This is a genomic window from Nonomuraea sp. NPDC052129, from assembly GCF_040680095.1.
Taxonomy (GTDB): domain Bacteria; phylum Actinomycetota; class Actinomycetes; order Streptosporangiales; family Streptosporangiaceae; genus Nonomuraea.
Map to the genome: position 1 here is coordinate 1 of NZ_JBFAVX010000001.1, position 55,333 is coordinate 55,333.

The 55,333-nt window shown below is 69.5% G+C and carries 55 protein-coding genes (1 of these 55 cut by a window edge); 24 read left to right on the forward strand and 31 right to left on the reverse strand.

Annotated features, from left to right (window positions below; translation table 11 throughout):
* Positions 1–248: 248 nt before the first annotated feature.
* Positions 249–1,121 (reverse strand): anti-sigma factor, encoded by an 873-nt coding sequence (locus tag AB0L53_RS00005; RefSeq protein WP_363988036.1) that lies wholly within the window; start codon positions 1,119–1,121, stop codon positions 249–251.
* 120 nt (positions 1,122–1,241) lie between these two features.
* Here AB0L53_RS00005 and AB0L53_RS00010 point away from each other — a divergent pair, with 120 nt between their 5' ends.
* The 3 genes from AB0L53_RS00010 (at position 1,242) to AB0L53_RS00020 (ending at position 4,766) form a co-directional block, all read left to right on the forward strand.
* Positions 1,242–2,441 carry an FAD-dependent oxidoreductase gene (locus AB0L53_RS00010; RefSeq protein ID WP_363990295.1) on the forward strand — a complete coding sequence of 400 codons (1,200 nt, stop codon included), beginning with the start codon at positions 1,242–1,244 and terminating at the stop codon, positions 2,439–2,441.
* 79 nt (positions 2,442–2,520) lie between these two features.
* On the forward strand, positions 2,521–3,867 hold the full coding sequence (locus AB0L53_RS00015) for a class II 3-deoxy-7-phosphoheptulonate synthase (protein WP_357952553.1): 1,347 nt from the start codon (positions 2,521–2,523) through the stop codon (positions 3,865–3,867).
* Positions 3,868–3,989: 122 nt separating this feature from the next.
* Positions 3,990–4,766, forward strand: coding sequence for an SAM-dependent methyltransferase (locus tag AB0L53_RS00020; RefSeq protein WP_363988039.1), 777 nt, complete (start codon positions 3,990–3,992; stop codon positions 4,764–4,766).
* 60 nt (positions 4,767–4,826) lie between these two features.
* Here AB0L53_RS00020 and trxA read toward each other — a convergent pair whose 3' ends face one another.
* The 3 genes from trxA to AB0L53_RS00035 form a co-directional block, all read right to left on the reverse strand.
* A complete protein-coding gene (trxA, locus tag AB0L53_RS00025) occupies positions 4,827–5,201 on the reverse strand; it encodes a thioredoxin (RefSeq protein WP_225295049.1) in 375 nt (124 codons plus the stop codon).
* Positions 5,202–5,348: 147 nt separating this feature from the next.
* Positions 5,349–6,959: a DUF6880 family protein gene (locus tag AB0L53_RS00030; RefSeq protein WP_363988043.1), complete on the reverse strand. Its 1,611-nt coding sequence runs from the start codon at positions 6,957–6,959 to the stop codon at positions 5,349–5,351.
* A 110-nt stretch (positions 6,960–7,069) separates the two neighbouring features.
* The gene (locus tag AB0L53_RS00035) at positions 7,070–8,752 is read right to left on the reverse strand and encodes an ExeM/NucH family extracellular endonuclease (RefSeq protein WP_363988045.1); all 1,683 of its coding nucleotides are present in this window, start codon (positions 8,750–8,752) and stop codon (positions 7,070–7,072) included.
* Between the two features lie 106 nt (positions 8,753–8,858).
* On the opposite strand from AB0L53_RS00035, the gene AB0L53_RS00040 reads away from it, so the two are divergent.
* A complete protein-coding gene (locus tag AB0L53_RS00040) occupies positions 8,859–10,289 on the forward strand; it encodes a pentapeptide repeat-containing protein (RefSeq protein ID WP_363988047.1) in 1,431 nt (476 codons plus the stop codon).
* Positions 10,290–10,357: 68 nt separating this feature from the next.
* Here the strand turns inward: AB0L53_RS00040 and AB0L53_RS00045 are convergent, their stop codons facing one another.
* Both AB0L53_RS00045 and AB0L53_RS00050 read right to left on the reverse strand, forming a co-directional pair.
* Positions 10,358–11,206 (reverse strand): NAD(P)H-binding protein, encoded by an 849-nt coding sequence (locus AB0L53_RS00045; protein ID WP_363988050.1) that lies wholly within the window; start codon positions 11,204–11,206, stop codon positions 10,358–10,360.
* Entirely contained in the window at positions 11,203–11,628 is a 426-nt protein-coding gene (locus AB0L53_RS00050) for a nuclear transport factor 2 family protein (protein WP_363988053.1), read from the reverse strand. The genes AB0L53_RS00045 and AB0L53_RS00050 overlap by 4 nt, the downstream gene beginning before the upstream one ends.
* Before the next feature lie 88 nt (positions 11,629–11,716).
* Between AB0L53_RS00050 and AB0L53_RS00055 the strand changes: the two genes are divergently transcribed.
* The gene (locus AB0L53_RS00055) at positions 11,717–12,319 is read left to right on the forward strand and encodes a TetR/AcrR family transcriptional regulator (protein WP_363988056.1); all 603 of its coding nucleotides are present in this window, start codon (positions 11,717–11,719) and stop codon (positions 12,317–12,319) included.
* A 98-nt stretch (positions 12,320–12,417) separates the two neighbouring features.
* Here the strand turns inward: AB0L53_RS00055 and AB0L53_RS00060 are convergent, their stop codons facing one another.
* Genes AB0L53_RS00060 through AB0L53_RS00070 form a run of 3 tightly spaced genes read right to left on the reverse strand, consistent with a single transcriptional unit; the run spans position 12,418 to position 13,536 of the window.
* On the reverse strand, positions 12,418–12,852 hold the full coding sequence (locus AB0L53_RS00060) for an SRPBCC domain-containing protein (RefSeq protein ID WP_363988058.1): 435 nt from the start codon (positions 12,850–12,852) through the stop codon (positions 12,418–12,420).
* On the reverse strand, positions 12,845–13,186 hold the full coding sequence (locus AB0L53_RS00065; RefSeq protein ID WP_357952546.1) for a metalloregulator ArsR/SmtB family transcription factor: 342 nt from the start codon (positions 13,184–13,186) through the stop codon (positions 12,845–12,847). The genes AB0L53_RS00060 and AB0L53_RS00065 overlap by 8 nt, the downstream gene beginning before the upstream one ends.
* The gene (locus AB0L53_RS00070) at positions 13,183–13,536 is read right to left on the reverse strand and encodes a VOC family protein (RefSeq protein ID WP_363988062.1); all 354 of its coding nucleotides are present in this window, start codon (positions 13,534–13,536) and stop codon (positions 13,183–13,185) included. The genes AB0L53_RS00065 and AB0L53_RS00070 overlap by 4 nt, the downstream gene beginning before the upstream one ends.
* Before the next feature lie 92 nt (positions 13,537–13,628).
* Here AB0L53_RS00070 and AB0L53_RS00075 point away from each other — a divergent pair, with 92 nt between their 5' ends.
* Positions 13,629–14,327, forward strand: a complete 699-nt coding sequence (locus AB0L53_RS00075) for a permease prefix domain 1-containing protein (RefSeq protein WP_363988065.1) — start codon at positions 13,629–13,631, stop codon at positions 14,325–14,327.
* Here the strand turns inward: AB0L53_RS00075 and AB0L53_RS00080 are convergent.
* The gene (locus AB0L53_RS00080; RefSeq protein ID WP_357646300.1) at positions 14,298–14,633 is read right to left on the reverse strand and encodes a helix-turn-helix transcriptional regulator; all 336 of its coding nucleotides are present in this window, start codon (positions 14,631–14,633) and stop codon (positions 14,298–14,300) included. The genes AB0L53_RS00075 and AB0L53_RS00080 overlap by 30 nt on opposite strands.
* Before the next feature lie 105 nt (positions 14,634–14,738).
* On the opposite strand from AB0L53_RS00080, the gene AB0L53_RS00085 reads away from it, so the two are divergent.
* The 4 genes from AB0L53_RS00085 to AB0L53_RS00100 are packed head-to-tail and all read left to right on the forward strand — an operon-like array spanning position 14,739 to position 20,240.
* On the forward strand, positions 14,739–15,890 hold the full coding sequence (locus AB0L53_RS00085; protein ID WP_363988067.1) for a cytochrome ubiquinol oxidase subunit I: 1,152 nt from the start codon (positions 14,739–14,741) through the stop codon (positions 15,888–15,890).
* A 10-nt stretch (positions 15,891–15,900) separates the two neighbouring features.
* Complete coding sequence (locus tag AB0L53_RS00090) at positions 15,901–16,665, forward strand: cytochrome d ubiquinol oxidase subunit II (protein ID WP_363988069.1); 765 nt, start codon at positions 15,901–15,903, stop codon at positions 16,663–16,665.
* A gap of 6 nt (positions 16,666–16,671) precedes the next feature.
* Positions 16,672–18,354: a thiol reductant ABC exporter subunit CydD gene (gene cydD, locus AB0L53_RS00095; protein ID WP_363988072.1), complete on the forward strand. Its 1,683-nt coding sequence runs from the start codon at positions 16,672–16,674 to the stop codon at positions 18,352–18,354.
* Positions 18,351–20,240 carry an ATP-binding cassette domain-containing protein gene (locus AB0L53_RS00100; protein WP_363988074.1) on the forward strand — a complete coding sequence of 630 codons (1,890 nt, stop codon included), beginning with the start codon at positions 18,351–18,353 and terminating at the stop codon, positions 20,238–20,240. The genes cydD and AB0L53_RS00100 overlap by 4 nt, the downstream gene beginning before the upstream one ends.
* Positions 20,241–20,250: 10 nt before the next feature.
* Here the strand turns inward: AB0L53_RS00100 and AB0L53_RS00105 are convergent, their stop codons facing one another.
* The 3 genes from AB0L53_RS00105 to AB0L53_RS00115 all read right to left on the reverse strand — a co-directional run bounded on the left by AB0L53_RS00105 (position 20,251) and on the right by AB0L53_RS00115 (position 23,870).
* Positions 20,251–21,186 carry a discoidin domain-containing protein gene (locus AB0L53_RS00105; RefSeq protein WP_363988077.1) on the reverse strand — a complete coding sequence of 312 codons (936 nt, stop codon included), beginning with the start codon at positions 21,184–21,186 and terminating at the stop codon, positions 20,251–20,253.
* An 18-nt stretch (positions 21,187–21,204) separates the two neighbouring features.
* Positions 21,205–22,773: an alkaline phosphatase D family protein gene (locus AB0L53_RS00110; protein ID WP_363988080.1), complete on the reverse strand. Its 1,569-nt coding sequence runs from the start codon at positions 22,771–22,773 to the stop codon at positions 21,205–21,207.
* A 104-nt stretch (positions 22,774–22,877) separates the two neighbouring features.
* Entirely contained in the window at positions 22,878–23,870 is a 993-nt protein-coding gene (locus AB0L53_RS00115) for an aldo/keto reductase (RefSeq protein ID WP_363988083.1), read from the reverse strand.
* Positions 23,871–24,054: 184 nt separating this feature from the next.
* Between AB0L53_RS00115 and AB0L53_RS00120 the strand changes: the two genes are divergently transcribed.
* Positions 24,055–24,165, forward strand: a complete 111-nt coding sequence (locus AB0L53_RS00120; RefSeq protein WP_363988086.1) for a barstar family protein — start codon at positions 24,055–24,057, stop codon at positions 24,163–24,165.
* Positions 24,166–25,305: 1,140 nt separating this feature from the next.
* Complete coding sequence (locus tag AB0L53_RS00125) at positions 25,306–25,617, forward strand: hypothetical protein (RefSeq protein WP_363988088.1); 312 nt, start codon at positions 25,306–25,308, stop codon at positions 25,615–25,617.
* A 143-nt stretch (positions 25,618–25,760) separates the two neighbouring features.
* Here AB0L53_RS00125 and AB0L53_RS00130 read toward each other — a convergent pair whose 3' ends face one another.
* Positions 25,761–26,426: an AIM24 family protein gene (locus AB0L53_RS00130; RefSeq protein WP_363988090.1), complete on the reverse strand. Its 666-nt coding sequence runs from the start codon at positions 26,424–26,426 to the stop codon at positions 25,761–25,763.
* A gap of 47 nt (positions 26,427–26,473) precedes the next feature.
* Positions 26,474–27,448 (reverse strand): HEAT repeat domain-containing protein, encoded by a 975-nt coding sequence (locus AB0L53_RS00135; RefSeq protein WP_363988093.1) that lies wholly within the window; start codon positions 27,446–27,448, stop codon positions 26,474–26,476.
* 105 nt (positions 27,449–27,553) lie between these two features.
* Here AB0L53_RS00135 and AB0L53_RS00140 point away from each other — a divergent pair, with 105 nt between their 5' ends.
* The gene (locus AB0L53_RS00140; RefSeq protein ID WP_363988096.1) at positions 27,554–27,820 is read left to right on the forward strand and encodes a DUF1876 domain-containing protein; all 267 of its coding nucleotides are present in this window, start codon (positions 27,554–27,556) and stop codon (positions 27,818–27,820) included.
* A 61-nt stretch (positions 27,821–27,881) separates the two neighbouring features.
* On the opposite strand, the gene AB0L53_RS00145 is transcribed toward AB0L53_RS00140, so the two are convergent.
* A complete protein-coding gene (locus tag AB0L53_RS00145) occupies positions 27,882–29,285 on the reverse strand; it encodes a HAMP domain-containing sensor histidine kinase (protein ID WP_363988099.1) in 1,404 nt (467 codons plus the stop codon).
* Positions 29,282–29,989: a response regulator transcription factor gene (locus AB0L53_RS00150; protein ID WP_363988102.1), complete on the reverse strand. Its 708-nt coding sequence runs from the start codon at positions 29,987–29,989 to the stop codon at positions 29,282–29,284. Before AB0L53_RS00150 ends, AB0L53_RS00145 begins: the two co-directional genes overlap by 4 nt.
* Before the next feature lie 101 nt (positions 29,990–30,090).
* Here AB0L53_RS00150 and AB0L53_RS00155 point away from each other — a divergent pair, with 101 nt between their 5' ends.
* The 7 genes from AB0L53_RS00155 (at position 30,091) to AB0L53_RS00185 (ending at position 35,289) form a co-directional block, all read left to right on the forward strand.
* Entirely contained in the window at positions 30,091–31,434 is a 1,344-nt protein-coding gene (locus tag AB0L53_RS00155) for a ferredoxin reductase family protein (RefSeq protein WP_363988106.1), read from the forward strand.
* A gap of 11 nt (positions 31,435–31,445) precedes the next feature.
* On the forward strand, positions 31,446–31,907 hold the full coding sequence (locus tag AB0L53_RS00160; protein ID WP_363988108.1) for an FMN-binding protein: 462 nt from the start codon (positions 31,446–31,448) through the stop codon (positions 31,905–31,907).
* The gene (locus tag AB0L53_RS00165; protein WP_363988111.1) at positions 31,904–32,638 is read left to right on the forward strand and encodes an FAD:protein FMN transferase; all 735 of its coding nucleotides are present in this window, start codon (positions 31,904–31,906) and stop codon (positions 32,636–32,638) included. The genes AB0L53_RS00160 and AB0L53_RS00165 overlap by 4 nt, the downstream gene beginning before the upstream one ends.
* 93 nt (positions 32,639–32,731) lie before the next feature.
* Positions 32,732–33,361 (forward strand): hypothetical protein, encoded by a 630-nt coding sequence (locus AB0L53_RS00170; RefSeq protein ID WP_363988114.1) that lies wholly within the window; start codon positions 32,732–32,734, stop codon positions 33,359–33,361.
* Positions 33,358–33,678, forward strand: coding sequence for a transcriptional regulator (locus tag AB0L53_RS00175; RefSeq protein ID WP_357962348.1), 321 nt, complete (start codon positions 33,358–33,360; stop codon positions 33,676–33,678). Before AB0L53_RS00170 ends, AB0L53_RS00175 begins: the two co-directional genes overlap by 4 nt.
* A complete protein-coding gene (locus AB0L53_RS00180) occupies positions 33,675–34,556 on the forward strand; it encodes an ABC transporter ATP-binding protein (protein WP_363988117.1) in 882 nt (293 codons plus the stop codon). The genes AB0L53_RS00175 and AB0L53_RS00180 overlap by 4 nt, the downstream gene beginning before the upstream one ends.
* Positions 34,549–35,289: an ABC transporter permease gene (locus AB0L53_RS00185; RefSeq protein ID WP_358550546.1), complete on the forward strand. Its 741-nt coding sequence runs from the start codon at positions 34,549–34,551 to the stop codon at positions 35,287–35,289. Before AB0L53_RS00180 ends, AB0L53_RS00185 begins: the two co-directional genes overlap by 8 nt.
* A gap of 80 nt (positions 35,290–35,369) precedes the next feature.
* On the opposite strand, the gene AB0L53_RS00190 is transcribed toward AB0L53_RS00185, so the two are convergent.
* Both AB0L53_RS00190 and AB0L53_RS00195 read right to left on the reverse strand, forming a co-directional pair.
* The gene (locus AB0L53_RS00190) at positions 35,370–36,611 is read right to left on the reverse strand and encodes a trypsin-like peptidase domain-containing protein (protein ID WP_363988121.1); all 1,242 of its coding nucleotides are present in this window, start codon (positions 36,609–36,611) and stop codon (positions 35,370–35,372) included.
* Between the two features lie 189 nt (positions 36,612–36,800).
* Positions 36,801–38,219, reverse strand: a complete 1,419-nt coding sequence (locus AB0L53_RS00195) for a TetR family transcriptional regulator (protein ID WP_363988124.1) — start codon at positions 38,217–38,219, stop codon at positions 36,801–36,803.
* Between the two features lie 383 nt (positions 38,220–38,602).
* Here AB0L53_RS00195 and AB0L53_RS00200 point away from each other — a divergent pair, with 383 nt between their 5' ends.
* Positions 38,603–39,448 (forward strand): class I SAM-dependent methyltransferase, encoded by an 846-nt coding sequence (locus tag AB0L53_RS00200; RefSeq protein WP_363988127.1) that lies wholly within the window; start codon positions 38,603–38,605, stop codon positions 39,446–39,448.
* 33 nt (positions 39,449–39,481) lie between these two features.
* Here AB0L53_RS00200 and AB0L53_RS00205 read toward each other — a convergent pair whose 3' ends face one another.
* The gene (locus tag AB0L53_RS00205) at positions 39,482–40,930 is read right to left on the reverse strand and encodes a hypothetical protein (RefSeq protein ID WP_363988130.1); all 1,449 of its coding nucleotides are present in this window, start codon (positions 40,928–40,930) and stop codon (positions 39,482–39,484) included.
* A 342-nt stretch (positions 40,931–41,272) separates the two neighbouring features.
* On the opposite strand from AB0L53_RS00205, the gene AB0L53_RS00210 reads away from it, so the two are divergent.
* Positions 41,273–41,632 carry a hypothetical protein gene (locus AB0L53_RS00210; RefSeq protein ID WP_363988133.1) on the forward strand — a complete coding sequence of 120 codons (360 nt, stop codon included), beginning with the start codon at positions 41,273–41,275 and terminating at the stop codon, positions 41,630–41,632.
* A gap of 254 nt (positions 41,633–41,886) precedes the next feature.
* The gene (locus AB0L53_RS00215; protein WP_363988136.1) at positions 41,887–42,735 is read left to right on the forward strand and encodes a TIGR02452 family protein; all 849 of its coding nucleotides are present in this window, start codon (positions 41,887–41,889) and stop codon (positions 42,733–42,735) included.
* 112 nt (positions 42,736–42,847) lie between these two features.
* Here the strand turns inward: AB0L53_RS00215 and AB0L53_RS00220 are convergent, their stop codons facing one another.
* From AB0L53_RS00220 to AB0L53_RS00250, 7 genes are all read right to left on the reverse strand, one after another.
* Complete coding sequence (locus AB0L53_RS00220; RefSeq protein WP_363988139.1) at positions 42,848–43,261, reverse strand: VOC family protein; 414 nt, start codon at positions 43,259–43,261, stop codon at positions 42,848–42,850.
* A gap of 446 nt (positions 43,262–43,707) precedes the next feature.
* Positions 43,708–44,610, reverse strand: coding sequence for an SDR family oxidoreductase (locus tag AB0L53_RS00225; protein ID WP_363988141.1), 903 nt, complete (start codon positions 44,608–44,610; stop codon positions 43,708–43,710).
* A gap of 36 nt (positions 44,611–44,646) precedes the next feature.
* Positions 44,647–45,795, reverse strand: coding sequence for a thiolase (locus AB0L53_RS00230; protein ID WP_363988144.1), 1,149 nt, complete (start codon positions 45,793–45,795; stop codon positions 44,647–44,649).
* Positions 45,792–46,181: an OB-fold domain-containing protein gene (locus AB0L53_RS00235; RefSeq protein WP_363988146.1), complete on the reverse strand. Its 390-nt coding sequence runs from the start codon at positions 46,179–46,181 to the stop codon at positions 45,792–45,794. The genes AB0L53_RS00230 and AB0L53_RS00235 overlap by 4 nt, the downstream gene beginning before the upstream one ends.
* On the reverse strand, positions 46,175–47,014 hold the full coding sequence (locus tag AB0L53_RS00240) for a MaoC/PaaZ C-terminal domain-containing protein (RefSeq protein WP_363988149.1): 840 nt from the start codon (positions 47,012–47,014) through the stop codon (positions 46,175–46,177). Before AB0L53_RS00240 ends, AB0L53_RS00235 begins: the two co-directional genes overlap by 7 nt.
* Before the next feature lie 90 nt (positions 47,015–47,104).
* Positions 47,105–47,758, reverse strand: a complete 654-nt coding sequence (locus tag AB0L53_RS00245; protein ID WP_363988152.1) for a response regulator transcription factor — start codon at positions 47,756–47,758, stop codon at positions 47,105–47,107.
* Positions 47,736–48,887, reverse strand: coding sequence for a histidine kinase (locus AB0L53_RS00250; protein ID WP_363988154.1), 1,152 nt, complete (start codon positions 48,885–48,887; stop codon positions 47,736–47,738). Before AB0L53_RS00250 ends, AB0L53_RS00245 begins: the two co-directional genes overlap by 23 nt.
* 167 nt (positions 48,888–49,054) lie before the next feature.
* Here AB0L53_RS00250 and AB0L53_RS00255 point away from each other — a divergent pair, with 167 nt between their 5' ends.
* Positions 49,055–50,899: a serine hydrolase domain-containing protein gene (locus tag AB0L53_RS00255; protein ID WP_363988157.1), complete on the forward strand. Its 1,845-nt coding sequence runs from the start codon at positions 49,055–49,057 to the stop codon at positions 50,897–50,899.
* A gap of 70 nt (positions 50,900–50,969) precedes the next feature.
* Here the strand turns inward: AB0L53_RS00255 and AB0L53_RS00260 are convergent, their stop codons facing one another.
* From AB0L53_RS00260 to AB0L53_RS00275, 4 genes are all read right to left on the reverse strand, one after another.
* Positions 50,970–52,319 carry an MFS transporter gene (locus tag AB0L53_RS00260; RefSeq protein WP_363988159.1) on the reverse strand — a complete coding sequence of 450 codons (1,350 nt, stop codon included), beginning with the start codon at positions 52,317–52,319 and terminating at the stop codon, positions 50,970–50,972.
* Positions 52,320–52,712: 393 nt separating this feature from the next.
* Complete coding sequence (locus AB0L53_RS00265; protein WP_363988162.1) at positions 52,713–54,248, reverse strand: AMP-binding protein; 1,536 nt, start codon at positions 54,246–54,248, stop codon at positions 52,713–52,715.
* Positions 54,249–54,356: 108 nt separating this feature from the next.
* The gene (locus tag AB0L53_RS00270; RefSeq protein ID WP_363988165.1) at positions 54,357–54,953 is read right to left on the reverse strand and encodes a hypothetical protein; all 597 of its coding nucleotides are present in this window, start codon (positions 54,951–54,953) and stop codon (positions 54,357–54,359) included.
* A 133-nt stretch (positions 54,954–55,086) separates the two neighbouring features.
* On the reverse strand, positions 55,087–55,333 hold the 3' portion of the coding sequence (locus AB0L53_RS00275; protein ID WP_357946281.1) for a MetQ/NlpA family ABC transporter substrate-binding protein. It continues 578 nt past the right edge of the window; the window shows 247 of its 825 coding nt (coding positions 579–825); its start codon lies off the right edge, out of view — the gene reads right to left on this strand; the stop codon is at positions 55,087–55,089.

Genomic DNA, 55,333 nt, shown 5'->3' on the forward strand with positions numbered 1-55,333 from the left:
GTGTGCCCGACCGGCGCACGGTGCCCGCCCCACCGCCCACCAGCGGTGGACAGCGTCCGGCGGGCCATGCACCCAAGCCGGGACGGCACCAGCCGCACCGGACAGGGCATGTCAGGAATTCTCACCATCGGACCGGCTTCCACCACGCCAAAGCCACCCCCGTGCTCATGCACACCGAGCGCGGGAACGGCCCAGGCCAGGCCACGCCCGTCCGAGTTGCCTGATTCCTTCAGGGAACCACAGAGAATTCAAGACGCTGTGGGGAGTTCGGCGAACAGGACCGGCTGGGTCGTGGGCTGCTTGGAGCCGCCCGCCGGTTCGATGGTGAGGCCGATGCGCTCGTCCCCCTTGGCCGCCCCCGCCAGCATGGGCGTGGTGACGCCGTCGGGGCGCCGGTCCAGGAGTCCCGCCGAGCGGATGCCGTCCGGGCCCATCAGCCACAGCTCGTACACCCTCGACCGGGGCAGTTCGGGCAGGCCCGACGACGTGAACACCATCCGGCCCCGCGCGCGCGACACCACGACGGTGCCGCTGCCGCCCGCGGTGACCGGCAGCCGTACGGTCCGGACATCGGGCGCGGCCAGAACCGCCGCGACCTCGCCGTCCCTGGCCTGGAGGTCGCCCAGGTCGCGGCGGGCGTCGAACACCACGACGCCGAGCGCGACGGCCGCCGCCGTGGACACGGCCGCCAGCCCCGCCACCACCCGCCCTCGCCCCCGCCCCCGCCGACGCCGCAGCGGCACGGCGTCGCTCCCGGTCACCGCCTGACCGGCTGAGGACGGCTTCGGCAACCAGACCGTCGCGTCGCCCGAGGACGGCCCTGCCGCCCAGACGATCACGTCACCCGGGGACGGCCCCGTCTCCCATACGGTCACATCTCCCGGCGAGTCCACGGGAGCCTGGGGCGTGCGGGCGACGGCCGTGAGGACGCGGGTGCGCAGGGCGGCGGGGGGTGGCTCGGCGACCGCGAGGGCGAGCAGGACGGCCGTCTCGCGCAGCCGCCGTACCTCCGTCCGGCACGACGGGCATTGCGCCATATGCGTTTCGAACAGCACCCCGTCGCTGTCCGGCAACGCGTGCACGGCGTAGGCGCCGGAAAGGGTGTGGAGCTCATCGCTCATGTCGCACTCCACGTCGGTCGGGGTCACGTCATTACTTCGCTAGTACTTCGGCGTTTCGGACGTGCCGGATGGCACCGGGCAAGTGCATTTCTCCATAGACAGAGTTAAACTCAATACGTGATGAATTCCTGTGTGATCGCGGGCGGCGGCCCGGCGGGCGCCATGCTCGCCCTGCTGCTGGCCAGAGCGGGTGTCGAGGTGACCCTGCTGGAGAAGCACGCCGACTTCCTCCGTGACTTCCGCGGCGACACGATCCACCCGTCCACGCTTCAGGTGCTGGACGAGCTCGGGCTGGCCGCGGAGTTCCTGAAGATCCCCCACCGCAAGACGTACGCGTTCACCCTGCTGACCGACGACGGGCCGATCCAGCTGGCCAGCCTTCGCGGGCTGCCTGGCAAGTACGACTACATCGCCTTCGTCCCGCAATGGGACTTCCTGAAGCTCGTCACGTCGGCCGCTGAGAAGTACCCGACGTTCCGGCTGCTCATGAACGCCGAGGCGTACGGGCTGATCCGCGAGGACGGCGCGGCCCGCGGCCTGCGCTACCGCGACAAGTCGGGCGAGCACGAGATCAGGGCGGAGCTGACCGTGGCCGCGGACGGCCGCGGTTCGACGCTGCGCGCGGCGGCCGGGCTGGTGCCGCAGGAGTTCGGCGCGCCGATGGACGTCCTGTGGTTCCGGCTGCCGCGCGTCGAGAGCGACCCTGAGCAGACGTTCCTGCGGATCTCCACCGGCCACGCGATCGTGGGCATCAACAGGGAGACCTACTGGCAGCTGGCCTACCTCATCCCCAAGGGCGGCTATGACCGGCTGGCCGGACAGGGCATCGACGCCTTCCGTGAGCCGGTGGCGCGGCTGCTGCCGTACCTGGAGGGGCGCGTCGGGCAGATCGCGAGCTTCGACGACGTCAGCATGCTCACGGTGGTGCTCAACCGGCTCCGCCGCTGGTACCGGCCCGGTTTCCTGGCCATCGGCGACGCCGCGCACGCGATGTCACCGGTGTTCGGCGTCGGCATCAACCTGGCGGTGCAGGACGCGGTCGCCACGGCCAACCTGCTGGCCGAGCCGCTGCGGACGGGCCGGCCCATCCCGGAGGCCATGTTGCGCCGGCTGGAGCGCCGCCGCATGCTGCCCACCAGGATCACCCAGGCCGCGCAGCGCGTGGCTCAGGACCGGCTGCTCGGCCCGACGATCGACAGCCAGGTGGGACCGCCGCGCATTCCGGCGAAGCTGCCGCAGAATCCCCTGGTCAGCGGGGTGTTTCGGCGCTTCCTCGGGCTGGGGGTGCGCCCCGAGCACGTACAGACACCCGAACTCTGACCCGTCCCGCGGGGCCGCTTTCTCACAACGTGGACATCGGGGTCGGTGACGCCGAGCCGGTAGCATACCCTCGTATGTCGTGAGCGCACTGAGCAATCCCGAGGAACTCGATTCCTGGCGAGCCCTGCCGGCGGCCCAGCAGCCTGACTGGCCCGACCGCAGCGAGCTCGAGAAGGTCGTCGCCGAGCTCGGCGGCCTGCCCCCACTCGTCTTCGCCGGCGAGTGCGACCAGCTCAAGGAGCAACTGGCCGCCGTCGCCCGAGGCGAGGCGTTCGTATTGCAAGGCGGCGACTGCGCCGAGACGTTCGCGGGAGCGACCGCCGACAACGTGCGCAACAAGCTCAAGACGCTGCTGCAGATGGCCATCGTGCTGACCTACGCCGCCAAGGTGCCGGTGGTCAAGATCGGCCGCGTGGCCGGGCAGTTCGCCAAGCCGCGTTCCAAGGGCACCGAGACGCGTGACGGCCTGGAGCTGCCCGCCTACCGGGGCGACATGGTCAACGGCTTCGCCTTCACCCCCGAGTCCCGCACGCCCGACCCGTGGCGGCTGCTGAAGGCCTACCACTCCTCGGCCGTGACGCTCAACCTGGCCCGCGCCTTCACCAAGGGCGGCTACGCCGACCTGCGCCAGGTGCACGCCTGGAACCAGGACTTCGTGGGCGAGTCCCCCGCCGGTCGCCGCTACGAGCAACTGGCCAGGGAGATCGACCAGGCGCTCGCGTTCATGCGCGCCTGCGGGGCCGACCCGGAGGAGTTCCACACCGTCGAGTTCTACTCCTCGCACGAGGCGCTGATCCTCGACTACGACCGGGCGCTCACGCGTATCGACTCGCGGACCGGCCGCCCGTACGACGTGTCGGCGCACATGGTCTGGATCGGCGAGCGCACCCGCCAGCTCGACGGCGCGCACGTCGACTTCTTCTCCCGCATCCGTAACCCCATCGGCGTCAAGCTCGGCCCGACCACCACGCCCTCCGAGGCACTGGCGCTGGTCGAGAAGCTCAATCCCGAGAACGAGCCGGGGCGGCTCACGTTCATCACCCGGATGGGCGCCTCCAAGATCCGCGAGCACCTGCCCGCGCTGGTCAAGGAGGTCACCGCGGCGGGCGCGCAGGTCGCGTGGATCTGCGACCCGATGCACGGCAACACGTGGGAGGCGCCGAGCGGCCACAAGACGCGCCGGCTCGACGACGTGCTCGACGAGGTGACGGGCTTCTTCGAGGTGCACCGCTCGCTCGGCACGCATCCCGGCGGCATCCACATCGAGTTCACGGGCGACGACGTGACGGAGTGCGTGGGCGGCGGCCACGAGATCGTCGAGGACGACCTCTCGCGCCGCTACGAGACGGCCTGCGACCCGCGTCTCAACCGCGGCCAGTCGCTCGACCTCGCCTTCCGGGTGGCGGAGCTCTACCGCTCCAGCTGAGTACGTGAACGGCAGCCCCGGGTCGGGCCGGGGCTGCCAGAGGATTCTTCGGTCACGCCTGTCCGCGATCTTCTATGATCGGCCTGACAAAGGTGAGAATTCCTCAACTATTGGGAGAAATCGTGGACAGCGCCCCCGATGGCGTGGACCCGAGCGTGCCCAACATCGCCCGGATGTACGACTACTTCCTGGACGGCAAGGACAACTTCGCCTCCGACCGGGAAGCGGCCGAGCAGATCTTGAAGCTGTTCCCCGACACGAGGGACTCCGCGAGGGCCAACCGCGACTTCCTCCGCCGGGCCGTACGCCATCTGGTCGACTCCGGCGTCGACCAGATCGTGGACCTCGGCGCCGGTCTGCCCACCCAGGGCAACACGCACGAGATCGCGCCCGAGGCGCGCGTCGTCTACGTTGACTACGACCCCGTGGTGTGCGCGCACGGGCGGGCTCTGCTGTCCAGGGGCACGAACGTGGAGTTCGTCCAGGCCGACATCAGGGACACGGACCCGCTGCTGGAAACTCTGGCAGAGACGATCGACTTCGACCGCCCGGTGGCGTTCCTGATGCTGGCCGTGCTGCACTTCCTGCCGGACGAGGCCGCGTACGGCATCGTCGGCAGGCTGCGCGACGCGGGGCCCGCGGGCAGCCGGCTGGTCATCAGCCACGCCGTGGACGCCGCGCCCGACTCCACCCCGCAGGCGCTGGAGATCTACAAGCAGGCGACGGCCGCGCTCAACCTCCGGACACCCGAGCAGATCGCCGCCTTCTTCGAGGGCTACGAACTGGCCGAACCCGGCCTGGTCTTCCCCCAGGACTGGCGCCCCGACCCCGGCGATTCCCTGCTGGGCGCCAAGGCCGTCACCAACGTCGGCTACGCCGGAGTCGGCCGCAAATCATAGGCGCCGCCCTGTGGAACGAGAAAAGCCCCGCTGGTATGGCGGGGCTTCGTGGTGCGGCGGTCAGTTCTGGTCGGCCTTCTTGAGCTCCTCGTTGAGCTCGGTCCTGATCGCGTCCATGTCGAGCGCGCGAACCTGGCTGATCAGGTCTTCGAGCGCGGGCGCCGGGATCGCACCGGGCTGCGCGTAGACCACGATCCCGTCGCGGATCGCCATGAGCGTCGGGATCGAGCTGATGTCGAAGCCCTGCGCCAGGGCCTGCTCCGCATCGGTGTCGATCTTGCCGAAGGTGATGTCCTCATGCTTGTCGGACGCCTTCTCGAAGATCGGCCCGAACATCTTGCACGGGCCACACCACTCGGCCCAGAAGTCGAGCAGGACGATCCCCTTGTCGGCGATGTCGTTGAAGTTCGTCTCGGTTACCTCGATGGTCGCCACAAGTGGCTCCTCGTATCGTCGCGTGAAGTCTGTATGTCATCTCAGGGTGCCAACCTGTCAACCACGTACCCGCCACCAGCATTCCATGCTCCCGCCACCGGGCCTCACATATCGGGCGCCGGGATTTCCGGCGTGGGCGTGATGGCGTCAGAGGAGGCCCGCGCCGTCCAGTTGGGTGTGGAAAGCCTTCTTGCCGGGGTGGGCGGCGCGGAGCCGGGCGACGTAAGAGGCGAACTCGGTCTGATCGCCGGTGCGCTCGAACAGGGTTCGCAGCGTGAAAAGGTACTGGATCGCCTCCTGGTAGCCGGGTCTGCTGGCCCGGCTGACGCAGGATTCGGCCAGTTCCCGGTAGATCGGGATGGCGTCCTGGGGATGGGTCTGGGCGCGGGCGTTGACCACGCGCATGCGCAGGTCAGAGGCGAGTCCGTACGTCTGGAGGACCTCCCAGGCGCCCGCCACGTCCTCGTTGATCAGCAGTACCTCGGCCAGTGTGGGGGCCATGGCGGGCGACGAGCGGAGGTGCGCGATGGCCTTGGCCTGCCACGGGGCCGCGTCCGGGCCGGCCTGGCGGGTCAAGTTCTGATAGGTGTGCGTGGACGGTGAGAGGGTGAAGAGCTGCCAGCGGGTCTCGAGCGCCTGCTCGGTCCGTCCGGCGTGCTGATGGCAGTCGAGAGCGAGGGTGAGGAGCTGCTGATCGCGGCCGTAGCGGCCGATCCCCTGGGCGATCCAGGCCAGGGCTTCGTCGTGACGCTCCTCGCCGATCAGGAGACGAGCGATCTTCGCGATGTCGCCGCTGCCGGCGGCCCGCTGGGCGAGCATGGCGATCACGGCGTCGGTGCCGCCCTCGGCGCGGGCGAGCGACTCGCGCAGCGCGGCCACCTTGTAGTCGCGGATCCGGTCGGCGAAGGTGCCGTTCAGCAGCTCGTGGCAGCGGCGCAGGCCCAGATCGCCCAGTGCGGGAGCGTAGCCGGGCAGCGAGGTCTCGAAGGTGCACCAGTTGCTGATCAGCACCTTGCCCATCAGCCACTCCGCCAGCTTCACCGGGTCAGGCGAGCCGGCCAGGCAGGCGTCCCGATGCATGCCCTGGACGCGCTCGAGATCCTCGACGAGCTGGCCGCCATAGACCTCCCCGGTGTCCAGCACCTCCTCGATGAGGTCGATCGCGCGGACGGTCAGCTCGCGTGCGGTGTCCGGTGACGGCTCGATCAGGTCGTCGATCTCGTCGAGGATCTCCTCCAGGTCCTCGAGATCGGGATACCACTCGCCCTCGTGCCAGGCGTCGCAGACATCCGCGGCCTCGGCCAGCAGGTCCGCCATGACCGATTCCAGGTCGGCGAGGAGGTCGGTCGACTCCTCGCCGATGATGGTCTCCGCGAGCTCGGTCCGCAGCCGATCGGCGAGCTCGGGGTCCGTCGCGGCCAGAGTGGCGAGGCGGCGGGCCAGCCAGTCGGAGTCCTGGGTACGCAGCAGCGCGTACAGGTCGGGCGCGGGCCGCACATCGCCCATCCGGACCCAGGTCACCGCCGCGGCGGCCGCGTGGGCGCACAACTCGGGATCCAGGCACTCGCAGACCGCGCGCATCCCGCTCGCGGTGAAGGTGACCGTCACCGAACGCCCGCTCACCAGCGCGGCGACCGACGTCCCCTTCTCGGTCAACCCCGCGACCATGCCGTCGGCGACCAGCGCCAGAGCCTCGGCGAACACCAGCTCGCTGACCTGGCTCCGTACGGCTTCCTCGTCAACCTGGATGAGCGCCATGATGTCGATTATCCCGCAATGATCAACTGTGCTCGCCCCGGGGCGGGGAGCACCCGATGTCCACGTCACGGGCGGCCCGTACGGAACGCGGGCCGCCCGTGACGAAAGGATCAGCGGCCCGGCAGGGTGAGGCCGATGACGAGCGGGTCGTGGTCGGTGGACCGGAAGGCGTCCGGCTTGTACAGGGACGCCGGGTTGTACTCGGTGTTGTAATCGAGAATGCGTGGTTCGTCCGAGTTGATGTGCCAGATCGTCGCGCTGGTGACCCGCTTGAGCAGTTGCCGGCCGACCAGCGCGTGGTCGAGCTCTCCGGCCAGGCCGTCGAACAGGTAGCTGTAGCGCTGCCGCGCCGGCACGAACCTCTTCGTCAGGCTGGTCAGCCCGCCCGCCTCCAGCGTGTGGATCGGGTCCTCCTCGCCGTAGGCGTTGAGGTCGCCGAGCACCAACGGGTTCGGCAGGTCCTTCACCAAGCCGAGCAGCGCCTGCGCCTGCTTGACGCGGGTGGCGTTCCAGCAGCTCTGCCCGTCGCCCTGGTCGGCGTCGGGGCCGTCGGCCGGGCAGCTGCCCTTGGACTTGAGGTGGTTGACGACCATCGTGAACGGCTGGCCGCCCGCGGTCCTGCGGAACGTCTGGATCAGCGGCGGCCGGCTGAACACCGCGTCCTGCGACGCCTGGGGAGCGCCGACGGGCGTGAGCTTGGCCGGCTTGTAGATCACCGCGACCTGGATGGCGTCCGTGCCGGGGTACGGGTGCTGGAGCGCCGCGTACGTACCCGCGCCGACCTCGGCGTTGACGGCGTCCACGAGGGCCTGGAGCGCCGTCTGACCGTTGTTCTCGACCTCCATGAGGCCCACGGCGTCGGCGTTGAGCCCCTTCAGCGCCGCCACCAGCTTGGCGAGCTGCCGCTGCTGCTCCACGGCGTTGGAGGCGCCGCGCGAGCCGAGGGTGGTGAACCAGTTCAGCGTGTTGAACGAGGCCACCTTGACGTTGCCGATGACCGGGAAGGGCCGGGGCGTCCGGGGGTTGGTGTTGTGGTAGTTGATCGGCTTGGTGGGTTGCAGGCGGTAGGTGCCGAACCCGTAGCCGAGCACGCCGGTGATGCCCGCGGCCAGGTCGCCGGTACGCACGATGGGCGGCAGGGTGGCCGGGTTCTCCCTGCTGGAGCCGTCGTCGATGAGCAGCGAGCGCCGCTTGTTCAGCGCCGCGTCCACGCCGGACCGGTCCGTCGGCTGGAACAGCCGGCCGCCGGAGGAGACGGTGACCTCGCCGTAACGGCCCAGGTTGTAGTGCTCGCTGACGGTCAGCGGCTGCGGGAAGGTGAGCAGCATGTTCTCGACGGACTCCCGCCCGTCGTCCGGCAGCTTGTACGGCTGAGCCACCACCGAGCCGGTGCCGCAGACGTCCACCGCGGTGACCGGTGACAGCTCCGTCCAGCCGTTGTACTCCGTCACCTTGCCCGTCACGAGCACCCGGTCGCCCGCCGCGACGTCCTTGAAGGTGTCGCGGGCGTAGGCGAACAGCCCTTCGGAGGTCTTCGGGTCGGCGTCCGGCTTCGGGTCCTGCAGGAAGAAACCGCTCAGCTGGTCGCCGCGCTGGAAGTCGCCGGTGACGATGCCTTCGACGGTGACGGTCTGCCCGGCCAGGGGGCTGGCGTCACCGCTCCCCTGCACCTCCGAGATGCGCCGGCTCGGCGGCGTGTCGCACGCGGTGGCCGGTGCGGCGAGCGCCGGTGTGCCGGGGAGGGCGGCCGCCACGACGAACGCGACGAGAAAAGTTCTGGATAAAACACGCATGACCAGCACTTTAGAGGGAATTGCGGTCACAGATTTCCACCAAAAAGTGGCTAGAACATTAAATCATCGAACCTTGACACTGCCCGCTTGCGGGTATGAGCACTGCATGGACTGGGTCACCTGCGCCTATTCGGCAGCCTGCTCGGGAATCGCCCACCAGCCGTACGACCGTTGCCTGGCACATCTGCAACCGGACGAAGTAGCCGAGACCCTCGACGAGATGGCTCCCGGCCGCCTGCTCGACCTGCGCGGTACGCCGATCAACGGCGCGCTGCTCAGCAGGATCATCGAGGTCACAGGCGGCCGACCAGGACGGGCCCGGCTGGACCGGGTCACGTTCACCGGCGACGTACGGTTGTCCGGCGTGACCTTCGCCGGCGACGTGTCGCTCGACGGCGCCAGGTTCGAGCGGCTGGCCTCGTTCTTCGGCGCCCGGTTCGAGGGCAACGTCTCGCTGGCCGGGGCCGGGTTCGCCCGCGAGTTGTCCTTCCACGGCGTCCGAGTGCGCGGCCACGTGTCGCTGGACCGGGCGGTGATGTCGCGTGACGCGCTGTTCAGCCAGGCCGTGTTCAGTCACGGGCTGTCGTGCGAGCGGGCCAGGTTCGACGGCTACGCCACCTTCGACGGGGCCTCGCTGGGCGACGGCGCGAGCTTCCGCGGCGCCAGGTTCGGCCGTACGTTGTCCTTCCGCAAGGTCAGCGGCCCCGCCTGGTTCGACACCGCGCACTTCGCGGCCGACGCCTACCTGTCGGTCACCGGGCGGCTGTCCGCCTCGCGGGCCCGCGCCGACGGCACGCTCGACGTAGCCGTCGCCGCCGGCCGCGCGAACCTGCGGCGGATGGAGGTCACCGGCGCGACGACGATCCGGCTCGCCGACTCCGATGCCGACCTGGAGGGGTCGGTGCTGCGCGGGCCCGCGATGGTGACCGGGCGCGGCGGGTCCGCGCTGACCTCGCTGCGGCACGTCGACGCGGCCGACCTGGCGCTGTTCGGCCTCGACCTGTCGGGCTGCCGGTTCGCCGGGCTGGCCCGCCCAGCCGCGGTCCGGGTCAAGAACTGCACCTTCGCGCTGACCCCGCGGGGGGTGCGGGTGAGCCTGCACTGGCCGATGCTGCGCTGGTTCTCCCGACGCAGCGCGCTGGCCGACGAGCACACGATGCGCGGCTGGGCTCCCCCCGTCCCCGCTCCGGACAAGAGCCCGGCTCACCGGCCGGCCGCGTACGGCGCTCCGACGGCGCAGGACCCGCCCGCCGGACCCGACCGGCTGGCCGCCCTCTACTCCGGGTTGCGCGCCCAGGTCGACGACGTGGGCACCTCGGCCGACTTCGCGTTCGCGGCGATGGAGATGCGCCGCCAGGCGGGCCGCCGGTGGTGGCTGTCCCTTTCGTGGCTTCTATGGGGGTACGGCATGCGGATGGGCCGGGCCGCGGGCTGGCTCGCCCTGCTGATGGCGATCACCGTGGCCGCCCTGTTCTGGACCTCGACCTCACACGCCGAACGCGGCGCCGAACAACCCGCGCCCGCCGTCCACCCATAGTGGCCGCCCACCCATGGACGCCGTCCGCCCATGAATGGACCACCGGAAATGCTGATCGCCTGGGAACATCAACTGCTCCATGGCATCTCCTTGTCAAGGAGAGCGCGGAAGCTGCGTGGGGGCCGACCGGTGATGTGCTGGACGGCGTCGGTGACGCGGTCCTCGGCCCCCTCGGCGATGGCACGGTCCATGCCGGCCAGTATCGCGGCGAATTCCAGCGGCATCAGCGCGGCGAGGCGATCGCGCATTTGCTCGTAGGGCAGATGGCGGTGGACCACGGGCCGACCGGTGACCTCGGTGATGCTCGTGGCGATGTCGTCGTAGCTCAGCGCCTCCGGCCCGGTGAGGACGAGGTCGGTGTTGGGGGCGTGTTCGTCGGTCAGGGCGTGGACGGCGACGGCCGCGATGTCCTCGGCGTCGACGAAGCCGACACGGCCGGTGCCGGTGGCGGTCCAGATGGTGCCGTCTTCACGGATGCTGAGGGCGTGGATGTGCGTGCCGGTGAAGTTCTGCATGAACCAGGAGGGCCGTAGCACCGCCCACTGTTCGAACAGGGCGGGCATGGCCTGGTGCACCATGCCCACCGCCGGGCCGCCCTCGGGTACGGCCGATGAGCTGAGGAGGACCGCGCGGTGTACGCCGGCAGTGCGGGCCTGCCGGAGGAACGGCAACATGACCGAGGCAGGGTCGGGGTTGCCCAGGGGCGGTATGAGGTAGACGCGGTCAACTCCGTCGAGGACCGCGACGTGGGTACCGGGGTCGTACCAGTCGAAGGGGACCGGCTCCGCGCCGGGGACCGGGGTGGCGTGACGGCTGGCTGCCTTGACACGGTGGCCGGCGGCTGTCAGCCGTGCGGCGGTGCGGCTTCCGGTTGTGCCCGTGGCGCCGATGACCAAAGTGGTGTCGGTGGCGCTCATTGGGTGCTTTCAGCGAAGCCGGCGCCTGGTTCGAGGGTGACGAGGGGGTTCCAGTAGTCGCGGTAGGAGGTGATGCGCCCGTCCTGAACAGTCACAACGGCAATGTAAGTCATGTCGAAGGGGTTGTCGGTCTTCACCATGCGCCCGACGCCGCGCATCTCGACCACGATGGTCTCCGGGTCGGTGGTCTGGTGGATGCGCAGGTCGGGGAAGTCATGCAGGTCGATGTGGTCGGGGTAGTGGCGCATGTAGGCGGCGATGGCCTCCTTGCCATCCAAACGCCCGGGCCAGCCCTGGGGGGCGAAGGGGAACTCCATGATGCCGTCATCGGCCCACAGGCCGACCCAGGCGGGAATGTTCTTGTCCAGCAGAAGTCGCAGGCTGTGGCGGTACAGATCCGCCGGAGCAGGGTGTTCGGACATGGGTACTCTCCATTTCGCTATAATTCGGACCCTAGGTCCGCTTTGAACGTACCGGACCTAGGGTCCGCTTCGCAAATGGAGGAACCGCGTGCCCGAGCGCAGACCTCGCAAGGACGCCGCCCGTAACCGGGCGGCCGTCCTCGCGGCCGCCGACGCCCTCTTCGCCAGCTGCGAGAGCCCCGAGGACGTCACCATGGCCGACATCGCGGCAGCGGCCGGTGTCGGCAAAGGAACGCTCTTTCGTGCCTTCGGTGACCGCACCGGGCTGATCCGCGCACTGTATGAGGCACGGCTCGAGCCCATCAGGAACGCGGTCGAAGCAGGTCCGGCGCCCCTGGGGCCCGCCACCCCGCTGCTTCGGCGCATACCCGCCCTGCTCGACGCCGTCCTGTGCTTCAAACTCGACAACCGCCGTCTCGCGCTGGCCCTGGAGGGATCCGGGAGCGACAGCCCTTACCAGGCAGAGCATTACGAGCGATGGCACAGCCTGCTCCAAGCCATGCTGGAGCAGATTCCCGGTCTGGCCGACAGCGGCTTCACCGCCCATGTACTTCTCGCTGCCACCCGAGCCGACCTCGTCGAACACCTGGCCGGTCAAGAGCGCGTGCCGCGCGAACGAATGCGGGCGCAGCTGGCGAGCTTCACCACCAGAGTCGTGAACTCTCGCCAGGGGTCGACCGCCGAGAAGTGAATCAAGGACCGAGGCGGCCGCTCAGCGGGTGGTGTTCGTCGATCGCCCTGCCGAGATCAGGTAGGCCAGACAGCGCTTCAGATGACAAGCCGACCGTCTCACAACTCGTCGAGGACCTTGCCGATGGCGGCGAAGTGCATGGAGCGCCAGCCGCCGCCCATGATCTTGCGGGCCATCTGCTGCATGGCGTCGTCGGGGTCGAAGCCCTCGTGGTCGAGGAAGAGCCTGGTGCCCGTGCCCTCGGGCTCCAGCCGCCAGGTGACGGTCCAGTCGGCGTGCTTGCGATCGCTCCAGCTGATCTTCAGCAGCTTCTCCGGCTCCAGTTCCAGCACCTCGCAGTAGACGATGCCCTCGAAGCCGGTCTGCTTCACCGGCGTGGTGGTGAAGGTGAACCGGTGCCCCACCTGCGGGCTGAAGTCGTTGGGCATCAGCCAGCGGGCCACCAGTTCGGGCTCGGTCAGCGCCCGCCACACCTTCGCGGGCGCATGCCCGAGGAACTGGTCCAGCCGGATCGAGCGCAGGTCGTCAGACATCGCCGTCTTCCCTTTCATGGTCTTCCATCTCGTCGAGCAGGTCGCTCAGGCCGGAGAGCTTCTCTCTCCAGAAGCGTTCGTACGGCGTGAGCCACTCACGGATCTCCATGAGCGGCGCCGCCTCCAGCCGGTAGAGCCGTTCTCTCCCCCGGCGCGTCTCGGCCACCAGCCCGGCATCCCTGAGCACCTTGAGATGCTCCGAGACGCTGGGACGGCTCATGTCGAAGCGTTCGGCCAGCCGCCCGGCCGGTTGGCTGCCCTCATCGAGCAGCAGCCGCAGCAACTCCCGCCGGGCCGGGCTGGCCAGCGCGGTGAACACGTGGTCGGCGGTCATGCCTGGCTGACCACGAACCCGTTGCCGTCGGGGTCCTGGAACAGCAACTGCCTGCCCCACGGTTCGTCCGTCGGGCCTTCGCAGGCCGTACCGTGCTCGCGCAGGCGCCCGGCCAGCGCGTCGAGGTCGTCGGAGGCGACCACCAGGCCGCCGATGGGGGCCATGTCCGGGAACCAGGAGGCGAGCAGCAGCGTGGTCTCGGCCCCCTTCGGGGCGACCGTGAGCCAGCGGCCCATCGGGAACGGGTTGTCGGTGCGGGTCTCGAAGCCCAGGACACCGCTGTAGAAGGCGAGCGCCCGCTGCTGGTCCGCTACTGGCATGGTCACGGTCGTGATGCTGGAGATTGGCATGTGGGCCACTATATGTAGGAATTTCCCTACGCATCAAGTTATCGGGGAGATCCCTGATTACGTACCGGGTTCCGCCTTCATAAGATGGGGGCATGCGGATCGACGACTACGTGGCCGAGCTGGGCAGGTCTCTGGCCGGGCCGCCGGGGCCCAAGCGCGACCTGGTCGTCGAGGCGCGTGACAGCCTGGCCGACACCGCCGACGCGCTGGAGGCCGAGGGCCTGACCCGGGCCGAGGCCGAGCGGCTGGCGGTGCGGCAGTTCGGCGCGATCGCCGAGATCGCGCCCGGCTACCAGCGGGAGCTGACCGGCGCGGCCGGCCGGATGCTGGGCACGCTGCTGCTCATCAGCGTGCCGATCACCGTGGTGATGTGGTCGGCGATCTGGCGCTTCTACCCTTATCCCCCTGCCGCTCTGGCCTCCTGGGCTGCCCGGCCCGCCTGGTACAACGCCGCCTCGCGAGGGCTCGACATCCTGCAGTTGGCCACGGGCCTGTACGGCGGGCTGTCGCTGCTCGCGCTGAGCCGGGGCGCCCGGTGGCACCTTCGACCGCAGCTGGTGACCAAGTGGCTGGGGATCGTCGTCTGGGTGATGCTGCCGGTGAACGGGCTGCTGATCCTGCTACTCCTCTATGGGGCCGATATACAGGGCATCAACACCTACCTGCCCGCCATCCTCGCCAATTTCCTATCGGCGATCTTCTGGGGCCTGCAGCTCTACGGCGCGACGCGCTGCCTGCGCCTCACCCGGGCCGTCTGCGCCTCACCCGGACTGCCTGATCCCCGGCCGTAGCACTCCGCCGATCACACTGGCGAACTCCGCCCAGGCCGACCTCTCCCCTTCCAGCTGCTTCCTGCCGGAATCGGTCAGGCGGTAGGTGCGCCGCTTGCGCCCGCCGACCGTGGCCCACTCGCTGGCCAGATAGCCGATCCGCTCCAGCCTGCGCAGCGCCGGGTAGACGGTGCCGGTCGGCACGTTGAGCGCTCCCCCGCTGCGCGCCTGCAGGGCCTCGATGATGGCGTAGCCGTGCAGTGGCTCACCCTCCAGCACGGAGAGCAGCAGGGCGTCCATGTGGCCGCGCAGCGCGTCGGGGTTCATGGCTCCGATCCTAGATAACCGTTCGTTGAGTAGCCAGTCTACATGTAGGCCGTCTATATGTAGACTGCCTATAGGTAGGCAGGCACAACGAAGGGGGTTTGGCGCATGGAAGCGCTGGAACTGGCCCGGTTGCAGTTCGCGATGACAGGGAGCCTGCACTTCCTGTTCGTCGTGCTCACGCTGGGGCTCGCGCCGCTGGTGGCGATCATGCATACGCGCTGGGCACTGGCGGGCAAGCCGCTGCACGAGCGGCTGACCAGGTTCTGGGGCCAGATATATGTCATCAACTACGCCTTGGGCATCGTCACCGGACTCGTGATGGAGTTCCAGTTCGGGCTCTCATGGAGCGGGCTGACGCACTACGCGGGCGACGTCTTCGGCGCTCCGCTGGCCATGGAGACGCTGGTGGCGTTCTTCCTGGAGTCGACGTTCCTCGGCCTGTGGATCTTCGGCTGGGGACGACTGCCGAAATGGGCGCACCTGGCCTGCATCTGGCTCGTGACGCTCACGGCGTACGGCAGCGCCTTCTTCATCATGGCGGCCAACTCCTTCCTGCAGAACCCCGCCGGAGCCGTCGTCAGGGGCGATCGGATGGAGCTGGTCGACATCGGCGCGCTGTTCACCAACAAGACGCTGATCTTCTCCTTCCCGCACGTGATCGGGGCCGGGCTGTTCACCGGGGCGATGGTGCTGGTCGGGGCGAGCGCCTACCAGCTGCGCCGCCGTACGTCCGAGGTGGAGTTCTTCACCAAGTCGCTGCGCACGGGCGTGACCACGGCCGCCATCGGCATCTTCCTGACCGTCGGCTTCGGTTACGCCCAGTTCGCCGGCATCCAGGAGGGCAAATTCGAGGGCGACACGGGGGCGGTGCCGCTCGGGATCATGATCGAGGTCGGGCAGCTCCTCGCGCTCGTCGTGCTGTTCCTGATGCTGCCGCTGATCCGCGTCCTGCCGCGCTGGCGGTGGACGCATCCGCTGCTCATGCTGATGACGCCGCTGCCGTTCGTCCTGTCCATCATGGGCTGGCTGGCCAGGGAGATCGGGCGGCAGCCGTGGATGATCTGGCAGAAGCTCACCGTCGCCGACGCCATGACGCCCGGCCTCACCCCGCCGATGATCACCGGCTCACTGATCGCCTTCGTGGCCGTGCTGGTACTGCTGGCGATCATCGACTACGTCCTCATCGCCAGGGTGATCAGGCGCGGGCCGCGCGAGCTCGACCTCGGCGCCGTCTCCGAGCCCGCCCTGACCTACTAGGAGTCGTGACATGGAACTGATGTGGTTCGCCTGCTTCACGCTGCTGCTGGCCGGATACTTCGCGCTGGAGGGCTTCGACCTGGGGGTCGGGCTCCTGCTGCCGATCCTCGGCAAGTCGGCCGACAGCAAGGATCGCATGGTGGCGGCCATGGCCCCGTTCGTGCTGGCGAACGAGGTGTGGCTGGTGGCGGTCGCCGGGACACTGTTCGGCGTCTATCCGGCGCTCGAGGGCGAGGTCCTGTTCGGGCTGTATCCGCTGGTGGTGGCCATGCTGCTGTCCTGGATCCTGCGGGACGCCGGGCTGTGGTTCCGCCGCCGGATCGGGGGCACGGCCTGGCGGGGCTTCTGGGACCTGATGATCGCGCTCGGCTCGCTGGGGCTCTCGTTCGGCTGGGGGGTGGCTCTGTACGCGGCCGCCACCGGGTTCGGCTCGTCCCTGCTGAACCCGGTGGGGTTGATGCTGGGTGTGGTGATGACGCTGCTCCTGGCCTTCCACGGCTGGACGTTCCTGGCCTGGCGCTCCCCCGGCCTGGCCGGTGTCACCCGCTCGGGGCGCGCGCTGGCCGTGTCCGGGGCGGTGGCCGCGATCCCCGCCCTCGGGGTGCTCCTGGGCAGCATGCCGTACCTGCTGGACCACACCGCGCCGGCCGAGACGCTGAATGTGCTGAGTGTCATGGCGCTGCCGTTCGCGCCGATCGTCCTCATCGCGCAAGGATGGGTGTGGCGCACTTTCCGTCCCGGCAAGGACGCCGTCCGGATCCCGTCGTTCTTTTGAGGGCTCGTGCACAAAGATCTCCTGCGGCTCATGCGGGCCGAGCAGTCGGTGCGGCGCCACCTGACCGTCACCTTCGCGGCGGCGATGGCGGCCGGGCTGCTCGTGCTCGTACAGGCGGAGCTGCTGGCAGGGGTCCTGTCCGGCCGGTTCACGACCGTGGCGCTGGCGGGCCTGGCCGCCGTGGTGGGCGTCCGCGCGCTGCTGGGGTGGACGCAGGGCATCTTCGCCGGCCGTACGGCGGCAGGCGTCAAGTCCGCGCTCCGGCACCGGCTGCTGGCCAGGCTGCAGGAGCTGGGACCGGCCAGGCTCGCCGGTCACCGCTCGGGTGAGCTGGTCACGCTGACGGGACGCGGCCTCGACCGGCTCGACGCCTACCTGACCGGCTATCTGCCCTCGATCGCCGTCGCGGCGGTGGTGCCGCTGGCGGTGCTCGTCCGGCTGTTCGCCGCCGACCTGGCGAGCGCGGTGATCGTACTGGTCACGCTGCCGCTGATCCCGCTCTTCGGGGCGCTCGTGGGGATGACCACCAAGGCCGTCACGGAGCAGCAGTTCCGCGCGCTGTCGCGGCTCGGCGGGCACTTCCTCGACGTCGTACGCGGCCTGCCCACGCTGCGCGCCTTCGGCCGGGCCCGCTACCAGGCGACGGTCATCCAGCAGGTGGCCGAAGCGCACCGGGCCACCACCATGCGTACGTTGCGGGTGGCGTTCCTGTCGTCGCTGGTGCTGGAGCTGTGCGCGTCGCTGTCGCTGGCCCTGGTGGCGGTGCCGATCGGGCTGCGACTGCTGGGCGGATCGCTGGACCTGACGACGGCGCTGCTGGTGCTGCTGCTGGCCCCGGAGGCGTACCTGCCGCTGCGGGCCATGGGCACCCGCTTCCACGCCTCCATGGAAGGGGTGGCGGCGGCGGACGCGGCCTTCGCCGTACTGGACGCCGAGCCCACGGCTGCCGACGCGGCCACGCCCCGGAAGCGGCTGCCGCAGGGTGCCGCGGCCCCGTCGATCCGGCTGGAGGACGTCACCGTCCGCTACCCCGGCCGCGACGACCCGGCGCTTGAACACGTCTCGCTCACCATCGAGCCCGGCGAACGCGTGGCCCTGGTCGGCGCGAGCGGCGGCGGCAAGAGCACACTTCTGCACCTCATCCTGGGCTTCGTCCAGCCGTCCGAAGGCAGGGTCCTCGTCGACGGCACCGACCTGCGCGATCTCGATCTGGACGCCTGGCGCGACAGGCTGGCCTTCGTCCCGCAGCGCCCGCACCTGTTCGCCACCTCGGTCGCCGGCAACATCCGCCTCGGCGCCCCGTCCGCCTCCCTGGAGCAGGTACGGCAGGCCGCCGCGGCCGCCTACGCCGACGACTTCATCCAGGCGCTCCCCGACGGCTACGACACGGCGGTGGGCGAACGGGGCGCGAACCTGTCCGCCGGCCAGCGGCAGCGCGTGGCCCTGGCGCGGGCCTTCTGCCGCCCGGACACCTCGGTCCTGCTGCTGGACGAGCCCACCGCCCGGCTCGACGGCCGCAGCGAGGCGGCCGTGGTGACGGCCACCGCCGACCTGGCCCGGGACCGCACGGCGATCATCGTGGCGCACCGGCCGGCCATGATCGACCTCGCCGACCGGGTCGTCCGCATCCACGAGGGCCGGGTGATCGCCGACCACTCCGTCAGTACGGCTGTTAAAGGAGAGCTATGAACCGGCGCATGGGCCTGCGGCTCACCTGGGCGGTGCTGGCCGGAGCGGCGGCCGAGCTGGCCGGGCTGGGCCTGATCGCGGCGGCGGCGTGGCTGATCACGCGGGCTGCCGAGCAGCCGGAGCTGGCCGCGTTGAGCATCGCCATCGTGGCCGCCAGGGCGTTCGCCACCAGCAAGGGCGTCTTCCGCTACGCCGAGCGGCTCACCGGCCACGACGTCGCCCTGCGCGCCCAGGCCGGCACCCGCGAACGCCTCTACCAGGCCCTCATCCCCCCGCAGCGGCCCCGGCACGGCGGCGCCGACCTGCTCAGCAGGATGGTGGACGACACGGAGGCCGTCCAGGACCTCCTGGTACGCTGCCTGCTCCCCGCCACGGCCGCCGCGCTCGCGGGCCTGGCCGCCGTGGTCATCGGCCTCACCTTGCTCCCCGTCGCGGCCCTGGTTCTGCTGGCGGGGCTGGCCGTGGCGGGCGTCCTGCTGCCCGCCGCCACGGCCGCCGCCGCGCGCCGCTGGTCGGCCAGGATCTCCCCCGCCAGAGCCGCCCTCGCCGAACGGGTGGCCGACCTGGTCCACGGCTCCGCCGACCTGGCCGCGTACGGCGCCGGTGACCGCGCACTCACCCAGGCCCGCGCCGCCGACGAGGCCCTGGCCGGGCTGGAGCGCCGCCAAGCCCGCGTCCACGCCACCGCCCTGGGGGCCGGCACGCTGGTGCAGGGCCTTACGGTGGCGGCGATCGTGCTGCTCGCCCAGGCCGCGGGGACCGACCGGGTAGCCATGGCGGTGCTCGCCCTGACCGCGCTGGTCTCCTTTGAGCCGGTGCTCCCGCTGGCGGCGGCGGGCGAACGCCTGGCGGGCATCCTGGCCGCGCTCAGACGCCTGCGCGAGGTGAGCGCCACCCCGCCCGCCGTCACCGAGCCGGACACCGCGGCCACTCCCCCGCCGTCCACTCCCGCACCATCCACTCCCCCGATGTCCACTCCCTCGATGTCCACTCCCTCGATGTCCACTCCCTCGATGTCCACTCCCTCGATGTCCACTCCCTCGATGTCCACTCCCTCGATGGCCGCTCCCCCGCCGTCGACTGCGGCACCATCCGCTCAACCGCCGTCGGCTCCCACACTGTCCGCTCAACCGCCATCCCCGCTCCCGCGGTCGCCGCTGACGGTCGAGATCGACGACCTGGTCGTACGGCACGCGCCGGAGCAGCGGGCGGCCGTCGACGGGGTGTCGCTGAGCCTGACCCCCGGCAAGCGGGTGGCTCTGGTGGGGCCGAGCGGGGCCGGGAAGAGCACCCTGCTGGCCGCGCTGATGCGCCTGGTCGAGCCCGAGTCCGGCGCCATCCGGGTCAATGACATGGACATCCGGGGGCTGGCCTCGGACGACGTACGGGCCATGATGACGGGGCTCACCCAGGACCCCTACATCTTCCAGACCACCCTGCGCGCCAACCTGCGGCTCGCCGGTCCCGAGGCCGGTGACGAGGAGCTGCGCCAGGCCGTACGAGACGCTCGTCTGGAGGAGTGGGTCGAGCGGGCCGGGTGGGAGGCCGAGCTGGGAGAGGACGGCCGGACCGTGTCCGGCGGGCAGTTGCAGCGGCTGGCCCTGGCCAGGGCGCTGCTGTACGACCCGCCGGTGCTGCTGCTCGACGAGCCGGCCGAGGCGCTGGACGAGGAGACCGCCGACGCGCTCATGGCCGACCTGCTCGACGTGACGCACGACCGCACCACCTTGCTGGTCACCCACCGGCTCAGGGGCCTGGAGCAGGTGGACGAGATCGTCGTGCTGGAGGACGGGCGCGTGGTTCAGCGCGGCCACCACGACGATCTCGTCACCAAGCCGGGCTACTATCGCGACCTTTGGGAGTCGGAAGTCCTGACCAGACGGTGATCGCCGGGCGTCAGCGCACTTCGACCTCGACGATGCGGGTGTAGTCGTTGGCGCCGTTCGAGGCCAGCGCGACGATGCGGACGGCGTCCGCCGTGACCGGCGCGAAGTCCGAGCGGGCGTTGCCGGCGGTGTTGCCTCGCACCTGGGCGACCGTCTGCCACTGACCCGCCGCCTGGACCTGGACGTCCCAGTCGCGCAGCCCGAAGGTCGAGGCCGGGTACCGTTCGGTGCTCAGCGTGTACAGGTCCACTCGGGAGACCTGCTTGGCGCCGCCCAGCGCGATGGCCACGGTGTCCGGCCAGGCCCTGGCGGTGGCGTCGTTCCAGCCGTTGCCTCCGGCCCAGCCGTTGGAGCCGTTGTCGCCGTCGGCGATGCTGCAGGGCGGGTAGTTGGCGTTCACGTGCTGGGAGGAGGCGGTGACCTGTCGCCGGAGCGCGAGGTTGCCGCCGTTGTCGAGCTTGTCCGGGGTCACCACCTCGACGGGTACGGCCAGTGTGCGGTCCCCGGTGCGCAGGCGCAGGCCGTACTGGCCCTCTGGGGTGGCCGGCGGGACGGCGACCAGCAGTTTCGCGCCGAGTTCGTAGCCGGGCGGCAGGTAGCTGGACAGGATCGAGCGAGAGGCGCTGAGCGGCTGGTCGATCTCCACCTGCATGTCGGAGTAGGCGGCCTTCTTGGCGTCGCTGCGCATGCCGATCTCGATCTTGGCCGGGCAGGCGGGGTCCACGCCGAGCGGCGCGATGAGCTTGTCGGCGCCCGCGATGGGGGTCAGTTTGCCGGTGCCCTTGGACTTGCCCGGTCTGACATTGATCGAGGTGACGGAGGCGGGCTGCTGCTCAGGAGGCTGGGCGGCGGGTGAGGGATCCTGCTGCGGAGCGGCCGCGTTCGCGCCCGGCCCGGTCAGGACCGTGACGGCGGCGACGGCCAGCGCGGCGGTGAGGTGTCGCATGATCATTCCCTTCCGGGGTCAGAGGGCCTGGAGGCCGGGGGTGCCGTCGAGGGTCACGAGGCTGGCCCTGGTGGAGACGGGCGCGCCTGGCTTGTCGACGTACGGGACGACCTTGAAGTCGGCCCGCCACTGGCTCCGGGTGACCTCGCAGGAGACGTAACCGCGCTGGTAGCTGGAGAACCTGAGGTGCGGGTTGGTCGGGTCGCTGCCCCCGGCCGGCAGGCCGGTGGTGGCGCTGCCGTTGCCGCCGCTGCTGACCGAGGTGCCGACGAACTCCACGCCGACCGTGCGCGAGGCGGGGTCGTCGAAGTTCGCCTTGAGCTCGCCGGCCAGGTTGTAGTGGATGTCGCCGGTCAGCACCACGGGGTTGCTGACCTCGCGGTCGATCATGCCGTTGATGACGCGGTCCTTGGCGGCCTTGTAGCCGTCCCAGAGGTCCATGCTGAGCTTCTGGGCGGGTCCGGGGTCGTAGTCGAGCTGGATCATCGCGATCTGCTGGGCCAGCACGTTCCACTTGGCGCGGGACCTGTCCAGGCCGTCGAGCAGCCACTTCTCCTGCTCGGCGCCGAGCATCTGCCGGGCCGGGTCGAGCCGGTCGGCGCAGTCGATCTGCTGGCCGTCGCCGCAGACCTGGTCGTCGCGGTACTGCCGGGTGTCCAGCACGTTGAACTCGGCGAGGTCGCCGAAGGTGAACCGGCGGTAGATCCGGGCGTCCGGGCCCTGCACGGCGGGCACCCTGATGGGCATGTTCTCCCAGTAGGCCCGGAAGGCGTTGGCGCGGATCACCAGGTAGTCCTGCTCGGTCACCTCGCCGCCGGGGCCGTACTTGCCCGCCCAGTTGTCCAGCACCTCGTGGTCGTCCCAGGTGACGATCCACGGGGCGCGGTGGTGCGCGGCCTGGAGATCGGGGTCGCTCTTGTAGAGGCCGTACTGGATGCGGAAGCGGTCGAGGGTGTCGCACTGCACCCGGTACTGCTCGGGCACCGGGGTGTTGCGCAGGCCGCCGGTGGGCACGATGCCGTACTCGTAGATGTAATCGCCGAGGTGGAAGACCACATCGGGCTCCTCCTCCGCGAGGTGGCGGTAGGCGCTGTAGTAGCCGTCCTGCCACAGGGCGCACGAGGCGAAGGCCAGCTTCAGGGCGTCGGGCCTGCTCCTGGCCGCCGGGGCGGTCTTGGTCCGGCCGACCGGGCTGATCTGGCCGCCGGTGCGGAAGCGGTAGAAGTACTCGCGGCCGGGCCGCAGTCCGGTGGCGTCCACGTGGACCGAGTGACCGTACTCGGGCGTGGCCCACGCGGAGCCGTGCCCGGCGCGGCGGGTGAACGCCTCGTCCTCCGCGATCTCCCAGTCGACCTGGATCCTGCCGTACGGCATGCCGCCGAGCGGCTCCAACGGGCTGACGGCCAGGCGCGTCCAGAGGATCACCCGATCGGGCAGCGGATCTCCGGAGGCGACACCTAACTGGAAGGGGTAGTCGGCCCGGGCGGTGGCCTGGGCCGTCCAGGGGTCGGCGAGGTTGGTGGTGAAGGCCAGGGCAAGGGCGGAGCCGCCGATCCCGAGGAAGGATCGGCGTGAGGGACGATGCATGGGCTTCCTAAGAACTGGGGGGTCGAAAGCCCTCACTTTTTAGCAAGCAGCCAAGCTCCTAACAAGACTTAGGTTAAAAATCACAGGCAATTGCGTTACATCTCTCAGTCGGCGTGCGGCTGCAGCAGCTCGCGGATCTGCTCCATCTGCGCCTGGGCCAGCGGCCCGTGCCGCAGCGCGCCGGCGTTCTGCTCGGCCTGGTCGACCGTCCTGATGCCGGGGATCGGCACCGTGCGCCCGCTGCGGGCCAGCAGCCAGCCGAGGGCGCCTTGGGCGAGGGTACGCCCGTCGGAGGTCAGGATGTCGCGGATCGCGTCCAGCATGGCGAGGAACTCCGGGGCGGGCCGGCCGTCCTTGAAGAAGGTCATCCACTGCGGAGAATCGCCGCGTACGTCGTCCATCGGCAGCCGCGAGTCCCGGCCGTACTTGCCGGTGAGCAGCCCCATCGCCAGCGGCCCCCGGTTGACGGAGGCGAGCTCGTGGGTGTCGCACACCGCCAGCATCGCCGGGGTGTCATGCAGGACGTTGAGGTCATGCTGCACGGCGGCGCAGTGCGGCCCTTTCGCGAACGCGGCCGCCCGTTCGGGGTCGTTGGTGCTCCAGCCGTAGGCTCGGATCAAACCCTCCTCGACGAGCTCCTCCAGCGTGGCGATCATCTCGTCCACCCGCTCCAGCGGTGCGTCCCCGACGTGCAACTGGTAGAGGTCGATGTGATCGGTTCCCAGCCGCTCCAGCGACGCCCGGCATGCCTGCCGGATGTATCCGGGCGAGGTGTCCTGGCCGGTGAGCGTCCGCGTCGCCGCGTCGAAGGTGAGGCCGAACTTGGTCGCGATCACGATCTCGTCCCACCGTCCGGACAGCGCTCTCCCGAGCACCCGCTCGCTGTGTCCGGTGCCGTACACGTCGGCCGTGTCGAAGAAGGCGACCCCCAGGTCGAGCGCCCGACGCGCAGCCGCCACTGACTCCTCGTCGTCCACCTGACCCCATCCGGCCGGCTTGCCACGGGCCATGAAGGGTCCGCCGATCGCCCATGCCCCGAACCCGATCGCACTCACCCGCAGGCCGCTACGTCCCAAGATCCGGAATGAATCAGTCATCTCGTACTCTTCCTGACTTCGCGCAGATGGCTATGGGGAAGACGCTGCCATCTGGAGTGGGCTCCAGGTCAAGTACGCCGATCATCGGTTTCATTCGTCGGCATGCGGTACCGCGAAGCGTCCACCGACCCGGCACCGGCGCTGGTAGACGGACGGGCATACCGGACTCGTGCCGCCTTCTTCGATGGCACGGGCTCTGCGCCTCCCCGACTGCTTCGGCCGCACCCGGGACGCGGTCACCGACTCCTTGCGCGATACCGGCGCCGTCAGCCTCACCATGGCCCACGCCGAGTGACCGATCATTCCGGAGCGGATCCCCCGCCGGAGGCACGGGTTCGGTTTGCCATCGAAGCGATGCGTAGGGGCCACTTTCTGTAGCGGGAGAGCAGGTACCTGGGCTATGGCGAGTGTTGCGGAGTTGAAGGCGAGCGGCGATGTCCGGCGGGAAGACCTCCTGCCGGTTCAGTGGGGTCGTCACCGGCTGAACGATGCGCGGGCTCTGCTGGAGTTGCACAAGTCAGACGCCGCCGAGGAAGCGGCACTTCCAGCCCACCGCCACGATCTTGGAACGGCCGTGCCCCGACCTCACAGGACCGGCCCGACGACCATGCACAGACCAATAAAATAAAGCCGAGATGGGAAAGCATATGAACCAACCAATCACTTGCCAATCTTCCAAGTTGTTCCGTAGCAGATCGGCGGCCCATACATAAAGGTCTTTCCCGCTTGGGCGTGCGCAATCAGGGTATCGGCCGCCGGCGCACGAGAACACCGATCCGCTGGAATACTGAGGGTCATTCCATCTTCCGGCGCAATAGTGGCAAAGGGCGCAGCCTCCCCCTTCCATTGAACAGTGATCGTCTCGCCCGTTTGATTTGCGATATAAAATCGCTCCCTATCGGCCGACGTACTACAAGCACATAAGAGGAAAACGATCCCCACCATGAGGCAAGTTAAGCCAAGGCGGAAGCGGCAGCGAGGCCGGGCGGATATATTCTTCCACATGGAACCCCCGAAAAATGGGCGCGAGCACATACAGGATATCGAACCAGGCAATGTCGCCAAGTTATGGACTCGCAGATTATTGACACACGGTCTTGATCTTCACTTTGGGGATGATGCCCTCGTGGGCCACCAATGCATGGAGATCGTTCTGGGTTCGGAGCCGGTGAGGCCGGGCTGGATGGCCTATCCGGCTTGCTGAAGGAGTTGGCGAGTCTCGCGGATGCTTCGGGTGAGCGTTTCGGCTGCCCACACAAGACGTGACGGGCACCTCGGCCACCTACACCGGACTGACCAACGGCCACATCACCTGACGTCGAGAACTGTTACTGCACCGCATCACCGCGATGACAGACATGTGCCGGCCTCCGGTGGCACCGAATGCCGACACATGCTTGTCTGGAAGTCGAACATGTGTCGGCCAAGGGGTTTCATGAGAAAAATCATCTGGTCAGCGACACTCATGGTGTTGATCGTCGCCCTCACCGCCTGTCAGCCACGCCCAAGCCGGTGGGTGGACATCGAGAACCGCACAGGTGAGACCGTGTCGGTGAAATGGCTCGGCGACACGATCTACAGTCGGCAGCTTCCCCCCGGGGGATCGGACCGGATTCCGGTCGTGTCCGGAGGCTGCCTGCGTAATGGAGCCGAAGACGTAATCGTGGGCGAGACAACCAGTGGACGGCGTTTCACCTTCGGCCCGCCCGCCTGCAAAGGTGGAAAGTGGACTCTGCCGGCCAGTTGATCCGAAGCTGGCGTTGGAGACCATAGCCGTGGTGAACGCTCCGGCGATCCCTTGACGCAGAGCCCCGGATGATGTGCTGGGCACGTACGGGATGGGCGGGCTGGGCCAGCGGGCCAAATGTGCAGGCGGAGGGGTTCCGGCGGCTACTGGGGCTTCACCACCGGCACGCCCTCGCTCGCCTGCACCAGAACGAACCCTTGGCCCTGGAAGGCGAGCTGCATCGCCTCGCCGCTCCCCCGGCCGATCAGCGCGCCGACCTTCATCGTCCGGTTCACGCCGACGTGCAGAGCGGTGCTCCAGCAGACGGCCGACTGCCCGTCGGCGTACGTCGGCATGGCCGCGGCGTCCAGCAGCACCGGTGTGCCGTGCGTGGTGACCGCCACCCAGCCGGTGCCGGTGAGCGTGGTGTTGAACAGGCCGCCCGCCGCGACGCCCGCGCCCTGCACCCGCTGGATGTCCCAGGTGAGCTGCGGCTGGAAGGCCAGCAGGTTGCGCCCGTTGACGGTGAGCCCCTCGTTCTCCAGGTAGAACAGGTGGATGTCGTCGGCGTTGTCCGCGAGATAGAGCAGGCCCTGGCCGCGCACGCGCATCAGCGACGCGCCTTCACCCGTCACGGCCTTCTTGAGCAGCTTGCTGATGCCGCCCGCGCCCTCGTACTCGAAGTCCATCTGGCCCTGGAAGGCCACCATCGAGCCCTGCTTGGCCAGCACCTCGTGAGGGAGCTGAACCCGGAGCATCTTGCCGTTCGCCAGGGAGAAGCCGGTGGGAACCTGGCGCGGATCGAGGTTGTCGAAGACTGAGCTGCGCATGATCGACCTTTCGGTGAAGAGGTCCCGCCAGCGTAGTGACTCCGGGGTCAGGCCAGCGGCTCGTCGCCGAGGTCGCGCAGCGCCAGGGCGGCATAACCCCGGAGGTCACCGTCGTTGAACGCGATTCCCTCGTGCGCGGCGGCGTCGCGGCCGATCCAGCCCAGCAGTTCCTCCGCGACCCGGCCGTCCGCCTCCGGGCCCCGCAGCCGGGCCTGCGCGATGGCCGCGCCCCAGCGCACCACATCACGGGGATCATTGAGGGCAGCGTCCAGCACGGGCGCCGTCTCGGGCGATGGCGTCACGCCGGACGGGCCGAGCAGGCCGATCGCGACCAGGGCGGTCGCGGTCACCGCCGGGTGCTCGTCGGCCGCCGCCCTGAGCAGCGGCGGCAGGCCGGCGGCCCGCTCCTCGGGGTACCAGGCCAGGGCGTAGGCCGCGGCGGCGCGCACCGGGGCGTCCGCGTCGGCGAGCAGGTCGCGGAACATCGGCAGCCCGGCGCCGACCGCGTCATACGCCATCAGCGCGAAGTACGCGAACAGCCGCTCCTCCTCGGCTGGCTCAAGCGTCTGGAGGTACTGGAACAGGGCGACATCCTCGCCCCAGTCGTCTTCGTCTTCTTCGTCGTCCTCGTCTTCTTCGTCCTCGTCGTCCGTGAACTGCTTGCCGGCGGACAGCAGCAGGTCCCCGCCCGCCGCCGTGGCGCGATGGTCGTCGAGGGGGTAGCCGGACGGCAGGAGCTGCTCGCCGTAGCCGATGGCCAGCTGCGTCAGCAGGTGCAGCACGGCCGGGCGGTCCGGCGTCTCGGGGTCGGCGACCAGTTCCAGCAGGAACGGCACCGCGCGAGCGCTCGCCTCGAAGCGGGTGCCCTGGTGGAAGATGTTCCCGTACAGGCTGTGCAGCGCCTTGTTCCGGATGCCGGGATCGGGAGAGCGCAGGGCCCGGATCTGGTCCGGCACATCCTTCGCGCGGCCGTAGGCGTGCGTCAGGTCGGCCCAGTCGATCGTGTCGAGACTCGCCAGCATGCGGACATGCTGGCATATGGCGCAGGCCGGTGTCCGGAAGTCCGTGACACCGCATCCTCTGGGGGCAGATGCCCAGTACGTACCGAGGACGTACAGGGAGGCATCATGCGGAGCAAGCAGTGGACCGTGCAGATCTACATCAGCGAGGACGAGACCGATGAGCGCACGCTGGCCCGTGCGGTCCTGTCCGCCGAGGAGAGCGGCTGGCATGAGAGCGTCGGCGTGGCCAGGCGCAACCCCGAGGACCGTGCGGTGCCGGAGATCGGCGACGAGCTGGCCGCGGGGCGGGCGCTGATGGACCTGGCCGACAAGCTCCTCGGCGACGCCGCCGAGGACGTGGCCACGCTCGGCGGCCCGATCGAGGCCCGTTGACCACGCGTACGAAGACGCCCGGCGAGAAGCCCCACTGGTAGCCCGCCGGGCGCCTTCACGATCAGCCCTCCGAAGGCAGGAGCAGCCGGAACTCGGTCCGGCCCGGACGGCTCCGTACGTCCACCGAGCCCCCGTGCGCGGCCACCACGGCGCGGACGATCGCCAGCCCGAGCCCCGCACCTCCGGTGGCCCGCGACCGGCCCTGGTCGGCGCGGGAGAACCGCTCGAAGATCTCTTCCTCCAGCCCGGCCGGCACGCCGGGACCGTCGTCCACGACGGTGACCTCCACCGCGGCCGGCAGCCTCCGTACGGCCACGACGACCGTGGTGCCGTCGGGGGTGTGGACGCGGGCGTTGCTCAGCAGGCTCGCGATCACCTGGTGCAGCCGGAGCGCGTCGCCGGTCACCGTGACGGGGTCCTCCGGCAGCTCCAGCCGCCAGCGGTGGCCGGGCCCGGCGGCCCGCGCGTCGCCGGTGGCCTCGATGGCCAGGCGGGACAGGTCGACCTCCTCCCGGGCCAGCGGCCGTCCCGCGTCGAGCCGGGCCAGCAGGAGCAGCTCGTCGACCAGCTCGCTCATCCGCCCCGACTCGGCGTCGATCCTGCCGAGCGCGTGCCGTACGCCGTCCGCCATCGGCTCGTCGCCGCGCAGGGCGAGCTCGGCGTGCCCGCGGATCGCCGCCAGCGGCGTGCGCAGCTCGTGGCTGGCGTCGGCGGCGAAGGCGCGCAGCCGCTGCTCGACGGCGTGCCGGCGGCCCAGAGCCGCCTCCACGTGGCCCAGCATGCGGTTGAAGGCGGCGCCGACCTGTCCCGTCTCGGTGCGCGGGTCGGTGTCGGGTACGCGTTCGGCCAGGGTCACCTCCCCGCTGGCCAGGGGCAGCTCGGCGACCTTGCGGGCCGTCGTGGCGATGCGTTGCAGGGGGCGCAGCGCCAGCCGTACCCACAGGGCGCCCGCGACACCCGTGACGGCGAGCACGCCGGCGAACATCACCAGCTCGAACAGCCACAGGCGGTGCAGCGTCTCCTCGACACCGTGCAGGGACAGCCCGGTGATCATGACGTCGCCGTCCCGGCCCGCGGCGGCGACGAGCCGGTAGTCGTCCAGGCTGGACAGGTCCACGGTCTGCGGCGGTCCCCCGACCGGCAGCGCCGCCAGGATCGCCTCGTCGTCAGGGCTGAGGCCGGGGTGGGTGCCGTCCCGCTCCGACACCACCGCCGCATGGGTGACGCGCCCGTTGACCAGCCGCGCGCCGAACGTACCCCGTGCCTGTCCCCGCGTGTCCTCGCCGTGCTCCAGGCTCGCGGCGAACCGGGGGCCGTCGGCGGCGATCTGCTGGTCGACGCGGGCGAGCAGGAACCGATCCATCGCCACCGACGTGGCGACGCCGACAGCCGCGCAGGACAGCGCGAGGAGTATGAGCAATCCGGCGATCAGCCGGGCCCTGAGCGTGCGTGGGACGAGGTTCACGGCTTGAGCACGTACCCGACGCCGCGCACGGTGTGGATCAGCGGCCGGCGACCCGCGTCGATCTTCTTACGCAGGTAGCTGATGTACAGCTCCACGACGTGGGCCTGGCCGCCGAAGTCATAGGACCAGACGTGGTCGAGGATCTGCGCCTTGCTGAGCACCCGGCGCGGGTTGCACATGAGCAGCCGCAGCAGCTCGAACTCGGTGGGCGTGAGCTCGACCGGCGTACCGGCCCTGCTCACCTCTCTGGCCTCCTCGTCCATGGACAGGTCGGCCACGACGAGACGGTCCTCGTTGCCGGGCCGCGCCATGCCCGCCCGGCGCAGCAGCCCGCGCAGCCGCGCGAGCACCTCGTCCAGGCTGAACGGCTTGGTCACGTAGTCGTCGCCGCCCGCCGTGATGCCCGCGACCCGGTCCTCGACCGCGTCGCGCGCGGTCAGGAACAGTACGCACAGCTCGGGCCGCAGCTCCCGGAGCCGGTTCATGAGCTCCAGCCCGTTCAGGTCGGGCAGCATGACGTCCAGGATCGCGGCGTCCGGCGCGAACTCCTCGGCCGCGCGGATCGCGGCGGTCCCGCTCGCCGCGGTGCGTACCTGCCAGCCTTCCTGGCACAGCGTCTTCTCCAGCACCTCGAGGAGGTCCGGCTCGTCGTCCACGACGAGCACGCGGATCGGTGTGCCGTCCGGGCGCAGCAGGCTGTTCATGTTCCCTCCTATTCATCACAAAATACGAGGTTCTTCTGAGAATCCTCTGAAGAGCTCCGTTCATAGGGAAAACAGAGGTTCGCCAGGCACGGTCTACTCCCATGACCACTCTTCACGCACCGGCTCGGGCCGCTTTGACAGCGCCGCCGCGCCGCCGCCTGCGACCAGAGCCCGTGCTGGCGGCCGTGGTGGCCGGCGCGGTCGCGGTCGTCGTCCTGTGGTGGCGCGGCACGCCGTCCGTGGCGGGCCTGGACGGCTGGCTCACCGAGGCCGGCCGCGTCACGGGCCTGCTGTCCGGGTACGGCATGGCCGTCCTGCTCGGCCTGATGGCCCGCGTCCCGGCTCTGGAGCGCGGCGTGGGCAGCGACCGGCTGGCCCGCTGGCACGCCATGGGCGGCCGGTACGTCATCGGGCTGGTCACCGCGCACGTCCTGACGATCATCTGGGGGTACGCGGTCGCCGACCAGGCCGGGGTGGTGGACGAGGCGGTCACGATGGCGCTGTCCTTTCCCGACGTACTGAAGGCGACCGTGGCCTTCCTCCTGCTGCTCGGGGTGGCCCTGGTGTCGGCCCGCGCCGCCCGCCGCAGGCTGCGCTACGAGACCTGGTTCTACCTGCACTTCTACACCTACCTGGCGGCCTGGCTGGCGTTCGGGCACCAACTGGCGACCGGCGCCCAGTTCACCGGCGATCGGGTGGCCCAGTTCGCCTGGTACGCCCTCTACCTCGGGGTGGCCGCGCTGCTGGTGTGGTACCGCTTCCTCGGCCCGGTCCGGGTGTGGGCGCGCCACCGGCTGCGGGTGGCCCACGTCAGCGCCGACGCGCCGGGCGTCGTCTCGATCCATCTCACCGGCCGCCGCCTGGCGCGGCTCGGCGCCGAGCCGGGCCAGTTCTTCCGGTGGCGCTTCCTGACCCGCGACCTGTGGTGGTCGGCCAACCCCTACTCGCTGTCCGCCGCGCCGGACCGTGGCGGGCTGCGCATCACGGTCAAGGCGCTGGGCGACCACAGCGCGGCGCTCGCCCGGCTGCGGCCGGGCACCCGGGTCATCGCCGAGGGGCCGTACGGCGGATTCACCGGACGCCTCGGCCGAAGTCCGAAGTCGGTGCTGATCGCCGGCGGCGTCGGCATCACCCCGCTGCGCACCCTGTTCGAGACCCTGCCAGGGCAGGTGACCCTGCTCTACCGCGCTCGTACGCCGGAGGAACTGCTGTTCAGGGACGAACTGGAGAAGATCGCCAGAGCACGCGGGGATGCCAGGCTCTACTGCTCGGTCGGCCCGAGAGCCCCGGACCTGTTCACCGGGCTCGACCGCCTGCTCCCCGACCTGCGCGAGCACGACGCCTATGTGTGCGGGCCGCCCGAGATGACGCGGTCGGCGATCCAGGCGCTGCGGTCGGCGGCCGTGCCCGCCCACCGGATCCATCACGAGTCTTTCGAGTTCTAGGGGTTCCCTCCATGAAGAGAGCACTGCTCGCGGTGGTCACCACCGTCATCGGCCTGGTGCTGCTGCTGTCGTTCAAGCCGCACGACGTCACCGGGGCCACCACCCAGCCGCCCGCCGCCATCGCCCAGACCCATGCCTCCGCGACACCGTCACCCACCACCACTGAGAAGTCCGCCACAACCCAGAAGTCCGCCGCCAGCCGGACGGTCGACGGGGACGCGGTCGACACGCGCTGGGGACCCGTACAGGTGCGGATCAGCGTCAGCGGCGGCAAGATCTCCGACGTCCAGGTGCTCCAGGCGCCGAGCGAGAACAGGCGCGACGTCGAGATCAACAACAGGGCGCTGCCCGTCCTCCAGGAGGAGGCCCTGTCCGCCCAGAGCGCCCAGATCGACTCCGTCTCGGGCGCCACGTACACCAGCGACGGCTACACCCGCTCCCTGCAGAGCGCCATCGACCGGGCCGGGCTGTGACCCGCCACGTCGAGCACGTGATGGGGACCGTCTTCTCCTTCGACGTACGCGATGCCGACTCCAACGGCACCGCCGACGAGGCGATGGCGCGGGCGGTCGCCTGGCTGCACCACGTGGACGCGGTCTTCTCCACCTACCGGCCGGACAGCGCGATCAGCCACCTCGGCCGAGGCGAGATCGAGCTGTCCGATTGCCCGCCCGAGGTGGCCCAGGTGCTCTCGCTGTGCGCCCAGGCAGAACACGACACAAACGGATATTTCACCATGCACCCCGGTGGTCGCCTGGACCCGTCCGGTCTGGTGAAAGGGTGGGCGATCGAGGAGGCGTCCCGGATCTTGTCCGAGGCCGGCGCGCGCCGCCACTGCGTCAACGGCGGCGGCGACATCCAGCTCGGCCCCGATCCCTCGCCGTGGCGGATCGGCATCGCGCACCCCGCCCGGCCCGGCGCCCTCTGCGCCGTGGTCACCGGCCACGACCTGGCCATCGCCACCTCGGGCAGCGCCGAGCGGGGCCCGCACATCCTCGACCCGCACACCGGGCGCGCCACCGACGCGCTGCTGTCCATCACTCTTGTCGGACCCCGCCTGACCGCCGTCGACGCCTTCGCGACGGCGGCATTCGCGATGGGCGACGCCGCCCGCGACTGGGTCGAGGAGACCGACGACCTGGAGGCGTTCGCGGTGACCGCGAGCGGCGACACCTGGCGGACCAGGGGCTTCCCCGCTCTCTGACTCCTCTCGACACCACTCCTCGCCTCGGCGGGTTGTGTTGGCGGCGCAAGCTGGTTTAAAGTACAAACCAGTTTGAGGCTAAGAGGAGTTGTCATGGTAGACGACGGTGAGCAAGCCCCCAGCCCGGAGGAGACTCTGCGCCTCATCGAGGAGCAGCGGGCCGCCACGGTGCGAAGGTTCAGGGGCGATCCCCTGTTCCTGTACGTCCCCTGGGGCGTCGCGTGGTTGATCGGCTTCACCTGCGTCTTCCTGCACTACGGGCTCGACGGCAAGCCCTACGCGCCGATCTCACAGATGCAGGCGGTGGCCGTCCTGATGATCTCCATGGTGATCGCGGGCTCCCTGGCCGCGTACGAGATCACCAGGATGAACATCGGCGTCCGGGGCGAGAGCACGGCCAGGGGCACGATGTACGGCTACACGTGGTTCGCCGGAATGGTGGTGATGTCGATCATCGCCATCCGGATCAGCCCGATGCTGCCGGAAGGAGAGTCCGGCCTGCTCTGGGCAGGCGTCTCGATGCTGGTGGTGGGCGTCATGTACATGGCCGGCGGCGCGATCTTCCTGTACTGGCCGATGTTCTTCGTCGGCGTCGGCGTGACCGCCGTCAACGGCCTGGGCGTGCTGCTCGGCCCCGGCTGGCACGCGCTGCTGACGGCGGTGCTGCTCGGCTTCGGGCAGATCGTCCTGGGCCTGTGGTGGCGACGGAGGCAGTGCCGGTGACGGCCGGCGACGTTCCGGAGCTCGATCCGGTGATCCACGCGCAGGCCAGGCTACGTGTCGTCGCGACGCTCAACGCGATGGGCGGAGGCGACGAGATCGCCTTCCCGGCGCTCAAGGATCTGCTCGGCATGACGGCCGGCAACCTCTCGGTCCACCTGACCAAGCTCGAGGAAGTCGGCTACGTCCAGATCACGAAGACGCACAAGGGCCGTACCCCGGTCACCTATGTCTCGCTCACCAAGCGCGGCCGGGTCGCCTTCGACGACTACACCAAGGCGATCCGCGCCCTACTCGACTCCGCAGGAGGCACTTCATGACCATCCTCGCCAGAACGGTGGAGGTCACCCGGCGCTACGGCGACGTGCTGGCGCTCGACCGCGTCTCGCTCGACATCAGGGCGGGAGAGCTGGTCGGCCTGCTCGGCCCGAACGGCGCGGGCAAGTCGACGCTGATCAACCTGTTCGTGGGCCTGCGCAAACAGACGTCCGGCACGGTCGAGCTGCTCGGTGGCTCCCCGCAGGATCCGGTGGTACGCCGAGGCATCGGGGTCACGCCGCAGGAGACGGGCCTGCCCGAGTCGCTGAGAGTCGGCGAGATCGTCGACTTCGTCTCAGCCCATTACCCGAAAAAGGCCGATAAAGGGGAGTTACTCGCCCGGTTCGGCCTCGACGACCTGGTCAAGCGGCAGATCGGCGGCCTGTCCGGCGGCCAGAAGCGGCGGCTGGGCGTGGCACTGGCCTTCGCCGGCAACCCGCGGATGGTCTTCCTCGACGAGCCGACCACCGGCCTCGACGTGGAGGCCAGGCGAGCGCTCTGGGACGGCATCAAGGACTTCCATGAGGGCGGCGGCACGGTCCTGCTCACCAGCCACTACCTGGAGGAGATCGAGGCCCTGGCCCAGCGGGTCGTGGTCGTCGGCCACGGCCGGGTGCTCGCCGACGACACCGTGCGGGCCGTACGCGACATGGTGGGTGTGCGGCGCGTCTCGCTCGTCGCCGAGAACCTGCCCGAACTGCCCGGTGTGCTCGCCAGCGAACGTGCGGACGGCCGGATCAACCTGGTGACCACCGACCCCGACCGGCTGGTCGTCGAACTGGTGCGGAGCGGCACACCGTTCTCCGGTCTGGAGATCAGGCCGACCTCGCTCGAGGAAGCCTTCCTCGCCATCACCGCCAAGGAGACCGAGCATGTCTAGCCTTATCCTGGCCCACACCCGCTATCTGATGCTCGAGCAGATCCGGGTGCCGATCGGCCTGGTCGCCAGCTCGTTCTTCCCGGCCGCGTCGATGCTGGCGTTCGTGGTGCCGTTCACGGGGGACGATCCGGTGGCCGCGACGCGGGCGACGGGGTCGATGATGATGATCGGCGCCATGTCGGCCGCGCTCATGGGGCTCAGCATCACGGTCGCGCAGGACCGCGAGCTACCGTGGAACCCCTACGTGCGTACGCTGCCCGCTGGACCGTTCCCCCGCTTCGCCGGGCGGATCCTCACGACGATGGCCACGATGCTGGTGTCGACGATCCCGGTGGTGGTGATCGCGGCCCTGTTCACCACGGCGACCATCACGGTGCCGAACCTGCTGATCGGGCTGCTCGCCCTGCTCGGCGGGGCGGTGCCGTTCATGCTGATCGGCCTGTTCCTGGGCTTCGTGCTGGCCTCGAAGGCGGCCATCGGCGTGTCGCAGGTCGTGTTCTTCCCGATCGCGATCCTGGGCGGGCTGTTCCTGCCGCCGCAGATCATGCCGGACTTCGTGCAGAAGGTGTCGCCGTTCGTGCCGAGCCGTGGCGCCGGGGAGCTGATCTGGGCCGTGACGACCGGCACCGCGCCGAACATGGTCGCGGTGATCATGCTCGGCGTGTGGACCGTGATTGCGGCACTGGCCGCGGGCTGGGCCTACCGGCGCGACGAAGGCCGCCGCTTCTCCTGAGAGGTGATCTCCTCGAACGGGGGGTGTGCCGCCGAGTCCGCAGCGATCTCGACGGCACACCCGTCCGTGAGGGGGTCCGGTTACTTCTTCTCTTCGAGGGTGACGGAGACGTTACTCGACTTTCCGTCCCTCATATAAGTGATCTGAACCTGTTGGCCTACTTTGAAACCTCTGACCTGGCCAACAACTGTATCTCCGCCCTCCACCGGCGTGTTGCCGATCTTGGTGATGAGGTCGCCCTGCTTCAGTCCGGCCTTGTCGGCGGGGCTTCCGGAGGTGACCTGGCGGATCAGCGCGCCGGGCACGTCGCCGGTGGCGTCGGTGACACTCACGCCCAAGAACGCGTGAGTCACCTTGCCACCACTGATGAGCTGGTCGGAGACCTGCTTGGCGGTGTTGACCGGGATGGCGAAGCCGACACCGATGTTGCCGCTGCTGCCGCCGTTGGTGGCGATGGCGCTGTTGATGCCGATCACCTGACCGGCCGCGTTGACGAGCGCGCCGCCGGAGTTGCCCGGGTTGATGGCCGCGTCGGTCTGGATGGCGTCGCCGAGCGTCGTCGCCCCGCTCTCCTGACCCTGCTGCTGCTCCCGCTGCTGGCCCCAGCCAGGCGGAAGCTGCTGCTGCTGGTCCTGCTCGCCGCCGACGGTGACCGTGCGGTTGAGCGCGCTGACGATGCCCGCCGTGACGGATCCGTCGAGGCCGAGCGGGCTGCCGATGGCCAGTACGGCGTCGCCGACCTGAAGCTGGTCGCTGTCGCCGAGCGAGGCCTTGGTCAGGCCCGAGACGCCGTCGGCCCTGATGACCGCGAGGTCGGTGGACGGGTCGGTGCCCACGACCGACGCCTTGGCCGTCTTGCCGTCGTTGAACTTGACGGTCATCTGCCCGCCCTGCCCGGCGCCGACGACCACGTGGTTGTTGGTGAGGATGAGCCCGTCGTCGGACAGCACCACACCTGACCCCTCGCCGGTCTGCCCTTGGATCATCACGACCGAAGGCTGCACCTTCTGCGCGACCTGGGCCACGGTGAGCTGGTTGGAGGCCGCCTTGAAGACCGGGCTCGGCGCGGAGACGACTGTGGTGTCCTGGAACGCCGTGGCGGCGACGGCCCCCACTGCGCCGCCGCCCACGGCCACGGCCGCCAAGGCGAGCCCGGCGATCGTCTTCCGCCCGACGGAGAAGCCCCGCCTGGGCGGCTTGGGAGGCGGAGGCTGGTTCATGATCACGGTCTCTCGCCGGGGAAAGCCCCCGGCGGAGGGCGGCTGGTCGCCGAACTGGCTCCAGCCGCCGGCGCCCTGCTCGCGAGGCTCGTTCGCGTTCATCGTCATCTCCTCAAGTACCGATGACTCAAGAGTGCCAAGGAGCGCGTAAGTGCAGGTTAAGCCGGTGATCAGAACTGTATGAGAGGGTTGACGGCAGCCTTATCACAGCTGGTCACGGCCCGGTTATCCGTATGAACCTGGTCGGAAATTTACCTCGGGCGGCAACCACACAGGTCAAGGACGGTTTAATCAGCCTGCGCCGCGTAGATCATGGTCGATTTCAATTTGCCGCTGGACCTCACCGCAGCCGTGAGGGAACAGCACGGCGAGGGCCGATTCGAGCACCAGGGCCTCCATCTGATCAACGTGAAGCTCGGCGCCAGAGATGACGAGGCCGAAGATGAGGGCCTTGATCCCGTCGACCATCGCGCGGGCCTCGGGGTCGCGGAGGTCGGGGCGCGACTCGGCGACGAGATGCACCCACTCTTCGCGGTTGAGTCGCTTACGGCGGAGCATCGGCTGTTGGTGTCGCGAAGGCAGGCTTTGAAGTTCTCGGGCGCCGACCGCCATGAGGTGGGCGTCGGTGAGTGCCCTGCGCGCCCGCTTGCCTACCAGGGCCTTCAGCAGCTGTCGCGCCGAGTCGTCCGCGGTGTAGACCTCGGCGACCTCGACTTCGGAACGGTCAGCCTCGGCTTGCATTATCGCCAGCAGCAACTCGTCCTTGCCCTTGACATGATGGTAGAGGGCCGGCCCGGTGATCCCCACCGCTCCGCCGATCTCGTCCACGCCGGTCGCGTGATAGCCCCTTTCGACGAACAGGCGCGCCGCCTCCCGGATGATCAGCTCACGTCGCTCGCTGCTCGCCAGGGGCGCCGGCGTCTTTGCGGCCCTTTCGGGAACAGGCCCTGTCGCCGCCCTTCCTCCTACGCTCGAAGTCGGCCCGGGCGGGACATGGCCAACGGGACTGGCCGGGTCCGCGCCGTCCGATACGCGCCGGTCGGCTTGATGTGATGGTCGCGCTTCTGTCGCAGGTCCTGAGGTGTCGTGCGGGTGGCGGGGCAGCAGCAGGTCGAATGTCATGTCGATGATGAGGTGGCACAATCGGTCACCGTCGAGTCCCGTGCGGCCGGTCGCGATGGTGAAGATCAGCCATTTGGCGCCGACCACCAGCGTCCGTGCCTGGTCCGCGCTCAGCTCGGGGCGAGCTTGACCGACCCGGCTCACCCATTCCTCCTGGTTGATCCGGCTGCGACGCAGCAAAGGCTCGCTCGTCTCGGGGGACAGGCTGCGCAACTCGCGGGCGGCGATGGCGGTCAGCGGGCCATCGTCAGTGGCCTGGCGCGCCTGGGAGCGGATAAGCCGCTCCAGCAACTCCCGCGGAGTGCCGCCCTCGCGATGGATCTGGGCGATCTCCGCCTCGGAGCGCTCCGCGCTCTCCTCGATCAAGGCCGCAAGCACGGCGTTCTTGTCCGGGAAGTGCCGGTAGACCGTCGGCCCCTTCACACCGGCCGCGGCGCCGATCTCGCTGATGCTCGTGCCGTGGAACCCACGCTCGTAGAACAGGCGGGTGGCTTCGCGAAGGATCAGCGCGCGCCGGTTCCCCGGTGGCCTGCCACGCCGCGGGCGCGCCACCGTCTCTCCGTTGCCGGGCATCGCCAACGAGGACACCGCACACTCCCCTTCCACGCTCAAGGATGCCTTGACCGTACAGCGGTTCGGGTGAACCTTTGCGATCAGGTTAACGAACTGTCGCTTAATGGCCGTTAGCCTGGCGCATTTCCTGGATGACCGTCTTAGGATGGGCGATTATTGCTAATCGTGGTAAAGTCAAGATTGGCCTAGTTGCTAGCAAGTTCAGTCGATACTGAAATGCGAGGAAGGGTTGCACGCGTGTCCCCTCGGTCGAAGCAGGTGACGCTCAACAGCCTGGACCCGCTGTGCAGGGGGCTTCCGCAAGACTCCGCTGCCGGCGCGACGCCTGCGGCCCCCGCGCGTCGATCGCCGCTGTGCTGCAACGAAATCGGCAGACCACTACAGGATGTGATGTTGCCATGCCAGGCATCAGTACGGCCGGACTCTCCGGTATCGAGGAAAGCTCTTTCATCACCTTGCACGCCCGGGTGGTGGACGCTAGAGCGGACGATCCCATACTGAACGACCCGTACGCAGAGAAGGTCGCCCAGGCACTCGACTACGACTGGCAGCGCCTCCAGCCGACTCCCAAGCTGGAGGAGAAGGAACGGCTCAACGTCACCATTAGGGCCGTGCACTTCGATCGATGGGTACGCCAGTTCATCGCCCGCCATCCAGACGCGATCGTGCTCGATCTGGGCTGCGGGTTGGACAGCCGCGGTTACCGGATCGACCCGCCGCCCGGCGTGGACTGGTACGACGTGGACCTGCCAGGCATGATGTCCCTGCGCGCCAAGATATATAAGGAGACCAGCGGCATCCACGCGCTGGCCACGTCACTCAACGAGGAAGGCTGGCTGGAGGCCCTGCCGGCCGACCGGCCAGTGGTCGTGGTCATGGATGGGCTGTACCCGTTGATGACCAAGCCCACCTTTATCAGGCTGCTGAGCCGGATCACCGCCCATTTCGAGCGCGGCGAGATCCTCCTGCTGGGCTTCTCCAAGCTTTCTTCGCGGATGATGCGCATGGTCGTGCCGGCCGTCAAGACGCTCGGAGTCTCTGTCAACGAGGGGTTCGACAACCCGCGCGACGTGGAGCGCTGGAACCCCGACCTGCGTCTCGTCGAGCAGCAACGGCTGATCACCTCTCCTGAGGTGGCGAAGATGCCGCGCGGTGAGCAGATCCGCTGCCGGATCATGGCAGTGATCCCGGGCCTGGCCAGGATGGACAAGGGCCTGCTTCGCTACGCCTTCGGCAGATCCTGACCTTCCGGACCGCGTGAAAAGGTGCCGGTCACGTCATGACCGGGCAGGCACTGTTCGGCGGGACCTGCCAGGCCGCGCGAGTACCAGATCGGGGAGTTCGGCGAGGATCGGGGCAGGGCCCAGAGCCCGGATGGGGATGTGGTGCGCGGCGGCGGCCAGGGCATACAGGTGCGGCGGGGTGAGCGGCCGGACTGCCCAGCACACCAGTTGCGCCGCGCGTTCTTCGGTGCTGGGGGTGCGGACGGGCCGCTCATCGGTGGCCGGGGCCGGTGGGTCTACGGCCAGGAACGCGACCGGCGCCATCCGGGGATCTTCGCCGAGCGGACGCACCCGCGCCCACGCCTGACCGTCGCGCATGCTGAGCCGGACGTACGGTTGCGGACATAGCTGCCAGCCACTGCGGCGCAGCCAGGAGGACTTCCTGGCCATCGGCGACAGCCAGTGGTTGGGGATGAGCACGGCCGCGTGGTCGGGATGCCACAGCACCCCGCAGTCGACGTCGGCCTCGTCCTCGGCGGCGCCGGCGTGGTCGGCATACCCGGCCAGCATGCTCTGCAGACAGGCGATGGTGTCGGCCGGCGTTCTGTGCCGGGCGATCATCGCGCCGCCCCGATACACCAGATACAGGTTCCCGGGCCGTTCGACGGTGAGGGTGGCCGGCGCGTACGCGGCGTCGGCGGTGTGCGCCGACAGCCAGCCGTCGAGCTCGCCGGTGACCGCACCCCGGGTGGCGATCCCCACGACGCGGTCGCCGGCGCGGACCGGCCGCACCGAGGTGCCCTCGCCGGAGGTGACGTTCACCGAGCAGGAACTGGGCGTCTCCACAACCACCCGGCCGGGTTCGTCCCCGAGCATCGACACGATCGCGGCGCTCACCTGGTGGTAGCCCTCCAGGATCCACGGGGGCGCGCATGGGTGGAGCAGCACGCCGCTGGGCGTGCCGAGGGGGGCGGCCGCTCGGGCCAGCTCGGCAAGCTGATCGAGTTCGGTGCCGGGAACGGTTCCGAACAGCCGAGTCTGGTCGTCGCCGGACACCACCACACCGCCGTCCCGCAAGGGCGCGTTGGCGGCCAGGTCGGTCAGGAGCTGGTCGCAATAAGCGCAATCACGGCCCACCCCGACCGCCAGGATCGGCGTGCCGACTCGCGGGAACAGGGCGGCCCGCTGAAGCAGGTCGCGCCGCAGGGACCGGCCGCGCTCCTCGTACTCCTCGATCTCGGGATCGCCGACCAGGATCGCGGCCTGGTCGTCCAGCGTGATGAGGCCCGCGCTCGCCCACACCCGCAAGCAGGTCAGGGCCGCCTGCCCGGGCGGTTCATCCAGCCCCGCCGCGGTGATCCGCCGCAGCCAGTGAGCCGCCGGGGCGTTGAGATACGCGCCGATCGCGGTATCGGTGCGCGCCAGCACCGCCCCACCGGCCGCCAGTCCGGCCAACACCGTCTGCCGCCCCCAGCCGATCTTCATCGGCAGCGGCGCCTGCACACGGAGAGGTCGGGAGCGAGCGAGCAGCAGACCAGCCCCGGGCAGCATCGGCCGACCGGCCCAGCGATGCCGCTGCACAGGTCGCCTTCGGGTATGCATGCTTGGCCGGCGGTGTAGACCTGGGTGAAGAATTCTGGCGAGTCCATGCGATGTGCTCCTTCACGTACTGGCGGCCGTTGCGTTGTGCGAGGCCACAACCAGCGTCAATCACTGTAAGCATTCAGTCAATTGCATAAAGTGATGCAGGTCGGGCGTATCGGCCAACCCGCTACACACTTCTCCCCGAAAGGGTGAGGACCCGGGAAGCTCCTGCCGCCGCATCTCGCCTCATAGAGTGCGGGGATGGGGACCAACCGTCGGCTCCGCAGCCTCGTCGTCGGTGATACGACCTGGCTGTGGTCGGTACATCACAAACATGCCGAATGCCGCGAGATCCTCTCTCTGCACCGCGAGGACGCCGGTGTGACCCTGCGTATCGTCTTTCGCGCGGGTCCCGGCCGCCATGTCGCCGAGGGGCACTGGTACGCGGGCTCGATCACCAATGGTCGCGGAGATCTGCTCAACCTCCACGAGCCGTGGGTCATACGACGACTCCTCGACGAGACAGCAGCGCGCCACGCCCTGCCCACAGCACCTGGTGAGAGGGAGATGGACGGCTGGCCTCTCTTCGACGCACTCGTCAGCCGGAGTGATCGCCCTTGAACGTGGGCCGATGGGAGCACGTCTGATCCCCCGTACCGCTAGAAGACGCACCTGCGCGGGCCGGGCCGGATCCTGCGCTCGCGTACCCCCGAGCCGGCCTACCTGCTCACGCACTGGGCGTTATGCACGCTGATCTGCACCGCGGCCACTGCGGCCGGGCTGGAAGCCGCCTTGGGAAGCCCAGTGCCCGGCGGGTGTACATCTAGGAATAAATCCCTCGCGACGTGGGCCGTCTGGATGCCACCATGCAGATCATGAGCACCCGGCTGCGCGCGATCGCACAAGACACGGTCGCTACCGTCCAACACGGTGGTTACACGTCGCCAGGTGGCCAGTGGGTATATCTCGCGGACGACGTGGCGCATGCTGTAGCGAGCACTCGGCTCTACCTTCCCGAGGATGACCTCGGCACGGCCCAGGGTGATGCGGAGGCTGAGCGTGACATGCCGGATGTACGCATCGAGGTCACGAATGAGTCCACCCTGCAGGCGGCCCGAGCCATGGCGGGCGACGGCACCGATTTGGCCTGCCTTGTCTTTGCCTCGGCGAAGAACCCCGGCGGCGGGTTCCTCACCGGGGCCCAGGCGCAAGAGGAGAGCCTAGCCAGGGCATCGGCGTTGTACGCCTGCCTCACCGCTACCCCGCAGTTCTACGCCTACCACCGCGCCCAAGGCGACCTGCGTTACAGCGATCGGGTCATCTACTCGCCCGGCGTGCCGGTCTTCCGCGACGATAAGGGTCGCATGCTCGACGAGCCGTATCGTGTGGCTTTCCTGACCGCGGCCGCACCCAATGCAGGGGTCATCGCGCGCAACCAGCCACAGTTGGCGGGCACCGTACCGGCCGCGCTGTGGGAAAGAACCGTTCGTGTGCTCGATGTGGCGGAAACCCATGGCCACCGCCGACTGGTGCTCGGAGCGTGGGGGTGCGGGGTGTTCGGCAACGATCCCAGACTAATTGCCGACACGTTCGCCCGGGCGCTGGCCACGCGCAACCGCTTCGAACACGTGCGCTTCGCCGTACTGGACCGACAGCCTGGCACCCCGACCTATACCGCATTCGCCCGCGTCTTTTCCAACGAGGAGAGCGCAGTTTCCCGGTAACGAAACGGCGCTCGTCTACAACGGGCCGGTCGGCGACAGCTGAGGCGGCAGGCCATCCCGACGCGCCAGCCGCCCAACGCCGCGAACGCGCCCGCGCACATGACGCGGACGGCTATCGAGAGCGGGTCCCCAGTTGCTGAGAGATCCGCAGGAGGTAGCCGTCCGGGTCCTGCACAGCGAACTGGCGCACGCCCACGGCATCGGCGCTGCGCTCGTACCAGCGCTCCTCCAACGGCAGCCACATCTCATAACCGGCGGCAAGCAGCGTGGTGTGAATCCGCTCCACGTCATCCACCTCAACCGTCAGGTTGATCCCACGCCCGTAGGGGTGGTCCAGCTCGGCGCGCGGGTAGAGACGGTCCTGGCTCCAGGGCTGCTCCAACATCAAGTCCGCCGCCCCGTCGCGTTCAAGGTAAGCGAATCGCTCCTGGGGGCGCTCGTAGCGAATCTCGAAGCCCAGCAGGCGATAGAAGGCCAGGCTGGCCTGGATGTCGGAGCAGATCAGTTCAGGAACAAGTCGCGACATTTCGTCACTCTGGCAGGTCCCGAACGCTCCAGCAAATCTCACTGTCGCCGTCCTCAGCGCCGGAGCCTGTAGCCGGTCAGCCTGGCCGCCTCATCTCTTGCGGCGGTTGACGACCATCACCACGAAAACGAACGTCGCGATGGCCAGGATCGCGGCCAACGCGATGATGAGCTCGATAACGCCGATGCCAGCCACAGCTCTCCAAATCGCTTGGGAGGTTACTTGTGGGGCAGCGTACATCGACGCGCTCGCATGGCCTCAAGTCCGCGCGGCTACGACGCCACCTGGCATTGCCGTACTTCTCCGCAGCCGAGTCCTCCGGGGCCGATCAGGGCGGGGCGGTCGGGATGGGCGAGGGCTGCGGAGAAGAATCCGTGGGCGGCAACGGCGGTCGCTGTCACGCGTCCTAGGTCCTTTCGCGAACACCGGCCCAACAGTGGTGAAGGTCAACCGGCGATCGGCCGGCCGCTCATGTCGACGTTGGGCGCGGCCTTGGCGACCAGGTCCGGGATCACGCTGCCGAGGTCCGCAGCGTCCCAAAGATCCTGCTTGGTCACCTCCGGGCCGAGTCGCCACGCCTCGGCGACACCGATCCGCCCGCCGCCGACGTCGAACACCCGCCCGGTGACGGCGTCGCTCTCCGTACTGGCCAGCCAGGCCACCAGCGGCGAGACCTGCTCGGGCCCGAGACCGGCGGCGTAATCGACCGGCATGACGGCTTCGGTGAGCCGGGTGAACGCGGCGGGCGCGACGGCGTTCGCGGTCACACCGTAGCGGCCGAGTTCCGTGGCCGCGATGAGGGTGAACGCGGCGATGCCGGCCTTGGCCGCGCCATAGTTGGATTGGCCGAAGTTGCCGTAGATGCCCGAGGCCGAAGTGGTGTTGATGAGCCTTGCGCGCAGTGGCCGCCCGCTCTCCTTGGCCCGCGCGCGCCAGTACCCGGCGGCGAAATGGGTCGGCCCTGCGGTGCCACGCAGGTGGACCCGGATCACCGCGTCCCAGTTCTCCTCCGTCATGGACGCGATGGTCTGGTCGCGCAGGATGCCGGCGTTGTTCACCAGGACATCCAGGCCGCCGAACTCGCCGATCGCCTGGTCGATGAGCCGCTTCGCGCCCTGCCAGTCGGCGACGTCGTCGGTGTTGGCGACGGCTTTGCCGCCCGCCGCCACGATCTCGTCCACCACCAGTTGTGCCGCGCCGGCGTCGGACCCGGTGCCGTCCGGGGCGCCGCCGAGGTCGTTGACCACCACGTGGGCTCCCTGCCGCGCCAGTTCCAGCGCGTGCGCACGGCCGAGACCGCGCCCCGCGCCGGTCACGATCGCCACCCGGTCTTCACAGATACCGCTCATATGGGCTTTTACCTCCTAATGTCGTGTAGTTCCGGGTCAGGGTCTGCGGTTGGACAGCACCAGGCTCCCCGAGGCCGCGAAGAACATCCCCACGCCCTGCACAAACCCGATCTCCACGTCCGGCACCTGCGCGTCGGCCTCGCCCCTGAGCTGGCGGACGGACTCCTGGATGGCGAACATCCCGTACATCCCGGTGTGCGTGTAACTGAGCCCGCCACCGTTGGTGTTCATGGGCAGCGAGCCGCCCGGCCGGGTGTTGCCGTCGGCGATGAAGGCGCCCGACTCGCCGCGGCCGACGAAGCCGAGGTCTTCGAGCATGTACAGCGGCACGTGGGCGAAGGCGTCGTAGCACATCAGGTGGTCGATGTCCCCGTGGCTCACCCCGGCCGTGGCGAACGCCTCCGCGCTGGAGCGCCGGAAGGCCAGGCTGGAGCCCGGATCCTCCATCTGGGAGATCAGCGCGCCTTCGGCCGACTCGCCCGAGCCCAGCAGGTACACCGGGCGCCCGGGCAGATCGGCCGCCCGCTCGGCGCTGGTCAGCACCAGGGCGCCGCCGCCGTCGGTGACCACGCAGCACATGTCCTTGGTGAACGGGTAGGCGATCACCGGCCCGGCCAGCACCTCGTCCACGGTCACGATGTCGCGGCGCATGGCGCGCGGGTTCTTGGCCGCCCACTCCCGCTGGGCCACCACCACCTGGGCCAGGTCCTCCCGGCCCATGTCGCGCTCGTGCAGGAAGCGCAGGGCGGGCAGGGTGAAGGTGGCGTACGGCAGCACCGCCCCGTACGGCATCTCGAACTGGCCCCCGGCGGAGGCCGCGTTCATGCCGTACTGGGGCACGCCCACGCGTGATCTGCCCGACTCGCCGTGCGTGATGAGCACCACGTCGGCGGCCCCGGCCGCGATCGCGGCGGCGGCGTGCCGGACGTGCAGCATGAAGCTGCAGCCGCCGACCATGGTGCCGTCCAGCCAGCGCGGCGTGATGCCCAGGTGGTGGGAGACCTCCATGGCCAGCGGGCCGGCGGTGGCGATGCCGTCCACGTCCGCCGGCGTCAGGCCGGCGTCCTTGAGGGCGCGGCGCGCCGCCCGCGCGTGCAGCTCGATCATGGAGACGTCGGGCAGTACGCCGACCTGCTCGGTCTCCGCCGCTCCGACGATCGCGACATCGCCTCCGTGCATGCTCATGCCGTCACCCCCTCCGGCTGGAAGACCGGCACGTCATCCTGGAAGCAGACCTGTAGCCGCAGGTCCAGCGGCAGGTTCTCCGGTGTGGGCTCGACGCCCACGATGTTGGTCATGAGGCGTGGCCCTTCGTCCAGTTCGACCAGCGCGACCACCGGCGACAGTCCCTCCAGGCCCGGCATCGGCCGCTGGTTGATGACGTAGGACACGAGGCGCGCCCGGCCGGACACGGTCACCCAATGCACCTCTTGCGAGAAGCAGTAGCGGCAGGCCGGGCGCGGGTAGAAGTAGTGACGGCCGCAGGCGCCGCAGCGCTGCACCCGCAGCTCGCCTTGGCGGGCGCCTTCCCAGTACGGCGCCGTCTCCGGCGTGGGCTGCGGCTTCACCACGACGCCCCGGTGAACACGCCGCGGTCGAGCACCACGGTGTCTCCCACCTTGGTGACGAACCGGCCGTCGTTCCAGATGTGCACGGCGAGCTCCTGTCCGGGCACCACCGGAGCGGCGAAGCGGGCCGACATCCCGCCGAACGCCGCCGGGTCCGAGCCGCACAGCGTGTGCAGCAGGGCCCGGCCGGTGAACCCGTACGTGCACAGCCCGTGCAGGATGGGCCGTTCGAAGCCGGCGCGGGCGGCCAGCCACGGGTCGGAGTGCAAGGGGTTGCGGTCTCCGCTCAACCGGTACAGCAGCGCCTGGTCGGTGCGGGTCGGGTAGACGACGACGTGGTCGGCCGGTCGGTCGGGCCGCTCCCACGGGGCCGACTCGCCCCGCTCTCCGCCGAAACCGCCCTCGCCGCGGACGAAGATCCCGGTTCTGACCTCCACGACCGGCGCGCCGGTGTCGGCGTCGACGATCGTGGACTCCATGACGGCCAGCGCGCCGCTGCCCTTGTCGTAGATGCCCGCCACGCGGGACGTCGAGCGCACCCGGCCGTCCACGGGCAGCGGGCCGGCCAGCCGGATCGACTGCTCGGCGTGCAGGATCTGCGCGAAGTCGAAGTCGCCCAGCTTGGGGCCGCCTCCGCCGCCGCCGAGCATCACGGCGAACGTGGGCAGCACCTGCTGGGCGACCCCGTGCGAGTTCTCGGTGGTGAAGGACAGCTCGGCCAGCGGATCCTGCGCTCCGGCGCCGACTCCCAGGGCGTACAGGATGGCGTCCTTCGAGGTCCACGCGCGCTCGCCCGACTCCCAGGTCTGTCCGACGGCATCGAGGTTCATCGACATGTTCACTCCTTTCGCACCCGAAATGTATATAGACGAAAGCCGTCTGTAAAGATGTTCCAGATCTTTATTCGGGGACGGGGCTGAGCTGAGTCAGTCGACCAGGCCGGCGCGGTAGGCGGCGATGGCCACCTGTACGCGGTTCGTGACGGCGAGCTTGTCGAACAGATGGGAGATGTGGCTCTTGACCGTGGCCTCGCTCATGTTCAGGCGGGCCGCGATCTCGGTGTTGGAGCGGCCGAACCCGACCTCGGTGAGCACCTCGCGCTCGCGGGCGGTCAGGGCCTCCAGCCGGGCGAGCGCGTCACGGCGGCGCCGAATGGGCTGGTCAGTGGTGAGCCGGTGGATCAGCCGCCGGGTGACCCGCGGGGACAGCATCGAGTCGCCGCCGTGCGCGAGGCGGATCGCCCGGATCAGGTCGTGCGGCGAGGTGTCCTTGAGCAGGAAACCGCAGGCCCCGGCCTCCAGGGCGGTGAAGACGTGCTCGTCACTGTCGAACGTGGTCAGGATGATCACCGCGGGTGCCCGGTCGAGCCGGCGGATGGCCCCGGTGGCGGCCAGGCCGTCGTACCGGGGCATCCTGATGTCCATCAGGACGACGTCGGGCCCGAGGCGGCGGACCGCCTCGACGGCCTGGTTGCCGTCCTCGGCCTCGCCCACGATCTGCACGTCGGGTGCGGACTCGATGATGAACCGCAGCCCCGCGCGGATCAGCGACTCGTCGTCAACCAGCAGCGTCCTGATCATGTGATTCCCTCGGCGATGCGTCCGCGGCGTGCCACGGCAGCCGGCCCTCAAGACGCCAGCCTCCCGCATCGTCGGGCCCGCCGCGCACCCTTCCGCCGATCAGCCGGAAACGCTCCGCCAGGCCCACCAGACCGACCCCGGCGCCGGTCTCCAGACTGGGCCGGCGCGATCGTCCGTTGGCGACTGCGATCGTGACGCCGTCTTCCCTGCTCCCGGTCGCCGTGACCGTGACCGGGGCCCCGTGGGCGTGCTTGTGCGCGTTGGTCAGGCCCTCCTGGACGAGGCGATGGGCGGCCCTGGCCGTCTCCGGCGGCCACGTGCCGATATCGCCGTGCAGGGTGACGGTTCCGCCGACCGATACCCAGGAGTCCACCAGCCGCCGCAGGTCGGGGAAGCCGTCGTCGTCATCGTCGAGCCCGGCGCGCAGCACGCCGAGGATCTTGCGCAGCTCTTCGAGCGCTTCCTGCGCGCTGACCCTGATCAGCGCCGCCTCCCGCTCGACGCGCTCCGGCCCGGCGCTCGCGTTCACCTCCAGGCCGCCGGCGTGCAGCGAGATGAGCGTGACCTTGTGCGCGAGCACGTCGTGCATCTCCCGGGCGATCCGGCCGCGCTCGGCGGTCCTCGCCTGCTCGTTGCGCAGCCGCTGCTCGGTCTCGGCGCGTTCGGCGCGCTCGCGCAGCGATCGGGTCAGCTCGCGGCGCGTGGCGGCGTACGCCCCTGCCGCCAGCGTGACCCCGGTGGCGGTCACCGCCGAGATCAGCGCGTCCGTGCCCAACCGGCCGCCGTCCACCCATTGCTGGGCCAGGAACCCCGCCATGCCGATCACCGCCAGCGCCAGGAAACGCGTGCCCGCGCCGGAGAACAGGCTGATCAGCAGCGGCCCCGGGTTGCCCGACAGCACGTACGCGCCCGCCCCGACGACGGCCACCGCGACCGGCCACCGGCCCCGGAACCACACCGCACCCGTGCCTGCCAGCCCGGCGGCGGCGATGACCGGTCGCGGCAGCGGCGCCCACGGCGTCTTGACCGCCAGGACGGTGAGGAACAGGCAGAGCGCCGCGGAGGCCGCGCTGATCGCGTGTGGCCCGAGCGCGGCCGACCGCCGCCGCGCCGCGCGGTACAACAGCATCGGTCCAGCGTAGCCAGGGCGGCGGCGCGCCACCTCATACCGGCGTCGGTGCCGGACGCCGGGCCGTCTCCGACTTTCGTCGGAGACGGCTATGGCCGCGATGGCGATGCGGCCGCCCCCTCGCCGGCCGCACCGTGGATGGCCTCGACAGGGTTAGGAGTCGTCCCGTGTATGTCTTCCGTTCGATGCTCGTCGCGGTGTGCGCGGCGCTGACGATCCTCGCGCCGCGTCCCGCCGCGGCAGCTACCGATATTCCGGACGAACGTGCTCTGGCAGACTTCTTCGACGCCGCGATGGCGGACGGGCTGGCGGCCAACCACGTGCCGGGCGCGGTCGTCTCGGTGGTGAGGGGCGGGAAGATCCTCTTCAGCAAGGGGTACGGACTGGCCGACGTCGAGAACCGCAAGCCCTTCGACCCCGGCACCTCAATGGTCCGGATCGCCTCGATCACCAAGCTGTTCACCTGGACCGCGGTGATGCAGCAGGTCCAGCGGGGCAAGCTGGCCCTGAAGGCGGACGTGAACCGCTACCTCACCGCGTTCCGGATCCCCGCGACCTACCCCCGGCCGATCACGCTGCAGGACCTGATGGACCACACGGCCGGATTCGAGGACCGCGCGATCGGCGTGGGGGCGCGGAGCAAGGACGACGTGCCACCCTTGGCGGACTATCTCGCCGACAACATGCCCGCGCGGGTGCGCCCGCCCGGCGAGGTGTCGGCGTACTCGAACTATGGGGCGGCGCTGGCCGGATACATCGTCTCGCGGGTGAGCGGGCAGCCGTACGACGAGTACATACGCGACCACATCCTCGACCCGCTCGCGATGCGGCACAGCACGGCCGCCGAGCCCGTCCCCGCCCCCTTGGCCGCGGATCTGGCGCGCAGCTACGACTACGAGGGCGGGGCGTACCGGCGCAAGCCGTTCGTCTTCGACAACCTCGCCCCCGACGGGTCGATCAGCGCCACCGCGAACGACATGGCCCACTTCATGATCGCCCACCTGCGGGACGGACGCTTCGGCGACCAGAGCATCCTCGACGAGCCCACGGGCCGGCTCATGCACCGGCGGACGTTCGCGGCCGATCCGCGCATCGACGGGTACGCCCACGGGTTCAAGGAGCAGACGCTCAACGGGCATCGCGTGATCATGCACGACGGCGGCTGGGAGCGCTTCGAGAGCGCGTTGCTGCTGGTGCCCGACGCCGACCTCGGCCTGTTCATCTCCACCAACAGTCCGGGCGGGACCGACGCCGCCACCAAGATCATTCCTGCCTTCTTCGACCGCTTCCTGCCCGGAAAGCGCGCCGTGCCCGACGGCGGTGCTCCCATCATGCCTGTTGAAGGCTTCTACAAGCTCACCCGGTCCGCCGAGTCCAGCATCGAGAAGGTGGTCGCCCTGACCAGCTCCACCCGGCTGCGGGCGGCGGGCGGCAAGCTCGTCTTCGGGGGCTCGACGTGGAGCCCGCTGGGGCCCGGGCTTTATCAGCAGGACGGCGGTACGCGGCGGCTGGCGCTGGTGACCGGCGGAAGCGGTGTCGCGTACGTGGCCACGGACGGCCCCGCCTACCAACGCGTCCCCTGGTGGGACACCCCGCCGGTCAACGTCGTCATCGTCCTGCTGTTCGCCGTCACCGCCCTGACCGCCGTGCTCGGCCTGCCGGTGGCCGCCGTGGTCCGCCTGGTCAAGAAGCGTCCCGTTCCGCGTGTCTGGCGCACCGGGCGTGTCCTGGCCGGGCTCGCCGCCGCGGTCGGGCTGGTGTTCGTGGTGCTGTTCACGCTGGTCCTGACCGGCGACACGAGCATCCTGTACGGCGTGCCGGCCAACGTCCAGGTCCTCCTGGTGCTGCCGCTGCTGGTCCTCGCGCTCACCGTCGCCGGGGTCGCCACCACCGTGAGGAGCTGGCGGCACGCGGGCGTCCTGGCCCGCGGCCACCAGGTTGTCGTGCTGGCGGGACTGCTCGCCCTCCTCTGGTTCTGCCAGCACTGGAACCTGCTCGGCTGGCACCTGTGATCATTCGACCGCCTGGCCGCCGGCGCCATCGGGCGCCGGCGAGCGAGCCCGTACGCCGTCAGACCGGCCACTAGCGCGCGAGCCGGGCCGCCTCCACCTTGGCCGCGTCGCGCTCAGGGTTCACCACCAGGGCGAACAGCAGCCCGCCCACGATGGCGATGCCGCCCATCAGCGCGAAGATCGTGGTGTAGCCCTCCGCGAGCGCACCCGCCGCCCGCGCGCTGTCGAGCACGCGGCCCGTGAGCAACGGCCCGCCGGCCGCCACGATGCCGGTCACGGCCAGTCCGATCGACAGGACGCTTCTTTGCTGGCCCACCGGCGCTATCTGCACGAGAGCCGGGTTGGTCATGGCGTTGACGGTCATGGCCAGCCCGTAGCCCAGCATCAGCAGGCCCATCGGGAACGCCACTCCGGAGGCGAGGGGCAGGGCGGCGAGGAAGACCCCGCCCAGCCCCAGCACCGCGCCGCCCATCAGCCCTCGGGCGCGCCGGGCCGTCGTCCCTCGCTTGAGCAGCCGGTCGCTCCAGGCGCCGCACCCGTACAGGAACACCATGGCGGCGATGCTCGGCACGCCGAACAGCGAGCCCGCCGTCACCGCGGAGAACCCCAGCCCGACCTGGAAGTAGGACGGCAGCCAGGTGAGGACCACGATCGCGATCATCGCCGCGGCGCTGTTGGCGATCACGAACCCGGCGAAGGTGCCGGTCAGCAGGATGGCGCGGACGGGCGCACGGGGTCCGGGCGCCGCCGGGGCCTCCGGCTGCGCGGCCGCCTTGGTGGTGACCGCCTGGCTGTAGGGCCCCTCGCGCCCGACGAACAGCCAGCCCACGGCCCAGGCCAGGCCGAGGATCGCGACGGCGAGGAACCCCGCCTCCCAGCTGAAGGCGGCGATGATGAGCGCCAGCGGCGGGGCGAAGAGCAGCTTGCCGAACGAGGCCCCGGTCGTCAGCAGCGCCGTGGGCAGGCCACGCCGTTCGTTGGGCCACCAGCTGTACGCGGTCGCGTATGCTGTCGGCGTCGCGGGCCCCTCGGCCAGACCCAGCAGGAACCGCGTCGCCAGGAGCAGTCCTCCTGACGCGGCGAAGAAGACGGGCAGCTGGAGCAGGCACCAGATGAGGACGACGGTGAAGAGGGTCGTCTTGACGGGCAGCCTGTCGGCCACCAGCGCGTACAGGAACACCGAGAGCGGGCCGAGCAGGCCCGCGGCACTGCTGATGGCCCCGAACTCGGCCGCCGTGAGCCCCAGGTCGGCCATGGCCGGCTGGGCGACGAGCCCGAGGATCGCCTTGTCGAGGTACGCGATCAGCATGACGCCGACCAGCATCACCGTCATGCCCCAGGCCACGACTGGACGAGTTTTGCCCGCCGTGGCCGGTGCGGCGATCGGTTCGGGCTGCAAGGGGACGCTCTCGCTCACCATGATGGGTTCCTTCCGGGGGCCGAAGGAGAAATGGGGGAAGTGAACCGGGCCATCCGCTCTCGAGAATGCGGAGGTCCGATGTGGCGACTTGGTACGTGAGAGGGGGATCGGGCTGCTTCGGCAGCCGAGCTGCGGCTTCGGGGAGCTCCACGATGGAGCTGCTCTGGGAAGCGGCGTGGGGAGAGATAGGTGGAGCCGCGGTTAATTTAGACGAAACACGTCTGCAATAAGCAAGCTAGGTCGTCTCACCAGCGGTGTCAATGGCGGCGGCAGCGCCCGTTCGGCGGCGGGCGCGCGGTCGATCTTTAGCCGGATCTTGACGGAAAGTGGCCGGTCAGAGGTCAAGTACGAGCGCGGGCGAGGGCCCTGCCCCTACGGCCGGGTGACGGCGGCCTACGCGCCGGTGGGCCAGTACTCGTCCTTCAGCAACCGCTTGTAGAGCTTGCCCGTGGGGTGGCGCGGGAGCTCCACGCGGAAGTCCACCGACTTGGGACACTTGTAGTGGGCCAGTCGCGCCCGGCAATACTCGATCAGCTCCGTCTCCAGCTCCGGTCCCGCCTCGGCCATCGACGCCGGCTGCACCACGGCCTTGACCTGCTCGCCCATCTCCTCGTCCGGCACGCCGAAGACGGCCACGTCGGCGACCTTCGGGTGCAGGCACAGGATGTTCTCCGCCTCCTGCGGGTAGATGTTCACGCCGCCCGAGATGATCATGTACGAGCGGCGGTCCGTGAGGTAGAGGAAGCCGTCGGCGTCCAGGTAGCCGATGTCGCCGAGCGTGGTCCAGCCCCTCCCCCGCGGGTCCTGGACAGAGCGGGTCTTGTCGGGGTCGCCGTGGTATTCGAAGCGGGTGGAGCTGTCGAAGTAGATCGTGCCGTGTTCGCCGGCCGGGAGTTCGTCGCCGTCCTCGTCGCAGACGCGCACGGTGCCGAGCAGCGAGCGGCCGACGGTGCCCCGGTGTTTCAGCCAGTCCTGCGAGCTGGCGTAGAGGAAGCCGTTGCCCTCGGTGCCCGCGTAGTACTCGTGGATGATCGGGCCCCACCAGGCGATCATCTGCTCCTTGACGGGGATGGGACAGGGGGCGGCGGCATGGATGGCGCACTGCAGGGACGACAGATCGTACTTTTTCCGGATCTCGACGGGCAGTTTGAGCATCTTGATGAACATGGTCGGGACGAGCTGCGAATGCGTCACCCCGTACTTCTCGACCAGTTCCAGATAGCGTTCGGGATCGAAGCGCTCCATCACCACGATCGTCGCGCCGAGCCGCTGGAAGCTCAGGCAATAGCGCAGCGGCGCGGCGTGGTAGAGCGGCGCGGGCGACAGATAGACGCTGTCGGCCGTCGGCGCGAACAGGCCCTGGATGAGCTGGAGCAGCATGTTCGGCTCCGTCAGCGGCGTACGCGGCAGAGGGGGCTTGACGCCCTTGGGCCTGCCGGTGGTGCCGGAGGAGTAGAGCATGTCGGAGCCCTGGCACTCGTCGGCGATCGGCGTGACCGGCTGACCCGCTACCGCCTCCTCGTAGGAGTCGTAGCCCTCGGCGGCGCCGTCCAGCATGAGGCGCAGCTCGACGCCGGGCGTCACGGCGGTGATCGAGGTGGCGACCTCCGCCAGGCTCGCGTCCGAGATGAACACCCGGGCGCCGCAGTTGTTCACGATGTACGCGAGCTCGTCGGTGCCCAGCCGGGAGCTGATCGCCGTGTAGTACAGGCCCGACCGCTGCGCCGCCCACGCGATGGCCAGGAAGAGCGGATGGTTGGGGAGCATGAAGGCGACGTGGTCACCCGGCCGCAGCCCGGCGGCGCGGAACAGGTGGGCCAGCCGGTTCGACTCCTCGTCCAGCTGCCGGTAGGTGACCACCTGGCCGGAGCCGGCCATGATCACAGCGGGCTTGTCGGGGGTGACGGCTGCGATGACTCCCGGGTACATGACCGAACACTATTCGGGAACGTGCGCGCAATGCCAGCGATCCCGGAAGGCCCGGTGAATACGGCGAAGCCGCGATCTCAGCGTCGAGATCGCGGCTCCGCGTTCTGCTCAGGCGGCGTGATACACGTCCTGCCACCCGGAGTGGAACCCTGTCGGTCCGTGCCGGTTGCCCCTGCTCACGTCCACAAAGATGTGGGCCGCGTCCTTACCCGAGAAGGAGAACTCCTCGGGGTGCCTGCCGCACGTGGAGAAGGACTTGAACGACGCGTGACCGTCGCTGCCGACGACCTTGAAGGTCTCCCACGCGCACTTGTTGTGGCCCCACCACTTGTAGTTGGTGAGAGTGCTGTCGACGGTGAAGAAGTAGCTGAACCGCCACTCCCACACGCGCTTCTTGATCTTCTTGACGACGAACTCGCAGTGCTTCTTGTGCGTCTTCTTGTCGAAGGTGCACACCTTCGTCTTGACGAAGAACGTCTTCCAGTGCCAGAACTTGAACCGCTTCTTGTCCACGCTCACGTGGCCTTCTGCCTTGGCCTTGTGATCGCTGGAGAAGTAGGGTCCCCAGCTCGCGTCGTAGAAGCTCGACGAGGTCGTGGCCGGAGTGGCGGTGGTGACGGTGGTGGCAGTGGCCGCTGCCGGTGCGCCGACAGCCACCACGGTGGTGGCTGCGACGCCGATCAGGATTCGCGAAACGAATCGCACGAGGGCCTCCTCGGGAGAGGTATTGCTGACCCAGCCTTCGTACGTCTCACCGATTGCCATGCCCTTTCAACCGACTTAACACCACAGGTCGCGGGATAAGAGGATTTTCCCGATCTTCCGGATTTATCGGTTATTATCCGGCAGCGATCACGGAACCGGCGTACTTCTGCTTGATGAATTCCTTGACCTTCGGGTCCTGAAGGAGCTTGCCCAAGGTCACGATATTCGCGTCCTTTTCATGCCCAGCGGCCACAACCAGCCCATTGACGTACGGGTTCCCCTCGGCCTTCTCCAGCACCAGGGCTTGCGAAGCGGGCTTGAGGCCGGCCTCGATGGCGTAGTTGCCGTTGATGACCGCGGCGTCGACGTCGTCGAGCGAG

Coding starts and splice junctions, on each gene's coding strand:
- AB0L53_RS00085 (WP_363988067.1), top strand. CDS start 14,739: ATGGAAGCGCTGGAACTGGCCCGGTTGCAGTTCGCGATGACAGGGAGC.
- AB0L53_RS00050 (WP_363988053.1), bottom strand. CDS start 11,628: ATGTCCGAACACCCTGCTCCGGCGGATCTGTACCGCCACAGCCTGCGA.
- AB0L53_RS00250 (WP_363988154.1), bottom strand. CDS start 48,887: ATGCTGTTGTACCGCGCGGCGCGGCGGCGGTCGGCCGCGCTCGGGCCA.
- AB0L53_RS00030 (WP_363988043.1), bottom strand. CDS start 6,959: ATGGCGCTCATCCAGGTTGACGAGGAAGCCGTACGGAGCCAGGTCAGC.
- AB0L53_RS00075 (WP_363988065.1), top strand. CDS start 13,629: ATGCGGATCGACGACTACGTGGCCGAGCTGGGCAGGTCTCTGGCCGGG.
- AB0L53_RS00130 (WP_363988090.1), bottom strand. CDS start 26,426: ATGCGCAGCTCAGTCTTCGACAACCTCGATCCGCGCCAGGTTCCCACC.
- AB0L53_RS00065 (WP_357952546.1), bottom strand. CDS start 13,186: ATGACCGCCGACCACGTGTTCACCGCGCTGGCCAGCCCGGCCCGGCGG.
- AB0L53_RS00060 (WP_363988058.1), bottom strand. CDS start 12,852: ATGTCTGACGACCTGCGCTCGATCCGGCTGGACCAGTTCCTCGGGCAT.
- AB0L53_RS00220 (WP_363988139.1), bottom strand. CDS start 43,261: ATGTCGCGACTTGTTCCTGAACTGATCTGCTCCGACATCCAGGCCAGC.
- AB0L53_RS00210 (WP_363988133.1), top strand. CDS start 41,273: ATGGGGACCAACCGTCGGCTCCGCAGCCTCGTCGTCGGTGATACGACC.
- AB0L53_RS00080 (WP_357646300.1), bottom strand. CDS start 14,633: ATGAACCCCGACGCGCTGCGCGGCCACATGGACGCCCTGCTGCTCTCC.
- AB0L53_RS00160 (WP_363988108.1), top strand. CDS start 31,446: ATGAAGAGAGCACTGCTCGCGGTGGTCACCACCGTCATCGGCCTGGTG.
- AB0L53_RS00010 (WP_363990295.1), top strand. CDS start 1,242: ATGAATTCCTGTGTGATCGCGGGCGGCGGCCCGGCGGGCGCCATGCTC.
- AB0L53_RS00140 (WP_363988096.1), top strand. CDS start 27,554: ATGCGGAGCAAGCAGTGGACCGTGCAGATCTACATCAGCGAGGACGAG.
- AB0L53_RS00110 (WP_363988080.1), bottom strand. CDS start 22,773: ATGCATCGTCCCTCACGCCGATCCTTCCTCGGGATCGGCGGCTCCGCC.
- AB0L53_RS00115 (WP_363988083.1), bottom strand. CDS start 23,870: ATGACTGATTCATTCCGGATCTTGGGACGTAGCGGCCTGCGGGTGAGT.
- AB0L53_RS00190 (WP_363988121.1), bottom strand. CDS start 36,611: ATGAACGCGAACGAGCCTCGCGAGCAGGGCGCCGGCGGCTGGAGCCAG.
- AB0L53_RS00215 (WP_363988136.1), top strand. CDS start 41,887: ATGAGCACCCGGCTGCGCGCGATCGCACAAGACACGGTCGCTACCGTC.
- AB0L53_RS00260 (WP_363988159.1), bottom strand. CDS start 52,319: ATGGTGAGCGAGAGCGTCCCCTTGCAGCCCGAACCGATCGCCGCACCG.
- AB0L53_RS00185 (WP_358550546.1), top strand. CDS start 34,549: ATGTCTAGCCTTATCCTGGCCCACACCCGCTATCTGATGCTCGAGCAG.
- AB0L53_RS00070 (WP_363988062.1), bottom strand. CDS start 13,536: ATGCCAATCTCCAGCATCACGACCGTGACCATGCCAGTAGCGGACCAG.
- AB0L53_RS00245 (WP_363988152.1), bottom strand. CDS start 47,758: ATGATCAGGACGCTGCTGGTTGACGACGAGTCGCTGATCCGCGCGGGG.
- AB0L53_RS00150 (WP_363988102.1), bottom strand. CDS start 29,989: ATGAACAGCCTGCTGCGCCCGGACGGCACACCGATCCGCGTGCTCGTC.
- AB0L53_RS00100 (WP_363988074.1), top strand. CDS start 18,351: ATGAACCGGCGCATGGGCCTGCGGCTCACCTGGGCGGTGCTGGCCGGA.
- AB0L53_RS00170 (WP_363988114.1), top strand. CDS start 32,732: ATGGTAGACGACGGTGAGCAAGCCCCCAGCCCGGAGGAGACTCTGCGC.
- AB0L53_RS00230 (WP_363988144.1), bottom strand. CDS start 45,795: ATGAGCATGCACGGAGGCGATGTCGCGATCGTCGGAGCGGCGGAGACC.
- AB0L53_RS00035 (WP_363988045.1), bottom strand. CDS start 8,752: ATGCGTGTTTTATCCAGAACTTTTCTCGTCGCGTTCGTCGTGGCGGCC.
- AB0L53_RS00265 (WP_363988162.1), bottom strand. CDS start 54,248: ATGTACCCGGGAGTCATCGCAGCCGTCACCCCCGACAAGCCCGCTGTG.
- AB0L53_RS00135 (WP_363988093.1), bottom strand. CDS start 27,448: ATGCTGGCGAGTCTCGACACGATCGACTGGGCCGACCTGACGCACGCC.
- AB0L53_RS00120 (WP_363988086.1), top strand. CDS start 24,055: ATGGCACGGGCTCTGCGCCTCCCCGACTGCTTCGGCCGCACCCGGGAC.
- AB0L53_RS00040 (WP_363988047.1), top strand. CDS start 8,859: ATGGACTGGGTCACCTGCGCCTATTCGGCAGCCTGCTCGGGAATCGCC.
- AB0L53_RS00200 (WP_363988127.1), top strand. CDS start 38,603: ATGCCAGGCATCAGTACGGCCGGACTCTCCGGTATCGAGGAAAGCTCT.
- AB0L53_RS00125 (WP_363988088.1), top strand. CDS start 25,306: ATGAGAAAAATCATCTGGTCAGCGACACTCATGGTGTTGATCGTCGCC.
- AB0L53_RS00045 (WP_363988050.1), bottom strand. CDS start 11,206: ATGAGCGCCACCGACACCACTTTGGTCATCGGCGCCACGGGCACAACC.
- AB0L53_RS00090 (WP_363988069.1), top strand. CDS start 15,901: ATGGAACTGATGTGGTTCGCCTGCTTCACGCTGCTGCTGGCCGGATAC.
- AB0L53_RS00225 (WP_363988141.1), bottom strand. CDS start 44,610: ATGAGCGGTATCTGTGAAGACCGGGTGGCGATCGTGACCGGCGCGGGG.
- AB0L53_RS00180 (WP_363988117.1), top strand. CDS start 33,675: ATGACCATCCTCGCCAGAACGGTGGAGGTCACCCGGCGCTACGGCGAC.
- AB0L53_RS00240 (WP_363988149.1), bottom strand. CDS start 47,014: ATGTCGATGAACCTCGATGCCGTCGGACAGACCTGGGAGTCGGGCGAG.
- AB0L53_RS00005 (WP_363988036.1), bottom strand. CDS start 1,121: ATGAGCGATGAGCTCCACACCCTTTCCGGCGCCTACGCCGTGCACGCG.
- AB0L53_RS00155 (WP_363988106.1), top strand. CDS start 30,091: ATGACCACTCTTCACGCACCGGCTCGGGCCGCTTTGACAGCGCCGCCG.
- AB0L53_RS00105 (WP_363988077.1), bottom strand. CDS start 21,186: ATGCGACACCTCACCGCCGCGCTGGCCGTCGCCGCCGTCACGGTCCTG.